49 protein-coding genes and 6 pseudogenes are annotated in these 57,671 nt (G+C 62.9%); 27 read left to right on the top strand and 28 right to left on the bottom strand.

Annotated features, from left to right (window positions below):
- The 10 genes and pseudogenes from HX613_RS22110 to HX613_RS08720 form a co-directional block, all read left to right on the top strand.
- Window positions 1-511 (top strand): AbgT family transporter (locus HX613_RS22110; RefSeq protein WP_268826729.1); only part of this gene is annotated, 511 nt, incomplete at its 5' end.
- The gene (locus HX613_RS22115) at window positions 511-816 is read left to right on the top strand and encodes an AbgT family transporter (RefSeq protein WP_268826730.1); all 306 of its coding nucleotides are present in this window, start codon (window positions 511-513) and stop codon (window positions 814-816) included. The genes HX613_RS22110 and HX613_RS22115, both read left to right, overlap by 1 nt.
- A 52-nt stretch (window positions 817-868) precedes the next feature.
- Window positions 869-928, top strand: a pseudogene (locus tag HX613_RS22120) (hypothetical protein); the annotation flags it as partial.
- A 34-nt stretch (window positions 929-962) separates the two neighbouring features.
- Entirely contained in the window at window positions 963-1,139 is a 177-nt protein-coding gene (locus tag HX613_RS22125; protein ID WP_268826731.1) for an AbgT family transporter, read from the top strand.
- A 235-nt stretch (window positions 1,140-1,374) separates the two neighbouring features.
- Window positions 1,375-2,157 (top strand): annotated as a pseudogene (locus HX613_RS08695) (Bax inhibitor-1/YccA family protein).
- A gap of 62 nt (window positions 2,158-2,219) precedes the next feature.
- Window positions 2,220-2,567 (top strand): hypothetical protein, encoded by a 348-nt coding sequence (locus HX613_RS08700; RefSeq protein WP_235344260.1) that lies wholly within the window; start codon window positions 2,220-2,222, stop codon window positions 2,565-2,567.
- 148 nt (window positions 2,568-2,715) lie between these two features.
- The gene (locus HX613_RS08705; protein ID WP_235344964.1) at window positions 2,716-4,290 is read left to right on the top strand and encodes a molybdopterin-dependent oxidoreductase; all 1,575 of its coding nucleotides are present in this window, start codon (window positions 2,716-2,718) and stop codon (window positions 4,288-4,290) included.
- An 83-nt stretch (window positions 4,291-4,373) separates the two neighbouring features.
- A complete protein-coding gene (locus tag HX613_RS08710; protein ID WP_235344965.1) occupies window positions 4,374-4,709 on the top strand; it encodes a hypothetical protein in 336 nt (111 codons plus the stop codon).
- On the top strand, window positions 4,706-6,244 hold the full coding sequence (locus tag HX613_RS08715) for a sodium/proline symporter (RefSeq protein ID WP_235344966.1): 1,539 nt from the start codon (window positions 4,706-4,708) through the stop codon (window positions 6,242-6,244). The genes HX613_RS08710 and HX613_RS08715 overlap by 4 nt, the downstream gene beginning before the upstream one ends.
- On the top strand, window positions 6,237-6,881 hold the full coding sequence (locus tag HX613_RS08720) for a hypothetical protein (protein ID WP_235344967.1): 645 nt from the start codon (window positions 6,237-6,239) through the stop codon (window positions 6,879-6,881). The genes HX613_RS08715 and HX613_RS08720 overlap by 8 nt, the downstream gene beginning before the upstream one ends.
- 43 nt (window positions 6,882-6,924) lie before the next feature.
- On the opposite strand, the gene HX613_RS08725 is transcribed toward HX613_RS08720, so the two are convergent.
- Window positions 6,925-7,344 carry a VOC family protein gene (locus tag HX613_RS08725; RefSeq protein ID WP_235344968.1) on the bottom strand — a complete coding sequence of 140 codons (420 nt, stop codon included), beginning with the start codon at window positions 7,342-7,344 and terminating at the stop codon, window positions 6,925-6,927.
- 18 nt (window positions 7,345-7,362) lie between these two features.
- On the opposite strand from HX613_RS08725, the gene HX613_RS08730 reads away from it, so the two are divergent.
- Window positions 7,363-8,280 carry a helix-turn-helix domain-containing protein gene (locus HX613_RS08730; RefSeq protein ID WP_235344969.1) on the top strand — a complete coding sequence of 306 codons (918 nt, stop codon included), beginning with the start codon at window positions 7,363-7,365 and terminating at the stop codon, window positions 8,278-8,280.
- Window positions 8,281-8,332: 52 nt separating this feature from the next.
- Here HX613_RS08730 and nhaC read toward each other — a convergent pair whose 3' ends face one another.
- The 10 genes and pseudogenes from nhaC to HX613_RS08780 form a co-directional block, all read right to left on the bottom strand.
- Window positions 8,333-9,778, bottom strand: coding sequence for a Na+/H+ antiporter NhaC (nhaC, locus tag HX613_RS08735; protein ID WP_235344970.1), 1,446 nt, complete (start codon window positions 9,776-9,778; stop codon window positions 8,333-8,335).
- Window positions 9,775-10,917 (bottom strand): beta-aspartyl-peptidase, encoded by a 1,143-nt coding sequence (gene iadA, locus HX613_RS08740; protein WP_235344971.1) that lies wholly within the window; start codon window positions 10,915-10,917, stop codon window positions 9,775-9,777. Before iadA ends, nhaC begins: the two co-directional genes overlap by 4 nt.
- Window positions 10,918-10,952: 35 nt before the next feature.
- Window positions 10,953-11,771 carry an ABC transporter ATP-binding protein gene (locus tag HX613_RS08745; protein WP_235344972.1) on the bottom strand — a complete coding sequence of 273 codons (819 nt, stop codon included), beginning with the start codon at window positions 11,769-11,771 and terminating at the stop codon, window positions 10,953-10,955.
- Window positions 11,771-12,562: an ABC transporter ATP-binding protein gene (locus HX613_RS08750; protein ID WP_235344973.1), complete on the bottom strand. Its 792-nt coding sequence runs from the start codon at window positions 12,560-12,562 to the stop codon at window positions 11,771-11,773. Before HX613_RS08750 ends, HX613_RS08745 begins: the two co-directional genes overlap by 1 nt.
- Window positions 12,559-13,500 (bottom strand): ABC transporter permease, encoded by a 942-nt coding sequence (locus HX613_RS08755; protein WP_235344974.1) that lies wholly within the window; start codon window positions 13,498-13,500, stop codon window positions 12,559-12,561. Before HX613_RS08755 ends, HX613_RS08750 begins: the two co-directional genes overlap by 4 nt.
- On the bottom strand, window positions 13,497-14,597 hold the full coding sequence (locus HX613_RS08760; protein WP_235344975.1) for an ABC transporter permease: 1,101 nt from the start codon (window positions 14,595-14,597) through the stop codon (window positions 13,497-13,499). The genes HX613_RS08755 and HX613_RS08760 overlap by 4 nt, the downstream gene beginning before the upstream one ends.
- 2 nt (window positions 14,598-14,599) lie before the next feature.
- Entirely contained in the window at window positions 14,600-16,165 is a 1,566-nt protein-coding gene (locus tag HX613_RS08765) for an ABC transporter substrate-binding protein (protein ID WP_235344976.1), read from the bottom strand.
- 353 nt (window positions 16,166-16,518) lie between these two features.
- The gene (locus HX613_RS23025) at window positions 16,519-16,692 is read right to left on the bottom strand and encodes a hypothetical protein (protein WP_165771056.1); all 174 of its coding nucleotides are present in this window, start codon (window positions 16,690-16,692) and stop codon (window positions 16,519-16,521) included.
- 6 nt (window positions 16,693-16,698) lie between these two features.
- Window positions 16,699-16,794: pseudogene (locus HX613_RS23030) on the bottom strand (malate:quinone oxidoreductase); the annotation flags it as partial.
- 115 nt (window positions 16,795-16,909) lie between these two features.
- A complete protein-coding gene (locus tag HX613_RS08780) occupies window positions 16,910-17,830 on the bottom strand; it encodes a LysR family transcriptional regulator (RefSeq protein ID WP_096158515.1) in 921 nt (306 codons plus the stop codon).
- A gap of 113 nt (window positions 17,831-17,943) precedes the next feature.
- Between HX613_RS08780 and HX613_RS08785 the strand changes: the two genes are divergently transcribed.
- Together HX613_RS08785 and HX613_RS08790 are read left to right on the top strand one after the other, a co-directional pair.
- A complete protein-coding gene (locus HX613_RS08785; protein ID WP_164513801.1) occupies window positions 17,944-19,077 on the top strand; it encodes a PrpF domain-containing protein in 1,134 nt (377 codons plus the stop codon).
- 70 nt (window positions 19,078-19,147) lie between these two features.
- Complete coding sequence (locus tag HX613_RS08790; protein ID WP_235344977.1) at window positions 19,148-20,521, top strand: SLC13 family permease; 1,374 nt, start codon at window positions 19,148-19,150, stop codon at window positions 20,519-20,521.
- Window positions 20,522-20,581: 60 nt separating this feature from the next.
- Here the strand turns inward: HX613_RS08790 and HX613_RS08795 are convergent, their stop codons facing one another.
- From HX613_RS08795 to HX613_RS08805, 3 genes are read right to left on the bottom strand one after another with little or no spacing between them, the layout of a single operon-like run.
- On the bottom strand, window positions 20,582-22,726 hold the full coding sequence (locus tag HX613_RS08795) for an iron ABC transporter permease (protein ID WP_235344978.1): 2,145 nt from the start codon (window positions 22,724-22,726) through the stop codon (window positions 20,582-20,584).
- Window positions 22,727-22,729: 3 nt separating this feature from the next.
- Window positions 22,730-23,785, bottom strand: coding sequence for an ABC transporter substrate-binding protein (locus HX613_RS08800; RefSeq protein ID WP_235344979.1), 1,056 nt, complete (start codon window positions 23,783-23,785; stop codon window positions 22,730-22,732).
- Window positions 23,786-23,835: 50 nt separating this feature from the next.
- Window positions 23,836-24,681, bottom strand: coding sequence for an ABC transporter ATP-binding protein (locus HX613_RS08805; protein WP_235344980.1), 846 nt, complete (start codon window positions 24,679-24,681; stop codon window positions 23,836-23,838).
- Window positions 24,682-24,873: 192 nt separating this feature from the next.
- Between HX613_RS08805 and HX613_RS08810 the strand changes: the two genes are divergently transcribed.
- Together HX613_RS08810 and HX613_RS08815 are read left to right on the top strand one after the other, a co-directional pair.
- Window positions 24,874-26,007 (top strand): metallophosphoesterase family protein, encoded by a 1,134-nt coding sequence (locus HX613_RS08810; protein WP_235344981.1) that lies wholly within the window; start codon window positions 24,874-24,876, stop codon window positions 26,005-26,007.
- A complete protein-coding gene (locus HX613_RS08815) occupies window positions 26,004-28,652 on the top strand; it encodes an AAA family ATPase (protein WP_235344982.1) in 2,649 nt (882 codons plus the stop codon). Before HX613_RS08810 ends, HX613_RS08815 begins: the two co-directional genes overlap by 4 nt.
- A gap of 133 nt (window positions 28,653-28,785) precedes the next feature.
- Here the strand turns inward: HX613_RS08815 and HX613_RS08820 are convergent, their stop codons facing one another.
- From HX613_RS08820 to HX613_RS08835, 4 genes and pseudogenes are all read right to left on the bottom strand, one after another.
- A complete protein-coding gene (locus HX613_RS08820; RefSeq protein ID WP_235344983.1) occupies window positions 28,786-30,522 on the bottom strand; it encodes a class I adenylate-forming enzyme family protein in 1,737 nt (578 codons plus the stop codon).
- A 48-nt stretch (window positions 30,523-30,570) separates the two neighbouring features.
- Window positions 30,571-31,775, bottom strand: a pseudogene (locus HX613_RS08825) (acyl-CoA dehydrogenase family protein).
- Window positions 31,759-32,658, bottom strand: coding sequence for an SDR family oxidoreductase (locus tag HX613_RS08830; RefSeq protein ID WP_235344984.1), 900 nt, complete (start codon window positions 32,656-32,658; stop codon window positions 31,759-31,761). Before HX613_RS08830 ends, HX613_RS08825 begins: the two are co-directional and overlap by 17 nt.
- Window positions 32,655-33,689 carry a phosphotransferase family protein gene (locus tag HX613_RS08835; protein WP_235344985.1) on the bottom strand — a complete coding sequence of 345 codons (1,035 nt, stop codon included), beginning with the start codon at window positions 33,687-33,689 and terminating at the stop codon, window positions 32,655-32,657. Before HX613_RS08835 ends, HX613_RS08830 begins: the two co-directional genes overlap by 4 nt.
- Before the next feature lie 153 nt (window positions 33,690-33,842).
- Here HX613_RS08835 and HX613_RS08840 point away from each other — a divergent pair, with 153 nt between their 5' ends.
- Window positions 33,843-34,814, top strand: coding sequence for an NADPH:quinone oxidoreductase family protein (locus tag HX613_RS08840; protein WP_235344986.1), 972 nt, complete (start codon window positions 33,843-33,845; stop codon window positions 34,812-34,814).
- Here the strand turns inward: HX613_RS08840 and HX613_RS08845 are convergent, their stop codons facing one another.
- Window positions 34,815-35,981, bottom strand: coding sequence for an acyl-CoA dehydrogenase family protein (locus HX613_RS08845; protein WP_235344987.1), 1,167 nt, complete (start codon window positions 35,979-35,981; stop codon window positions 34,815-34,817).
- 37 nt (window positions 35,982-36,018) lie between these two features.
- Entirely contained in the window at window positions 36,019-37,161 is a 1,143-nt protein-coding gene (locus tag HX613_RS08850; RefSeq protein WP_235344988.1) for a thiolase family protein, read from the bottom strand.
- A 135-nt stretch (window positions 37,162-37,296) separates the two neighbouring features.
- Here HX613_RS08850 and HX613_RS08855 point away from each other — a divergent pair, with 135 nt between their 5' ends.
- The 3 genes from HX613_RS08855 to HX613_RS08865 are packed head-to-tail and all read left to right on the top strand — an operon-like array spanning window position 37,297 to window position 39,889.
- The gene (locus HX613_RS08855) at window positions 37,297-37,551 is read left to right on the top strand and encodes an SDR family NAD(P)-dependent oxidoreductase (protein WP_235344989.1); all 255 of its coding nucleotides are present in this window, start codon (window positions 37,297-37,299) and stop codon (window positions 37,549-37,551) included.
- A complete protein-coding gene (locus HX613_RS08860; protein ID WP_235344990.1) occupies window positions 37,548-38,246 on the top strand; it encodes a TetR/AcrR family transcriptional regulator in 699 nt (232 codons plus the stop codon). The genes HX613_RS08855 and HX613_RS08860 overlap by 4 nt, the downstream gene beginning before the upstream one ends.
- 44 nt (window positions 38,247-38,290) lie before the next feature.
- Window positions 38,291-39,889: an AMP-binding protein gene (locus HX613_RS08865; protein ID WP_235344991.1), complete on the top strand. Its 1,599-nt coding sequence runs from the start codon at window positions 38,291-38,293 to the stop codon at window positions 39,887-39,889.
- 31 nt (window positions 39,890-39,920) lie between these two features.
- Here HX613_RS08865 and HX613_RS08870 read toward each other — a convergent pair whose 3' ends face one another.
- From HX613_RS08870 to HX613_RS08880, 3 genes are all read right to left on the bottom strand, one after another.
- A complete protein-coding gene (locus tag HX613_RS08870) occupies window positions 39,921-40,136 on the bottom strand; it encodes a hypothetical protein (protein WP_235344992.1) in 216 nt (71 codons plus the stop codon).
- A 99-nt stretch (window positions 40,137-40,235) separates the two neighbouring features.
- Window positions 40,236-41,345 (bottom strand): nuclease-related domain-containing DEAD/DEAH box helicase, encoded by a 1,110-nt coding sequence (locus HX613_RS08875; protein WP_235344993.1) that lies wholly within the window; start codon window positions 41,343-41,345, stop codon window positions 40,236-40,238.
- 25 nt (window positions 41,346-41,370) lie between these two features.
- Window positions 41,371-43,320, bottom strand: coding sequence for a TRAP transporter permease (locus HX613_RS08880; protein WP_235344994.1), 1,950 nt, complete (start codon window positions 43,318-43,320; stop codon window positions 41,371-41,373).
- 271 nt (window positions 43,321-43,591) lie between these two features.
- Between HX613_RS08880 and HX613_RS08885 the strand changes: the two genes are divergently transcribed.
- Window positions 43,592-44,707, top strand: a complete 1,116-nt coding sequence (locus tag HX613_RS08885; protein ID WP_235344995.1) for a TAXI family TRAP transporter solute-binding subunit — start codon at window positions 43,592-43,594, stop codon at window positions 44,705-44,707.
- Between the two features lie 55 nt (window positions 44,708-44,762).
- Window positions 44,763-45,671 (top strand): LysR family transcriptional regulator, encoded by a 909-nt coding sequence (locus HX613_RS08890; RefSeq protein ID WP_235344996.1) that lies wholly within the window; start codon window positions 44,763-44,765, stop codon window positions 45,669-45,671.
- Between the two features lie 35 nt (window positions 45,672-45,706).
- Here HX613_RS08890 and HX613_RS08895 read toward each other — a convergent pair whose 3' ends face one another.
- Entirely contained in the window at window positions 45,707-47,092 is a 1,386-nt protein-coding gene (locus HX613_RS08895; protein ID WP_235344997.1) for an MFS transporter, read from the bottom strand.
- Between the two features lie 458 nt (window positions 47,093-47,550).
- Between HX613_RS08895 and HX613_RS23035 the strand changes: the two are divergent.
- The 6 genes and pseudogenes from HX613_RS23035 to HX613_RS08915 all read left to right on the top strand — a co-directional run.
- Window positions 47,551-47,631 (top strand): annotated as a pseudogene (locus HX613_RS23035) (hypothetical protein); the annotation flags it as partial.
- Between the two features lie 50 nt (window positions 47,632-47,681).
- A pseudogene (locus tag HX613_RS08900) lies at window positions 47,682-48,632 on the top strand (APC family permease); the annotation flags it as partial.
- Window positions 48,633-48,694: 62 nt separating this feature from the next.
- The gene (locus HX613_RS23040) at window positions 48,695-48,826 is read left to right on the top strand and encodes an amino acid permease C-terminal domain-containing protein (RefSeq protein ID WP_442862597.1); all 132 of its coding nucleotides are present in this window, start codon (window positions 48,695-48,697) and stop codon (window positions 48,824-48,826) included.
- Window positions 48,823-49,713, top strand: coding sequence for a universal stress protein (locus tag HX613_RS08905; RefSeq protein WP_235344999.1), 891 nt, complete (start codon window positions 48,823-48,825; stop codon window positions 49,711-49,713). The genes HX613_RS23040 and HX613_RS08905 overlap by 4 nt, the downstream gene beginning before the upstream one ends.
- Before the next feature lie 218 nt (window positions 49,714-49,931).
- The gene (locus tag HX613_RS08910) at window positions 49,932-51,557 is read left to right on the top strand and encodes a BCCT family transporter (RefSeq protein WP_235345000.1); all 1,626 of its coding nucleotides are present in this window, start codon (window positions 49,932-49,934) and stop codon (window positions 51,555-51,557) included.
- A gap of 72 nt (window positions 51,558-51,629) precedes the next feature.
- On the top strand, window positions 51,630-52,649 hold the full coding sequence (locus tag HX613_RS08915; RefSeq protein ID WP_235345001.1) for an NADP-dependent oxidoreductase: 1,020 nt from the start codon (window positions 51,630-51,632) through the stop codon (window positions 52,647-52,649).
- 44 nt (window positions 52,650-52,693) lie between these two features.
- Here HX613_RS08915 and HX613_RS08920 read toward each other — a convergent pair whose 3' ends face one another.
- From HX613_RS08920 to HX613_RS08935, 4 genes are read right to left on the bottom strand one after another with little or no spacing between them, the layout of a single operon-like run.
- On the bottom strand, window positions 52,694-53,425 hold the full coding sequence (locus HX613_RS08920) for a DeoR/GlpR family DNA-binding transcription regulator (RefSeq protein WP_235345002.1): 732 nt from the start codon (window positions 53,423-53,425) through the stop codon (window positions 52,694-52,696).
- A 29-nt stretch (window positions 53,426-53,454) separates the two neighbouring features.
- Window positions 53,455-54,498, bottom strand: a complete 1,044-nt coding sequence (gene pdxA / locus HX613_RS08925; RefSeq protein ID WP_235345003.1) for a 4-hydroxythreonine-4-phosphate dehydrogenase PdxA — start codon at window positions 54,496-54,498, stop codon at window positions 53,455-53,457.
- Window positions 54,499-54,532: 34 nt separating this feature from the next.
- On the bottom strand, window positions 54,533-55,915 hold the full coding sequence (locus HX613_RS08930) for a four-carbon acid sugar kinase family protein (protein WP_235345004.1): 1,383 nt from the start codon (window positions 55,913-55,915) through the stop codon (window positions 54,533-54,535).
- On the bottom strand, window positions 55,912-57,423 hold the full coding sequence (locus tag HX613_RS08935; protein WP_235345005.1) for a GntP family permease: 1,512 nt from the start codon (window positions 57,421-57,423) through the stop codon (window positions 55,912-55,914). Before HX613_RS08935 ends, HX613_RS08930 begins: the two co-directional genes overlap by 4 nt.
- Between the last annotated feature and the right edge of the window lie 248 nt (window positions 57,424-57,671).

Raw genomic sequence — 57,671 nt, forward strand, 5'->3', positions numbered from 1 at the left:
CGATCGCCTCCGACGCCTCATACATGATCATGAAGTCCCCTCGGCGGGCTCGCGTTCAAAGCTGTGGGACGCAATCCGCTGCTCGGCTGCCGTCGCCTACGCCGCCACCTCGGGCGGATACTCGGCAGCACCCATGGTCAACTCCTTGGATACTATCCTCGGCGGGCTCTCCACGTCGGCGGCTCAGATCATCGACCCGGAATATGTGGTCAGCCCCGTCGCGAACTTCTACTTCAACTTCGTCTCGATGTTCGTCGTTGCGGTCGCCGTCACCCTGGTCACCGAACTCCTGCTGACCAAGCGCGCCGACCAGATCGAACTCGATGAACCGGATGAGAACGACCCCGACAACTTCGACGTCAAAATGGCACTGGATGCCAACGAGAAGCGCGGAATGGTCTTCGCTGTGCTCAGCATCGTCGCCTGCGCTGCGATATTGTTCTTCCTCGCGCTGCCCGAAGGCTCCTTCCTGAGGGACGAGGCAGGCAGCTTCGGTCCCGAATCGGCCTGATGGCAGGAATCGCTGCCATCATCGGCTTCGGCTTCTTCATCATCGGCATCGTCTACGGCTACGCCACCGGATCGATCAAGAAGACCTCCGACATTCCCGACATGATGGGCAAGGGGCTCCTGCCGTTCGTCCCAGTGATCGTCCTCTTCTTCGCGGCCAGCCAGTTCCTCGCGCTGTTCAAGATGTCCAGCCTCGGCGAGATCCTCGCGATCAGGGAGCCGAGTTCTTCGGTTCACTCGACACCGGAACGTTCGTCATCCTCCTCGGCGGATGGCTGCTTGTGGCACTCGGTGCCCTGTTCCTGACCTCCGGATCGGGACTGTGGACGCTCATGGCGCCGGTCCTCGTGCGATGTTCATGCTCCTGTCCATCGCTCCGGAGACCACGCAGGCCCTCTACCGCATCGGTGACTCGACGACGAACATCATCTCCCCGATGAGCCCGTACTTCGTTGTGGTCCTCGGCTTCATCCAGCGGCAAGAAGTCTGCGGGAATCGGCACCGTGCTGTCGTTCACCATTCCGCTCTCATTCGCGATGTTCGTTCTCTGGGGACTGCTCTTCTTCATCTGGTGGGCCACCGGAATTCCATGGGGTCCAGGAGCCGCCACGAGCTACCACATGGGTTGAGGCCTCTGGTTCGGCTCGCGAGGTGGGGCGGATACAACGCCTGCCGTGGATGTGGGAATAACCTGGCCGCCGACGAGCGTTACGATCGTGCAACGCTCGTTGGCTCGAGCACTGGTTCTTCAGTGACTGTCCAGCTCAGGTGACTAGACTGAGACCATGATTCAACTCTCGTGCGGCATTTCGTCTGTGCGAGCAACCTGCTCAGATCGAAAGGATCTCGACCGTGAGTAACCCCATGATGAACCGGGCGATCAACCAGGGAGCCCAACCGGACGCAATCAGCCCGTCATGTCTGACCAGGATCTCAACAACCTGTTCAGCCAGCCAGCCGCGCAGAACCGCAACGCTGGCCCGCAGGTCGCTGACCGGGCGATGACCTACGACGACGTCATGATGAAGACCGGTGTTTCTCTTCACCATCCTCCTAGCCGGTGCTGTGTCGGTTTGTTTCGTTCCGCCACTCGCCTTGCCCGCGATGCTCATCGCGCTGGTTCTCGGCTTGGTGAACGCCTTCAAGAAGGAACCCAGCAAAGCCCTGATCATCGGCTACGCCGCGTTCGAGGGTGTCTTCCTCGGCGGTATCTCCGGGATCTTCGAGCGGCTGTACGACGGCATCGTCGTCCAGGCCGTGCTCGCCACGCTCTGCGTCTTCGGCGTCATGCTCGCCCTGTTCAAGTTCAAAGGCGTGCGCTATGGCTCGAAGATGAAGAAGTTTATGTTCATCGCCATCGGCGGTTACGCGATCTTCTCCCTGATCAACTTCGGCGTCGCCATGTTCACCGGCACCGGAGGTGCTCGCAGCATGGAGGTCTTTGGCATACCGCTGGGAATCGTCATCGGCATCGTCGCCACAGTGCTTGCAGCCATGACGCTGATCATGGACTTCCAGATGATCGAAGAGGGCGTCAAGCACAAGATCCCCGAGAAGTACTCCTGGATGTGCGCATTCTCCCTCATGGTCACCCTCGTGTGGCTCTACATCGAAATCCTGCGCCTCATCTCCTACTTCAGGAACTAGACACCCCAGATCCCGGGACCACCCAGCTGCGTGCTCCCGGGAGCGGTGTCTATGATTGAGCCATGAACAACGTGACGGCGGACCTCGACACAGAGGTCCGCCGTCTGCGTATCCGCATCATCGGACTCAACCCGCGTCAGCTCGCCGAGGCGGGCCCGAATTCCCCCGGCAACGGCGCAGGCAGCTTGTCGCGCAGAGACACCATCGCCGAGGCGCTTGCGCAGTTCTCGTCCATCGGCTCCGATGGCAGGCCGGTCCCGGACCTGGGTGATCAGAGCCTGGCCGATCAGGTCGTCGTCCTCATCGCAGAGGGGATGGCCTCGGCCGAGGAACTCCCCGAGGCGCAACAGCAAGAGCGGTTGGCACAGCTTCTTGACGCGGCAGTGCGACTGCGTCGATGTCTTGCCTAGGATCGATAGGACTCCATTGTCGAGCACTGCCGAAATCGACCGTGGACAATCCGTCATCGTTCTGTAAGGTTTCCCGTCCTCTCCGGGAGGCGCAGACGAGGATAATCAATGGCACCATCCGCCGCTTTGAGAAGGTGCCACACTGACGATGACAGATCGCCGCCCGCTGCTCTTCACCCTCGCCGGAATCGTCGCGACCCTCGTGTACTTCGGTGCCGCCGAGTTCATCGCCGGTGCCTTCGCCGCCACCTCGGCGCCTCTGCTGATCCTGGGTCAGACGTTCATCCCGCTCGTGCCGACAGCCATGATCAAGGCCGCCATCAGCATCTTCGGCACAAACGACAAACTCGCCCTCGTCATCACTCTGGGCATCGTCGGAGCGATCCTCGGAGGCGTGATCGGACGAATCGGCCTGCACCGACGTAGCCTGTCCTTCGTCCTCCTCATCGGCCTCGGGATCCTGCCCGTGGTCGTGCTGCTGAGCACCGGCGGATCGCTCCTCGACGCGGTCCCGGCCCTTGGGGGAGTGGCACTGGGCTGCGCGGCGTACGTGGGGTTGATTCGCCTCGGCGATGGCCGAGAACTGCGAGCCGAGGACTCTCAGGGCACAGATCGGAGTGCCGACATCGACGGCCAGCCGGGCAGCGACCGTCGTGCCTTCTTCGGTCTCGCCGCAGGACTGAGCGCGGTCGGCATCGCCGCGATCGCGGCAGGCCAGTCGGCATCGATTCTCGCCCGGAATGCGGCAGGAGCGGTGACGAAGCTCGTGCTGCCACAGCCGGCCACCTCGGCGCCTAAGATCCCAGCCGGAGCCGAGCTGGACATCGACGGACTCGCACCGATCATGACAGCCACTGACGACTTCTACCGCATCGACACCGCGCTCATCCCACCGTCCGTCGGCGCTTCCTCCTGGTCGCTGCGAATCCACGGCATGGTCGACGAGGAGGTGACGATCACCATGGCAGAACTGCTCGAGCTGCCATTGGAGGAGCACCGCGTGAGCTTGACCTGCGTGTCGAACGAAGTGGGCGGTGACCTCGTGGGCAATGCCACCTGGCTGGGCTACCCGGTCCGAGACCTGCTCAAGCGTGCGCAGCCGAAGGACGGGGCTGACATGGTGCTCTCGACATCCGACGACGGCTTCACCGCCTCGACACCCCTCGAGGTGCTCACCGACGACCGAGCGTCCCTCTTGGCGGTCGGCATGAACGGCGAACCGCTGCCCCGCGACCACGGCTTCCCCGCCAGGCTCGTCGTACCCGGACTCTACGGCTTCGTGTCGGCGACGAAATGGGTGACGGATCTCGAAGTCACTCGATTCGCTGACAAAGAGGCCTATTGGACAAAGCGCGGCTGGTCCACCCACGGCCCCATTCTCGTGGCCTCCCGTGTTGATGTTCCCCGCGCCGGTGTCCACGTCAGCCCGAACAAGGACGGGCAGATCATCACCGCGGGAATGGCCTGGGCCCAGCACGTCGGCATCGCCGAGGTGCGAGTGCGCATCGACAACGGCGACTGGCACACAGCGGAACTGAGTGAGGAGCTGACCACCGACACCTGGCGACAATGGCGATGCCCCTTCGACGACGTGGAACCGGGCACCCATACCGTGACGGTCAGAGCGGTCGACGAAGATGGCAACGAGCAGATCGCCGAACGTCGCCCCGCGATCCCCGGCAGCGCCACCGGCCTCCATGAACGGGACTTCACCGTCGACTGAGCAGCCGGATTGCAGGGACTGGTCGGGCGAGCGGGCCGGACGCTCGAGCCAAGCCTGACGAAACGTTGTATCCTCGCCTCAACATGGTGGTGAGCTCCGTGGAGGCACAGGTCGCCCCGCGCAGCCTGTGGTTCGGCACGGTTCCGACATCGCCGCATCCTGTTCAGCGTCACAATGAGGTGGTCTCAATGTTCGGTCTCCCGACGGCAACTGTCGTCGTCATCTTCGGCATCCCCGCGATTTGGGTGATCTACACGTTGGTCTTCGTCTACCTCTCGCGCGGTTGGAAGGCCGAAGACGTCGCCGAAGACCAGGAACTCACCTCACGCAATGCCAGCGGAGGGAACGGGCCAAACGGCCCGGCCACCTCGGCGAACCATGACCGCAGGTCCGGGACTGAGAACGGGGGACTGGCATGAACCTCGAAACCTGGTTCCTCGTCATCTATTTCATCGCCATGGCCGGCATCGGCGTGTGGACGCTCAAGACCGGCAACAAGGGCAGCGAAGGCTACCTGCTGGGCGGGCGCAGCCTGGGTCCGGCCGTGACGGCGCTGCGCCTGCAGAGTTCGTCGATGTCGGGGTATATGTTCCTCGGTGCCGGATCGTTGGCGTACACCAAGGGCTACTTCTCACTGTGGTACGCGATGGGTGACATCGGCGGAGGCGTGCTCAACCTGTCGATCCTGGGCAGGCGGATGCGCAAACTCTCGCAGATCTTAGGGTCACTGACCTCGATCGAATACCTCGAGCACCGGTACCCGTCGAAGTGGATCCGGGCGATCGCGGCCCCGGTCGCCGTGTTCTGCATCTTCTTCTACGTGATGAGCCAGTTCATCGCCGGCGGCCGCGGCCTCGAGATGGTCACCGGCATTCCCTACGCCTGGGCCCTGCTCGTCGCCGTCGGCGTCATCGTCTTCTACACGTTCCTCGGCGGGTACCTCGCCGTGGCCTACACCGACTTCGTGCAGGCCATCATCATGCTCATCGGCATGGTCTGGATTCTCATCGGCACGCTGCAGGCAGTCGGCGGTTGGACGGCCGGCAACAATGCCGTCGGTGAGATCAACCCGAATCTGCTGACCTTGTGGGGACCCGACGGCATCGGCTCCGTACAGTGGGGCGTCATCATCGGCGCGGTCCTCGTGTTCTCCATCGGCTACATGGGCTGGCCGCACGTCAACGTCAGCCACATGGCCATGAAGCGGCCCTCTGTCGCGCGCACGGCGAGCATGTACGCCACCGGCTTCAACCTCCTGTTCATTCCCGCGCCCTACATCGTGGGCATCATGGCGCTCATCATCCTGCCCAACCTCGACAACCCCGAACTCGCGGTCTTCCAGGTCGCGGACACGGTGCTGCCGAACTTCGCCGTCGGCATCGTCATGGCAGGCATCATGGCGGCCATCATGTCGACCGCGGACGCGCTGCTGCTGCAGTCGGGCACAATCGCCAGCCAGGATCTGTTCCAGCGCTTCATCAAAAAGGACATGTCCGACAGCCAGTCCGTGTGGGTCTCGCGCTTCACCGTCCTCATCCTCGCCATCATCGGCTACATCGTCGCCGTCAACGATCCTCCGGCCGTCGCCGAGGTGGTCATCTTCTCCACGACCGTGCTTGGTGCCGCATTCGTTCCCGTCTACGTGGCCGCAGCCTGGTGGAAGAAGGCCAATGTTCCTGGTGCGATCTCCTCCATGGTTCTTGGCACCGTGTCCTCGGTCGTGTGGCAGCTGACCGGACTCGTCGACGTCACCGGCGTCGACCCGATGGGAATCGGCATCGTCTGCTCAACCCTGGCACTCATCCTCGTGTCTCTGGCCACCCAGAAGTCCCACCCGGTGCCCGCACACGTCGTCGCCGCACTGAAGGAGACGGACAAGATCGGTGCCATCCCAGGCCACATGCTCACCGGGCAGAACGATGCGCTGGCAGCACAGGTGCCCAAAGATGCGTGAGCACCCGGAACCAGATCTGAATACAGGGTCCGGTTCGACTGCAGATTCCGGTCGGGCCGCCCCAGCAAGGGTGCTGAAACTGGCACCCCATATCACCGACGCCGAGGCGATCGCCGTGTTCCAGCGCAAACTTCCCGGGTCTCACACCGAGGTTCGGGAAGTGTTCCACCCGTTCTGGTGGACGGTGCTCAGCGCACGCACCAGAAGCATCTTCCGACGATCACAGAGATCGACGTCTGACGCGTCTCCCTCTTCTGGCCCATTAACAGGACAGCAGATGAACGTCCTGGTCAACGCATATTCGGGCAAAGGCTATATCGCTGAATTCGAGCCTCGGGGCGAGGCTGCAGCGGTCGAAGAGTGGCTTGAGGCTTTCGAATCCTCGGACCAGGCGGGTCCTCCGCCAGACGCAGACGACGTGAGTCGAACAGCTCGTTCGCTTGTGCGCACGAAGGTCGTCAAGACAGTGAAGCTTGGCGTGGGGCTGACCCTGGATGAGACCGTTGCACCCAGCGGGATACTCAAACCGAATTGGATCGTGACCGGAGCCAACGAGAAGTATTCGGCGACGATCCTCGTCGACGGCCTCGACTCCTCCCACTACATCGTTCGGGTCGAGAAGAGGATCCAGGACTGAGACGCGTCCCCGCGGGACGCTTTACTGGGACAGCGCAGGTGCGTCAGCCCCAGTTCTTCGCATCAGAGAGGCAGAATGGATGCCCCGCGGGATCGATGAGCACCACCCAGGTTTCGCCTGGCTGTGGATCGGCGCGGGTCGCTCCGAGTTCGATGCAGCGAGCGGCCGCAGCTTCGATGTCATCGGCGGCGAGATCGAGGTGGAACTGCTTGCGCCCGTCGTCGGGCCAATCCGGGCGTTTGTAGTCTGGGATCGTCCCGATGCCCAGTGCGTGGCTGGGGCCGGTGAGCATTGCGTAGTTCTCATCTGAGTACGCCACCGGCCAACCCAGCACCGCGGAATAGAAGTCGCCGAGCGCCGAAGCGTCCGGGGCGTCGAGAGTGACCATCGCGAGCTTCGCGATAGGGGTCGTCGAGGTGGTGGAGGCAGTGGTTGGGGCTTCGTTCATCTCTGTGTCAGTCATGTCTGCCATTCTTGTTCCATGGACGAGGTCGTCGATAGGAAGAACCCGCCACGTGGCGAATCACTGCCCGAACATTTCTTCGGGCGCGTGCTCAGACCGGCGGAGATGCTTCAGCACGCTCACTACTGTGCCGTCACGGAAGTTGCCGAAGGGCTGCGGCCGTGGGTGAAGCGCTATTGGTCGGTGAACTGGGATCTGGCCGCTGACGAGCGTTATCAGACGGCGACGGTTTCGGAGCCTACGATCAATCTCACTCTCGAATACGGTGACATCGGCCGAGCGAACACGAACGGTGCAGGAATCTGGCTGACCGGTCCGGTGACGGGACGTCGATTCGATGTCGGACTCTTCGGCCGCGGCGGCGTCATCGGAGTCAATTTCCACCTCGGCGGCACTCTGGCCTTCGCGAATGAGTCACCCGCGACGATTCGGGATACGTCGGTGTCTGCTCGGACCTGGTTCCCGGGCATCGACGGCGACCTGCCTGCCCACGACGACCTGCCGGTCGGGGATCAACTGAAAACCGAGGACGGCCTGGCCGCTGTCGTGAGCGCGATCGAGAGTTGGCTGCTTTCCTTTCGCCCGCAGATGACCGAGGGCTATGCCAGGTTCCGCCGGATCCTCGGCCGACTCGATGACCCGACGATCATCAGCCTCGGCGATCTGGCGCTTCGCACCGACACAAGTCAGCGTTCGCTGCAGCGACTGTTTCAGGATCACTGCGGTGTCGGGGTCAAACAGATCCTGGTCCGGGCTCGGATCAGAGACGCCATCGCCGCATTCGACCGGGGATGGGACGGAACATTCGGTGACCTGGCTGCGGAGCTCGGATGGTTCGATCAATCGCACTTCACGGCGGATTTCCACCGCGTCACCGGATACACGCCGGCCGAATACATCCGTGCTCACGAGAGGAGCGGCCAGCCGCAGCAGTGAATCAGAATGGTACGGAAAGGGCCGGGCGGGGCGGAACCCGGACCATCGCAGGTCAGCGGCGTTTGGCGATGCCGATTCCGGTATAGCCGAGGATGATTGCGAAGGCGAAGCCGACATAGCAGAACACTGCCCACGGGGCGTAGTCGAGGACGGAGACGCCCAGCACTCCAGCCATGTACACGCCTGCCGAAGACCATGGGACGAGCGGAACGACGACGGTGCCCGAGTCCTCAAGTGTGCGTGAGAGGTTCTTGGCGTCCAGACCCCGATCGGCGTAGGCCTTCTTGAACAGCTCGCCCGGAACGATGATCGACAGGTAGGAATTGCCGGTCACGATCGCCATCGTGATGCATGAGAGCACCGTGGAGAGGACAAGATCTCCAGTGCGCTTCACGAACGTCAGCAGGGACCGGATGATGGTCTCGAGAGCACCGGACCTGGACATGATACCGGCGAAGGCGAAGGCACTGAACGCGATGAGGATGACACCGGTCATCGACCCCATCCCGCCTTGCGAGACCAACTCGACGACCTGCGGGTCCAGATTCTTCAGGGTCGAGGACCCGACCTCGAGCATGTCCGGGGTGAACCCGTCGACGGTGGACGCGAAGATCGATTCGAGGCTGACCTTTTGAAAGATCGCAGCGAGGATACCGGCTACCAGAGACGAGCCGATGATCGTCGGAAGCGTGGGCAGTTTGAGAACCGCTCCACCGAGGACGATGAGCATCGGCAGAAGCAGGAGGACATTGAAGGAGAAGAGACTGTCCAAGGTTCCCGTGACGGCACTGATCTGCTCCGAATCGGTCCCGCCGGACTGCTGATTGATGCCGACGAACAGATAGAGCGCCAGCGCCACGAACGTGGCCGGAATCGTGGTGTAGAGCATGTGCCGAATGTGCTCCCACAGGGTGGTGCCGGCAGCGATCGGAGCCAGGTTCGTGGTGTCCGACAGCGGCGAGAGCTTGTCGCCGAAGTAGGCACCGGCGACGATGGCGCCAGCGGTGGCCGCCAGCGGTGCGTCGAGGCCCGCGGCGATTCCCATCAGGGCGACTCCCACTGTTCCTGCCGAACCCCACGACGTTCCGGTGATGACGGAGACGATCGCGGAGATGACGAAGGCGATGAGAACGATGAACTGCGCGCTGATGAGCCCAAGGCCGTAGTAGATCATCATCGGAATGGTTCCCGCGATCATCCACGTGCCGATGAGGATGCCGATGGAGATGAGCACGAGCAGAGCCGGCATCGCAGTGTCGAGCTTCTCCCTGATGCCCAGCAGCATCTCATCCCAGCTCAGCCCCATCCGCAGAGCCACCAGACCGGCGATGATCGCGGAGAGGATCAGGAGCGGTTCGGGGGCGAGCCCGAGAACGCCGTAGCCCACCGCCAACAGGACGAGCATCGCGGCCAGGGGGACCAGCGACCACCCCAAGGGCGGACGCTTCTCCTCCACATCGGCGGAGGTGGGAGTCGTCGTGTCGTGCTCGTGGCTCATTCGAAGGTTCCTTGGATCTGCGGGGCGCCGCTGCGGACGCTCTCTCGTCCTCGGGCGAAGGCGAGCTGAATGGTGTGGCTGTCATCGGTGAGGAGGATATCGGCATCTGCACCGACGCGGAGGCGTCCCTTGTGCTCGAGGCCGAGGACATCTGCCGTATTGGAAGTGACGAGGGAGATGGCCTGAGACAGGTCGACACCAGGCAGCTCGGCACACGCCCACACCTGGTCGTACAGAGTCGTCTGCTTGGCAACATCCATGCCGATGAGCCGTCCGTCGGAGTCGAACTCCGGCAGGCTGCCGTTGGCATCGGAGGAGAGGGTGAGACGGCTGAGATCCCCGCCGAGGTCGATGTAGCGTCTCAGCGACTGCGTCGTCGTCGACGAGGCCGTCATGTCGACCATGGCGCCCTTGGCGGCCAGATCGACCGCGTCGGCCAGAAGTTCAGGGGACCGGGTGATGTGGGTGGCGTAGACGGCCTGGGGTGCGATCGGATACTCGTCGAGGAGCCGGTGTAGCGGGGCAAGTCGGGTCGAGTAGGGACCGACGTGGAAGTGAGTGACTCCGGCCTTGCCGGACAGCAGCCCACCGACATGTGACTGGCTGACGAGCTCGGCCAGAGCCTCGACGGTGGGTTGGAACGACCGCCGATCCGAGATCGCGACCTCTCCGACGCCGATGACCTTGTCGATGAGGACGACATCATCGACGACAGCACCGGTCAGGGTCCGGGCCGGGACTTGGTAGCTGCCCGTATAGATATAGGTGGTGATGCCCTCGGTCTCGAGAGCTCGGGCCTTGGCGAGGAGATCGGCGTGGCTGCGGGTGACTCCGTCGGTTCCCAGGCAGCCGATGACGGTGGTGACTCCGGCGCTGATGATGTCGCTGATGCGGATCTCGGGGGTGCGGTTTGCGTACCCGCCTTCGCCCCCGCCGCCGGCGATGTGGACATGTGGGTCGATGAAACCGGGAGTGGCCTTCAGCCCCTGGGCATCAATGACTGTGGCGTTGGGAAGACCTTGGAGCGCCTCGGCAGGTAGGTCACCGATGAAGGTGATCTGCTGCCCCTCGATGAGGATGTCCTGCTTTCCGAGCCGTTCCGGGGCGCAGATGTCTGCTCCGCGCAGCAATATCACCATGATTCATCTTCTCCTTGCGACGTCTCTTGCAGCACCTACCCGGGAATGATCCCCTTGCCGTCGACCTTCGGGATGGCAGCGAGCAGCTTCTTCGTATAGGGATGCTGCGGGTCATTCCAGATCTGTTCTGTCGAACCGACCTCGACAATGTTACCTGCCTCCATCACGGCCACACGGTCCGCGATGTCACGGACGACCGAAAGATCGTGGCTGATGAAGATCATGGACGCACCGGAGTCGATGGCCAGGTCCCTCATCATCCGCGCGATCCTGGCCTGGAGAAACGCATCCAGGGAGGCGATCGGCTCATCACCGACGAGCACCTTGGGCCCGGCCGCCAGTGCACGCGCAATGGCGATGCGCTGCCGCTGTCCGCCCGAGAACGAATGCGAGAACCTCTGCGCAGCATCGAGGGGCAGATCGACCGCTTCGAGGAGGGACTCCACCGTCCAGTTGTGCTCCGGGTCGAGGGCGAGTGCGTCAGTGAGCTGATCCCTGATGCGTCTGCGCGGATTCAAAGATGCGTAGGGGTTCTGAAAGACCATTTGGACTCCCAGGAGATTCTTCGGCCGACGGCCAATGCCCAAGGGCTTCACCGGGTGGGATTCGAAGGTGATGGTGCCGCCTGCGGTCTTCTCGAGTCCGCAGATGAGCTTGGCCAGCGTGGACTTCCCACAACCGGATTCGCCCACGAGGCCCAGCACCTCTGAGTGACCCAGCTGCAGCGAGACGTTGCTGACGGCACGGAATCGACCGCCGCCATTGAGCTTGTATTCGCAGGAGACGCCGTCGAGTTCGAGCAGTGGAGCCGTGGATGCACGAGAAGTGTCCTCGGTCGTTGTTGTGGTTGTCATCAGCGTGAGACCTCCGCTCCGGGCAGTGATTCGATGAGCGATCTGGTGTACTCATGCTTCGGTGCGGTGATGACAGGTTCACGATCTCCGGTCTCGACCACCACCCCGTTCTTCATTACGACGATGGTGTCGGCCACAGAGGACAGCACACCGAAGTCGTGAGTCACGAGGAGGACGGCCAACTTGAGGTCGTCGCAGAGTTCGCGCAGCAGGCGCAGGATTCCGGCCTGCACAGTCACATCGAGGGCGGTGGTCGGTTCATCGGCGATGAGCACCTTCGGATCGCAGATGATCGCCGAGGCGAAGGCGATGCGCTGCAGCTGACCACCGGAGAACTGGTGCGGGTACTTCCCGATCGCCTCATCGGGGTGCGGGACGTGAGTGCGCTCGAGGATGTGGACGGCGCGCTCGAGGGCGTCCTTCTTCGAGGCCTTCCTGTGATGCCGGTAGTGATCAGTCATCTGATCGCCGATGGTGAGCATGGGATGGAAAGCCGAAGCTGGATCCTGGAACACCATCGACAGCTGCACGCCGCGCAATCGGTTGTGGACCTTGGCGGGCATCCCCACCAGCTCGGTGCCGTCGAAGTCGATGCTGCCGCTGAGTTGGGCACCGGCGGGGGAGAGGCCCATGATCGCCAGTCCTGTCTGCGTCTTGCCCGAACCGGAGGCGCCGGCGACACCGGTGATCTTTCCCGCCTCCAGATCGAACGAGACATTGCGCAGGATGTGCTTGTCCAGCTTGCCCGTCGTCACTGACAGGTTGAGGTCTTTGATGCTGATCATGCTCATGAGGTGGTTTCTCCCACTTCCTGTGCGGTATGCGGGTCAAGGGAGTCGCGCAGGCTGTCTCCGATGAAGTTGAAGGCCATGACGATCGTGAGGATGCACAGGCCGGGGAAGAACGCGATCCACCAGGCGGCGAACTGGGAAACTCCCTCGCTGATCATGGCACCCCAGTCCGGTGTCGGTGGGACGACGCCCAGGGACAGGAACGAGAGACCGGCCATCGTGAGAATCGCTGAGCCCACATCGAGGGTGGCAAGAACCACGACAGGGGAGAGCACATTCGGTGAGATCTCCCGGATGAGGGACTTTCCCGCGCTGAAGCCGAGCAGGCGTCCGGCGACGACGTATTCGCTGTTGCGAGCAGACATGACCAGAGATCTGGTGACGCGGGCGTATGAAGGCCAGGAGACGAGGAGGATGGCGATGATCGCGTTCTTCAGGCCCGGTCCCAACGCTGCGGCGATGACCATGGCGAGGATGATCGTCGGGAAGGCGAAGACGAGGTCGGCGATGCGCATGATGATCTCGTCGACGGCTCGTCCGAAATAGCCGGCGATCGCACCGAGGACGGAACCGAGCACGGCCGAGCAGATGACGACGAAGACGGCTGCCGGCAAAGTGGTGCGTGCGGCCACGACGAGTCGCGACAGAACATCACGGCCCAAGGTGTCGGTGCCAAGGAGGTTTTCGCCTCCGGGAGCACTGAGTCGGGGGAAATCCTGCGCCAGCGGATTGAATGGTGCCAACAGCGGTGCGAAGACCGCCACGATCAGCCAGATGCTCAGGATGATGGCTCCGATGAATCCCAGCGGAGTGCGCAGTGCCTTTGGAAAGCGCAACTGCCACCGTTTGACACCGCGGTCGACAGGATTGCGATCTGCCACCTCGGCGCCGGCGGGTGTGGCGTTCGTCGGTGGCTGTTTGGGGGTCCCGATGCTCATCGCACCCTCACTCTCGGATCCACGAAGCCGTAGATCAGGTCGACGATGAAATTCACGATGATGTAGACGATGCCGATGACGAGTCCGACTCCCATGATGACGGGCAGGTCGAGAGTCGTCGCACCGCGGAAGGCGTACTGTCCCAGGCCGTTCCAAGCGAACACGGTCTCCGTCAGGACTGCGCCGGACAGGAGCGAGCCGAAGGCCAGGCCGACGACCGTGATGATCGGGACGAGAGCACCGCGGAAGATGTATTTGAAGACGACCGTGCGAGCCGGCAGCCCCTTTGCTCTGGCAGCCGTGACGTAGTCGAGTCGGATGATGTCGAGAACGCTTGAGCGGCTGAACCGGGTGAGCAGGCCGATCGTGAACAGGGCCAGCACACACGAGGGCAGAATCAGATGCCCGAATGCGTTGATGAACGTCGATATCTGACCGGCCAAGAGAGAATCGACGGTGTAGAGGCCGGTGACCCTCGGCGGTGGGGTGATCCACGGGTCAAGACGCCCGGCGCCGGGAACGACTCGGAGTTTGAAGAAGAAGACGTAGTAGCCGACCGCGGCGATCCAGAATGTGGGTGCCGAGATGCCGATGAGGCTCAAGGCGCGGATGGCGTGATCGAGGAACGTGTTCTGCTTGAGCGCGCTGGCCAGTCCAAGCAGCAGGCCGATGATGACCGAGATCAGGATGGCTCCGATGCCCAGCTCGATCGAGGCAGGGAAGACCTGGCCGATCGACTGGAGGACTGGTGTCCGGGTCTGGTTGGATACACCCATATCGCCCTGGAGCAGGTTACTCAGATATGTGAAGTACTGGACGATGAGCGGCTGGTCGAGACCAAGCCGCTCGCGGGTCGCGGCGACGATCTCCGGATCCGCCGCCGCCCGGTCGCCGAGGATGGCGGCGACCGGGTCGGTGGGGACCAGGTTGGTCAGCAGGAACGTCACAATCGTGACACCCCAGATGAGGAGGAGGCTGATCCCGATCCGGATGAGGATATAGCGCAGCAGCGGGGGCAGCAGCGGTGGCTTGATGCGCTGTGCTTCGTCGCTGCTCGGCGGGTGGGCGGTGGAGCTATCGGTGGTTGAGACCGACATCCTCACTCAGCTTTCGCGAAGTCGAATGTGATGTCGGCATTGGACACGTACTTGTTGATGCTCGATCCCACTGCCACGGTGTTGACGGGCTGGACGAGAGGTATCCAGACTCCGGTGTCAGTGGTGGCCTTGTACAGCTTGGCGTAGGCGGCGTCACGGTCGCCGTCCTTGGCCTTCTCCGCTTCGGCTGCGAGCTTCTTCAGCTTCGGATCGGACTTCCAGTTGACGCGGTCGGCGACGCTGCCGCCGGGGATGAAGACGTTGTAGTTCGTGGGATCCGGGTAGTCCGCACCCCAGGTGCCGATGCCCATGGGCTGCTTGGCCGAGCGGAATCCGTCGAGCTGTGTCGAACTGGGCGCCGGTTTCAGTGCGAGGTTAATGCCCGCCTCCTTCAGCTGAGCCTGCAGAGTCTCCGCCAGCTGAGCCAGGTCGACGCCGTTGACTGACTGGTCGCTCGAATAGTGGAAGGGAATCTTCTCACCGTCGTAGCCGGCCTTCTTCAGCAGCTTCTTCGTCTTGGCCAGGTCCTTCTCTGGAGCCTGATCCTTCGGCACGGCACCGACGAACTCGTTGGGGACGAGGCTGGCCATGCGCTGCGATCCTTCTCCGGCGAGGTCGGTGAGCTTGTCGTAGTCGATGGCAGACATGACGGCCCTGCGGAAGTTCGGATCGGCGGAAGGTCCGCCGAGCTTCTCGTCGGTGTTGTTGAAGATGTAGAGGCTGCGCGTCGAGGGCAGGCTCGCGATCTCACCCATGGAGTCATCGATCTGCTTCGCCTGCTCGGAGTTGAGGTCGTAGGCGACCTGTGCCTGGCCGGACTGGATGTCGGTCAGCTGGGTCTCTGCGGAGACGTTGCGCAGTACGACGCGTTTGTACTTCGGTTCCGGGCCGTTGTAGTGCTCGTTCGCCGTCAGCACCACCTGACTGTCGGCATCGTACTTCTCGACCTTGTACGGACCCGAGCCCTGCGAGTTCTCGTTGAGGAAGGCTTCGGCACCGTCCTTCTCGTCGGTGGTGCCTTCATTCTCCTTCACGACCTTCGAATTCACGATTCCGATCGAGGCGTTGGGGAGAATGTAGGGGAGTGCAGGATTGGGCTTCTTACTGGTCAGCTCGACGGTCTCGTCGTCGACCTTCTTGATGGAGACGCCATCGAGGAAGAACGAAGGGTTGCCCTTGATGCCCTTGAGCCGTTCAAAGGAGAAGACGACGTCATCCATGGTGACAGGATCGCCGTTGGAGAACTTCGCGTCCTTCTGCTTGAGCTTCAGCGTCATCTTCTTGTTGTCATCGGACATCTCGAAGGAGCACAGGCCGTCGGTCGGCTTGGTCAGGTCGCCGTCCTTGAATTCCAAGGCGGTCTGATAGATCGCAGTGTCGATCGTCGAGCCGGTGAACTCGAACTGTCGGTGGGGATCGATCGTCTTGAGGTTGAACGCGGTCTCAGCCACGATCGTGTCGCCGGCCTCGCCTCCTCCCTGGTCTCCTCCGCTGCAAGCAGCCAGACCGACGGTGAGAGCGAGAGCTGAACCGATTGCGAGCGCTCGGCGGGGGAGGCGGACCTTCATGTGAGATTCCTTACGTTAGGTGTTGTAGCTCACACTAAATCCGAACCGGCCCCCGTTCAATCAGCCATGCCACAACGCTGAGTGTTTTCTGCTGTGGCATTCTGCCAATGTCTCACCAGGTGGGAGCCTTAGCCCGATGGCACTCCAGGGGCCGTCGCGTCGCTGGGGCGGTGCCTGCAGCAACCGCTAGGCAGAGGTGTATACGTGCGTCACTTGTGCTCGACATCCACACCTTTGGCTAGCGGTCGCAGCGTGCAGGCCCGGGAGAAGGGCTCGACCTCGCCGAGGCGGGCCCGCATGCCGTGCGTGCTGCGCAGTGTTGCATGGGGTTGGGCGGTGGTACATGGAATTGCTCAGTTTCGCATGGATGTGCCCAAGTCGGATGCTCCCAGGTCGGATGTACCCAAGTCGGGTGCGCCCACGTGGGATGCGCCCAGTCCGAGTGCGACGTCGGTGGCCGCAGAGCTGGCCCCAACCGCCTCGGCGTCCCAGTCGGTCCTGTCGATGTCGGGGATTGCTTGGCTCATGACGTCCTTCCAGCCGCGATGCCACTGGGCGGGGAAGGCCGAACGGAGCAGGTCGAGCATGATCGGCACGGCCGTGGACGCGCCGGGCGAGGCTCCGAGCATTCTGGCGATCGACCCGTCCGCGCCGACCCAGTCGCGTCGTCGCTCGTCTGCGCGACTTCATCCACGAACGTGCCCAGGAGTGGGCGGCTCCGTAGCCGCGGTACCGGCAGTCGCATCAGCTGTGCCATTCCTTCGAGCTGCTAACCCTGCGGAAGGAGCGGACCAGGGCCAGTACGGCCGGCGACGGGACGCGCTCGGGCAGCTGTGACAGCACGATCCGACGCGGCGCAGGGTTGCCTCTGATCGAGGCCACCTTGACGTCGGATCCATGTGAGCGCACGGCCAGGCTCGGAGCGATGGCGACACCGAGGCCGGCCGAGACCATTCCCAGCAGCTCCTGATAGTCGTTGGCTTCGAAGACGATGCGCGGGTCGAATCCGGCCTCGTGGCAGATGCGGCCGAGCACCGAGGCGACAGGGTGCGAGGAGCGGGTGATCCAGGGTTCGTCTGCGACTTCTTCGAGTTTGATGACTCTGCGTCTGGCGAGAGGATGTGATGTGGGGATGAGCAGCTTCGTGGGCTCTTTGAGCAGGGTCGTCCGGACAGGGATCTCCTGGTCGATCGGTGTCCAAGGGTAGTCCCACAGGGTTGCCAAGTCGACTTCGCGTCGTTCCAGTGCCTCCTGGATCCGGCCGAGCCGGTAGCTCTTCACCGTCACGTCCACTTCGGGATGGAGGTCGTGGAAATGCTGGAGGACCTTCGGCATCACCGAGGCTGCGAATGTCGGGAACGTCGCGATTCGAACCTCGCCGCGTTCGAGCTTCGTGAACGCCGACATGTCATTGCGTGCGGCGATGAGGGCATTGTCGATCGTCGTTGCGTACGTGGAGAGCTTGACCCCGGCGTCGGTGAGCCGCATTCCCTTCGGGTGTCGGACCACGAGCGGCAGTCCCACTTCGCGTTCGAGTTTGCTGATCTGCTGCGACACAGCCGAGGTGGATAGGGTCAGTTCGTCCGCCGCTGCCGACAAGCTGCCGGTCCGATAGACGAGAAGCAGCAAGAGGAGCCGATCGACGTTGTAGGGCGCTGAACTCATGGTTTAAGCATAGCTTATAGAGATATAAATAAGTTTTGATTGAACTTAATATGCTGATGTGGAAACTTGATTCCTGTCGTCGCAGACAGCGGCGAGGGAACAAGGAGACACGAGTGGCTCATCAGCTCCACGGTCAGTGGTACAGAGGCGGAACGTCCAAGTGCTGGCTGTTCGCCAATGACGAGATGCCCGCCGATAGGGTCGGCATTGCGCAGGCCCTGGCCGCGGCGTTCGGCTCCGGCGACGAGCGTCAGCTCAACGGTGTGGGCGGCGCTTCGTCGACGACATCGAAGGCTGCCGTCATCTCGCCGTCTGCGATTCCCGGCATCGACATCAGCTATCTGTTCGCACAGGTCGGGATCGGAGCGTCTGGCGTCGAGCTCACCTCGAACTGCGGAAACTGCGCCTCCGCAGTGGCGCTCTACGCGATTCAGAACGGACTGGTCCGCCCACACGGTGAGATCACCCAAGTGCGGATGGTCAATGAGAACACTCGATCGGTCCTCGTCGCCGATGTGGCAACGCCGGACAAGAGGATCCCGTCGAACGGTGCTGAGACCATCCCCGGCTCGTCGATGCCCGGCGTGCCCGTCAACGTCTTCTTCGAAAACGTCGATGGTGCGTCCACTGGAGAGCTGCTGCCAACTGGGGGCGCAATGACCCAGCTGGCGTTCGCCGACGACTTCGTCGGGGCCAGCTGCATCGATGCCGGTGCCCCTGCCTGCTTCGTCGAAGCAGCCGAGCTCGGCATGACCGGAACCGAATCAGTTGCCGAAACGCGTCTGCGGCTGGGCGAGCTCATCGCCATTCGGTCTGCTGCCTCCGTAGCCATGGGGCTCTCTGCTGAAGACGAAGTGCCGAGTCCAGCCGTTCCCAAGATTGGGCTCGTCGCAGCACCGGCAGATTACACAAGCATCTCCGGGGAGACGATCCCAGCGAATGCATATGACATCTCGGCTCGGATGGTGTCGATGTTCGATCCGCATCCAGCGATCGGAATCACCTCGGCGATCGCTTTGGCCAGGGACGCCTTCGTCGAAGACAGCCTGGTCAATTCGATCATCGCGGACACAGTGCTCGCACCCGTCGACGAGAGCCGGGAAATCTCCATCCGCATCGGAACCCCGGTTGGAGTCATCTCCTGCCAGGTCCAGCTCGACGAACTCGGACACGTTGCTCGTCTCGGAGTCAGACGAGTGGCCAGACGAATTGCGAATGCAGACATCGATCTCCCTCTGGTCGGCTAAGCGACCAGTACCCGGACACTCTGAGTCTTCTCAACGAAGATCAGCTGACAATGAAGTTGGAGGAACACCAATGACGATGATTCAAATTCTTATGCTCGTGGTGCTGGTGGTGATGTTCATTGCCGCGACGAAGTGGCCGATCAACATCGGAGTCATGGGGCTTGTCGCCGCATTCGCCTTCGGGGCCTTCGTGTTCGGGATGGATGACAAGGAGATACTCGAGGAGTTTCCGGCCAGCATCGTCCTCACGATCGTCGGGGTGACCTTCTTCTTCAGCATCGCGCAGAAGAATGGGACCATCAGGATCCTCGTCGATCTCGCCATCCGCGCGGTGCATGGGCGCATCAACGTCGTGCCCTGGATCTTCTTCGTGATCTCCTCACTCCTCACCGCCTTGGGCACATTCTCCCCGGCAGCGGTAGCGCTGCTGGCACCGGCAGCCATGGGCTTCTGTGCGACGACGGGCTACAGCGGCGTCGTGATGGCGGCAATGGTCATCAACGGTGCTCATGCCGGCGGGTTCTCACCGATCTCGGTTTCGGGAAACATCGTTCGTGACATTGCAGAATCCAACGGTTTCCACATCGATGGCGGTGCGCTCTTCGTCGCTGCCTACGTCGTGAACCTGATCGTCACTATCCTCACTGTCGTCGTGATGAAGGCACTCAATCGGCTGCGCACAACACCTGAGCCAGAGGACTTCATCGCTGGATCCGGCCCGTTGGCAAGCGGTTCAATGCCGAGGGACACAGGTTCGACCGGCACCTCTGTTTCAGGCAGTGGGCAAGGGACTGCTGTGGCAGTGGCTGCACCGGCACCGGCACCGGCGCCGACCGTACGCTCGCAGATGACCGGGCACGTGTGGCTGACAATCTCCCTCATCTGTGTCATGGTCATCGGCGCCGTCGGCTTCGAACTGCCGATCGGGTTCCTCGCGCTGGCCTGCGGGCTGGTATTGGCGTTCACCTCATTGAAGAATTCGGAGAGTCTGGTCTCGGGAATCTCGTGGTCCACCGTCCTGCTCGTGACGGGAATGATCATCTACGTCAGCCTGCTCACTCACGCCGGTGTCATCGACTCGCTGTCGACGATGGCAGTGGCCATGGGAGCGCCGCTCCTCGTTGCCGTCGTCCTCTGCTACGTGATCGGCATCAGCTCAGCCTTCGCTTCCTCGACGGCGCTGCTGACGGCTCTGATCCCGTTGTCGATTCCACTTCTCGAACAGAGCGATCTCAGTGTGACAGCGGTGATGGCCGCACTCGCCGTGTCAGCCACCATCGTCGATGTCTCTCCGTTCTCGACGGATGGAGCACTGATCATTGCGAATACACAGGGCAAAGAGGCTAAGACCATCTGGCGCGATCTCATGATCTACGCGGGCTTCGTCGTACTCAGCGCGCCGCTGCTGTCGTGGGCTCTGCTGGTCCCCACCGGCATCATGTGACGTGCAGTTCGCCAACTGGCCGGTGAGCGCGGTGAGCGCCCACCGGCCAGTTGCGTGCTCTCACGCCTTCGAGCGTGCCAGCAGGTACACGAAGTAGGGGGCGCCGATGAGGGCGATGATGAGACCGGCAGGAATCTGTGCAGGAGCGATGACCGTGCGGCCCAATGCGTCGGCGACGACAAGGCCAAGTGCGCCGAGGAGCATGGCCGTCGGGACCACCCGGGCGTGCTGAGCGCCGACCAGAGCCCTGGCGGCGTGCGGGGCGACGAGGCCGATGAACCCGACCACTCCGACTGCGGAGACGCTGACTGCGGCGAGCACAGCGGCCGTGACGAGCACACCCAGACGAACGGGTTCACGTGGGACTCCGACCAACCTCGGCGTATCGTCATCGAGGGCCAACAGATCCAGCTCACGGGTCCAGACGAAGGCCAAGGGAATCGCTATGAGGAGTACGAGTGCGACGGGTGCGACGTCGGCCCAGGCCCGACCGTAGGTGGAGCCGGAGAGCCAGGTGAAGAGCGCGGGTGTGTCCCACGGATTCGCTCGAACGAGGAACAGAGTGGTCAGAGCGGTGAATCCGAACCACATGCCGATGCCGATGAGCACGAGCCGGTCGGTGTTCATCCCGCCGCGCCAGGAGAGTCCGTAGACGATGGCGAATGCGATGAGTGCACCGGCGATGCCCGCGGTGGAGATGAGCATGACCGTGGCGCCAGGTACGAGAGTGATGACGATGACGGCGCCCAGTCCCGCACCACCGGTGATGCCGAGCAGCCCCGGCTCGGCCAGCGGATTGCGGGCACTGGCCTGGACGAATGTTCCCGACAGTCCCAAGGCGGCGCCGGCTGCCAGCGCCGCAGCCACACGTGGTGCGCGGGAGTCGAAGGTGAAGGAGATGACGGGTGCCGCCTGGTCACGGATCCACAGCAGAACATCGCCGAGGAGGTAGAACCGTTCGCCCGAGAGCAGGCTGAGGACAGTCACCACGACAAGGAGAACTGCGCCGAACGCGATGACGAGCCCAGCCCGACGCGGACCGTGCATCCGGGACTGCGCCGCCGAGGTCGCCTGGGTAGGCCCCGAAGCGCGCATGGATCTCGCCAGCAGCACGAGGACGATCGCACCGAGCACCGTGGTCGTCACACCCGAGGGCAGGGTGATCGCCTCAGTGGCTCCGACGATGGCGCGCAGCACGGCGTCGGCGAGGATCACGATTATTGCGCCGATGAGCGCCGTGGCCGGAATCATCACTGCATGTCGGCCCAGCACCGGCACCAGCCGAGCGAGCAGCCGGGCGATGACTGGCGCGCACAGGCCGACGAATCCGATCGGCCCGGCCAGAGTCACCGCCGTTGCGGTGAGGATGACTGCGAGCAGAATCCCGATCGCGCGAGTCGACCGGATCGGCACACCGAGGACGGAGGCGGCATCATCGCCGAGGCTGAGCAGATCCAGGCGTCGCGACAGCAGGACTGCGGCAGCGACGATGATGGTGATGACGGGAATGCTGCGGATCGCGGCGGTCCCATCGAGCTGATTCAAGGTGCCTGAACCCCAAGAGTAGAGACTCGTCGTCTCCTCTTGGAACAGGATGAGCAGGGCCGAGGTGCCGGCTTGCAATGCCATAGCGGTCGCAGTGCCGGCGAGCACGAGGCGCGTCGTCGACGATGCTGCACCACCGGCAAGCCCGAGCACCAGAGCTGCGGCGAGCAGCCCGCCGATGAAGGCGACGCCTCCGGAGGCCCACACCGGGATCGCGATGCCGAAGGCGGTGACCACGGTGACCGCGAAGTACGAACCTCCGGTCACGGCAAGGGTGTCTGGTGAGGCCAGCGGGTTGCGGGCCAGCGATTGGAACAGCGCACCGGCAACGCCGAGGGCGACGCCGACGAGTATCCCCGCACCCACGCGCGGAAGCCGGGACCCGATGAGGACGTCACGGGGACTCGGACCAGCCTCGGCGGGGGAAGACATGGATCCGGTGAAGGTCGCGAACAGGTCACGGAATCCGATCCCCGAGGTGCCCTGCGTGATGTGCCATGCAGAGAGCAGAGCAAGGACGATGACCAGGCCGAGCAGGATCCCGGTGGCCGAGAGCGCACTGAAGAGTCCGGCCTTTCGCTCGGGTGAGGCAGGCTTCGGCTCCGAGCCATCGCTTGCCGAGGTGTTCGTGGGCATGGTCGTGGGTGCGGGAGGAGTCATGGACTACTTGGTCAGCGCCTCGACGTAGGCGTCGAGAGCCTGCTCGGACGATTTCGGTCCGCCGAAGGTCCAGATCCCGGAGGGGAACGCAAAGGTGCGATCATCCTTGACGGCGGGAATGTTGGACCAGATGTCGTTCTTCTCCAGGAGCTCGACATAGTCCTCGGACTCGGGATCATCGGTGCCGGTGTAGAAGAAGTTCGCGTCGCCGACCTTCGAGATGCCCTCGATGTCTGTCTGGCCCAGTCCGTAGGCGGGATCGACCTCGCCGGTCCATACGTTCTTCAGGCCCAGTTCCTCGCCGAGTTCACCGAAGAGCGATCCCTGACCGAAGGGACGCAGCGTCACATTCGAGCCGTTGACCCAACCGTCGAAGTAGACGAATTCCTTGGTGTCGAGGTCGGCGGATTCGAGCGCCTTCTTCGACTCCTCGACCTTCGCATCGAATTCGGCCAGCACGGTATCGGCGCGCTCGCCGCGGCCGGTGACCTCGGCGACGGTGGAGAAGGTGTCCTTCATGTAGGCGATCGGGTCTTTGCCGTCGGCACCGGTCATCGCCATGACAGGGATGCCCTGGTCCTCGAGCTGGCCGACGATCTTGTCGTCACGGGACGTTGTCTCGATGATGACGAGATCAGGGTTGGCCGAGAGGATCGACTCCACGTTCGGCTCCTGTCGGGTGCCGACGTCGGTCGTGTCCTCGGGCAGCTTCTCTGCCGTATCCCAGGTGGTGAAGCCCTTCGCATCGGCGACGGCAGCAGGGTCGACGCACAGGGAGAGCAGGTCTTCGGTGTACTGCCATTCGAGTGAGACGACCGTAGATGCGGGCTTGTCGAGTTTGATCTGGTGGCCGGTGTCGTCCTTGACGGAGACCGGGTCCGCCGAGGTGGTGCTCGAGTCGTCCGCGCATGCTTCGGAGGTCGACTCGGAGTTCCCGTCATCGGCCGAAGCGTCGGTGCCTGTGGTGCCGCAGGCAGACAGTGCGAGGGCACAGACGGCGGAGAGGGAGGCGAGGGCGAATAGGGGCTTGCGCGGACGTGCAGAGGGCGGAGTCGTCACAGAGGTATCTCTTTCTTGGGAGGTGAAAAGGCGGTATTTCGGTGAAGAAGTCAGGAGGCCGCGGCGAAGGTGCGACGGCGACGGCGCGGCAGTGCCTCGATGCGCACCATCCCTGTGTCCTCATCGACGAGCGTGCGGATCGGCAGTCCGTAGACCTCGGTGAGCACCTCGGCGGTGAAGACCTCTTCGCAGGTGCCCGTGGATCTGACTCGGCCCTGGCTGAGCAGGACGATGTCATCGGCGACGGCGGCTGCATGGTTGAGATCGTGGAGAACGACGCCGAGGGCCGTTCCGTGATCGTCGGCGAGGTCGCGCATGAGGTCGAGAATCTCGGCCTGATAGCGCAGGTCGAGGTGGTTCGTCGGTTCGTCGAGCAGCAGGACCCCTGTCTCCTGGGCCAGGCAGGTGGCCAGCCAGACGCGCTGGACCTCGCCGCCGGAGAGCTGATCGACGGAACGCTCGGCCATCGAGTCGGTGCCGGTCAGTTCCAGAGCCTTGTCGATCGCGGTCCTGTCGGCATCGGTGAGGGAGGCGAAGCGGCGCCGGTGCGGGTGGCGACCGAACGCGACGATCTCGCGCACACTCAGCCCGGAAGGATGCGGTCGGGACTGGGAGAGCAGAGTCACAGTGCGGGCGAATTCGCGTGCCGACAGTGCAGACGTCGGACTGGTCGACCCCGCCGAGGCGATGGTGACCTCACCGGAGCTGATCGGGTGCAGTCGAGCCAGGGACCGCAGCACGGTCGACTTTCCGCTGCCGTTGGGTCCGATGAGTGCCGTGACCCGACCGGGAGTGATCGAGACGGACACGTCATGGACAACCGGTGCACGTTCGTAGCCCAGGTGCAGGCCCGAGGCGTGCAGCGCAGTGGAGTTCATTGTCCCAGTCGTGTTCATGGTGCATAGCCTAACCTAAGTAAGGGTGGGCTGGGTCCCAAGTCGAGGTGGTGACGGTCCGAGGGACCTGTCGGAGCGGCAGAATCGCTGACTTCGCGCGTTTGCAACATGACGTACCTCACGTTCCGTGTCAGTGCCCCTCCATAGGGTGGGTGTGCATACATAGGATGGGGGAGAGCCAAGGAGGAACCCATGAGATTCGTCGCAACCGGAGACTGGCAGTTGGGCATGACGGCGCACTATCTCAGTGCCGAAGCCCGCCCGCGGTTTCACCGTGCCCGCCTCGATGCCGTCAAACGCATCGGTGAGATCGCTGCCGAGCAGTCATGCGAATTCGTCGTCGTCTGCGGTGACGTGTTCGAGTCCAACCAACTCGACCGAGCCATCATCTCCCGCACCTTCGAGGTTCTAGCCGCCTTCACCGTGCCCGTCGTCCTGCTGCCGGGCAATCACGATCCCCTCGACGCCGCCTCCATCTACGATTCCCCCGCCTTCACCTCACGGCAGCCTGACTACGTCCACGTCCTGCGCGACAGTGAACCGTTCGAAGTCATTCCGGGCGTCGAAATCGTCGGTGCTCCGTGGTTCTCGAAACGTCCCCAATGCGACCTGGTGGACCAGGCAACTCAGAATCTCGCCGAGGTTGCCCCAGGGTGCGTGCGCATCGTCGCCGGTCACGGTGCCGTGAGCACCTTGGACCCCGACCGAGAGTCTATGGCCACGATCGACACCGACAATCTCAAGGCTGTGGTGAAAGAGGGCCGCGCTCAGTTCGTCGCACTCGGTGACAGGCACGCCACCTACTCCGTCGACGAGACGATCTGGTACCCCGGTGCCCCGGAGGTCACCTCTCGACGCGAGGACGATCCCGGCAACGTCCTCCTCGTCGATGTCGACCCCCAGACGCATGCAAGCACGGTGGAGAAGGTACACATCGGCCGCTGGTCCTACCTCGTCGTCGAGGAGGACGTGAACTCGGATGAGGACGTCACCCGCCTCGAGCAGCGACTGACAGACATCCCGAATAAGGACAGCACCGCAGTCTGGCTAGTCCTCAGAGGCACCCTGCCCACAGCAGCGAAGGCGCGCCTCGACGAAGTCCTCGACCATGCCGCAGACCTGTTCGCCCTCGTCTCGCTGTGGGAGCGGCATACGGACATTGCAGTGGTCGCCGCCGACGAAGACTTCGCCGGTCTCGGTCTGAGCGGATACCTGCAAGAGACCCTCGACGAATTGGCGGAATCCGCGGCAGGAGAGGACCCAACTGCTGCAGCGGCACAGGACGCTCTGGGGCTGCTGTATCGATTTGCGAGGAGCGGATCATGAAATTCCATTCCATCCACCTGCGCAATTACCGCGGGATTGCGGACTCCCGCGTTGAATTCGGCGATGGAGTCACCGTCGTCGAAGGACCCAACGAGGTCGGCAAGTCCTCAATCCATGAAGCCATCACCCATCTGCGCGAAGACAAATCGAGCTCACGCAAGGCCAGCGTCAAAGAGACCCAACCCGTCGGTGTCGATGCCGGACCCGAAGTGGAACTGCACCTGAGCACAGGGGACTACGAACTCAAGTACCGGAAACGGTGGATCAAACAGCCTTTCACCGAACTCAGCGTGATCAGACCCAGAGCGGAACAGCTGAGCAGCGATGATGCCCACGACCGGTTCCTCTCGATCCTCGCCGATACCGTCGACGTCGATCTCCTCGTCGCCCTCGACGTGGCACAGGGAGAAAGCCTGGCCCAGGCACCGCTGGCTCAGATCAAGGCACTGCACTCCGCGCTCAACGAATCGGGCATCGAGGTCGCCGACCACGATGACTTCCTTGATCGGATCGAAGCCGAATATTCGAAGTACTTCACAAAGTCCGGAAAGGAGACCGGTGACTACAAGGCAGCGAACGCTGAAGTCCCCAGTGCCGAAGCTGCGTTTGAAGAGCTGCGTGAACGCAGCCACGGGATGGACGAGCTCGTCGACAACCACGCCCGCGCTGCCGCACGCCTGGAAACGGTGCACGCCCAGCTGACACAGGCCCTGACTGACCGCGACGACGCCGAACAGGCGGCGAAGGCCGTGGCTGAACTCAAAGCAGTGCTCGATCAGACAATGGAACAGGCGAAGTCCGCACAGCGTGATGAGCAGATCGCCCGGGAAGCTCTGGACCGACGCACACAGCTCATCGACGATGTCGCTGCGGCCGAGGAGACCGTGACTGCGACCCGATCTTCGGTCACTGACCTTGAAGCGACGCAAAGTGACATCGACTCGGACTTCGCTCGCGCGCAGAAGACCCTCGAGGACAAGCAGAGCGCGCTCGACGAGGCACGTGCACTTGCGAAGGCTGCAGCCAAAGACGTGACCGAGGCGCGTGCCCGCACTGAACTCACCGAACTCACACGTCGACTCGACACCATTCGTGACCATGATGAGAAGAAGAGCCGGGCACAGGCGACGATCGGATCGATTGCCGTCACCGTCAAGGACGTCGAGGCGCTGATCTCGCTGGAGACAGAGGTGAGGATCGCGGAGAACGCGAAGACCTCCGCCGCGGCACAAATCGTCGCGAAACGCCTCGGCTCGCAGGCCGTAGATGTCGATGGAAGCGCGCTGGGTGATGGTGCAACCGGAGAATTCGCCGCGGTCAAGGACGTGCGAATCACGATCGAGGGCATCGCTGACATCACCGTGCGCCCGGGAGCATCACCCGTCGAGCTGGACAAGGCACTGACCTCGGCCAGACAAGCATTCGAGGCAGAGCTGCAACGCCTCGATGTCGACTCCGTGGCCCAAGCCCGGGAAAGAGCCGATGCTCGTGCTGCTGCAGAAGCAGTCAAGGCAGAGGCCGATTCGACGCTCAAGGTCCTCTTGGGCCAGGACCGGCGCGACAAGCTTGAAGCCGCGCTGGCTCGCGCACAGCAGATCCTCGGAACCGATGGAACCCGCCCAATCTCTGATGGCAAACCTGTGGACGGCGCCGAGGCGGAAAGCAGTCATGATGAGAGGAGCCTTCGCGAGCTCGAAACGGCAGTCACCGAGTCCGAGAAGACTGCCGACGACGCTCAGTCCGCGGTGGATGCCGCCCGCGTCGAACTCGAACGAACTCGCACGAACAAAGATGACGCGCGCGTGGATACGGTCCGGGCGCAGACCAGCCTGAAAGAAGCCGAAACTCAGCACGAGAGATTGACGAGCAGTCTGGCTGCGGCAAGGACGACGAACTCTGACGCCGATCTGCATGAAGCGGTGAAGTCTGCGGAGGCTCGAGCTTCGAAGGTCGACTCACAGGTCAGCGAAGCACGAGTCGCCTATGAGGCAGCCGATCCCGAGTCCTTGGAGATGCAGCTGCAGAACGTACGGCAACTCGTCGGCAGCAAGGAAGCCCAGCGAGAGGAAGTGCGGCAGGACGTCGATCGTCTCTCGGCCCTCATCGACGATCGTGCCAGCGAAGGCATCTACGAAAAGCTCGCGGCTGCCGAAGAGACAATGGAATCGGCGCAGAAGAGGCAGGCGCGGCTGGACCGTCAGGCGACGGCAATCAACCTGCTGCGCACCACCGTTCTCAAACACAAGGAAGAGTCCCAGCGGAAATACGTGGCTCCCTTCAAGGAGCAGATCGAACGATTGGGCAGGTTGGTGTTCGGGCAGGGACTGTCGGTTGAGGTCTCTGAGGATCTTGAAATCGTCTCACGCACCTTGAACGAACGAACCGTGCCCTTCGAATCGCTGTCAGGCGGAACGAAGGAACAGCTCGCGCTCATCGGCAGGCTCGCGGTAGCGACACTTGTCGACAGCGAGTCGGGGGCACCTGTGGTCCTCGACGATGCCTTCGGCTTCGCCGATGCACAGCGCCTCAACGCCCTCAACGTCATCCTCTCCACGGTGGGCCAGAGCGCCCAGGTCATCCTGCTCACCTGCCAACCGGACCGTTTCGCCCGCCTCGGTGGGGCGAAGACGGTGAGCCTGACGTAACCCGGCATCGCGCAGACAGACCCAGGCGGACCCGACAGCTGCAGTCTGCGCACGTAGTCACGGCCGCCACGTCAAGCAGACGTGGCGGCCGTGACCAGCTGACATCATTGGCAGCGTGCAGTCGACTCGCGGATCAGTCGGTACCGGCCGCCCCTGCTTTCGCCTCCTGCGCCGCAGCAACGGCATCGGCGCGAATGGTGCGGCGCAGAATCTTGCCTGAGCTGGTTTTGGGCAGCTCGTCGATGATGGTCACCTGACGTGGCGCCTTGTACGAGGCCAACTTCTCGCGACAGAACTCGACGATCTCAGCCTCGGTGACCTCATCGGCTTCAGGGCCCGACTGAAGAGTCACGAACGCGGCGACACTCTCGCCGCGGTACTCGTCGGGAATGCCGACAACTGCTGCCTCTTGGATTGCAGGGTGTGTGTAGAGGACATCCTCAACCTCCCGCGGCCAGACCTTGAACCCGGAGGCGTTGATCATGTCCTTCTTGCGATCGACGATGAAGAGCCATCCGTCCTCATTCATGTATCCGACGTCGCCGGTGCGCAGCTCCCCATTCGGGATCTGTTCGGCTGTGGCCTTCTCATTGTTGATGTATTCGGAAACGACCTCAGGTCCCGAGATGGCGACTTCGCCGATCTCATCGGGGCCCAGCGGTTCGCCGGAGTCATCGAGGATGCGGATCATGGTGTCCGGTTGGGGCAGACCGCAGGAGAGATTGCCGCTGTCAGGGTCAACCGGTGCTCGCAGTCCAGGTGGGACGGTGGCGACCTGCGCGCAGGTCTCTGTCAGCCCATATCCCTGGCCGATGTAGACGCCGGTCTTCTGCTCGAACTTGTTCACCAATCCCTCGGGCAGCGGTGCACCCCCGGACATGATGCGTTTGAACGATGAGAAGTGATCAGGTGTCGCGGACGGATGAGCCAACATCGCGGTATAGACCGTCGCCGGTCCGGCCATATAAGTCGGCCTCTCGCGCAGGAAGAGTTCGAGAAGCGATCCAGGGTCGAAACGATAGTTGAGGACCAGACGTGCGCCACCGCTGACTCCAGCGATGAACTGGCAGACGAACCCGGTGATGTGGAAGATGGGGGCCAAGGTGAGGAAGCCGTCACCAGGTTCGAACGACGGTGTCCGCACACAGTAGCGAGAGTTGCTCGACACGGAGGCATGAGTCCCCGATGCTCCCTTCGACCGGCCCGAAGTTCCCGAGGTGTAGACGACAATCGCTCTGTCTTCGGGATTCGGAGCAGCCGGTGTGAAATCGGTATCCAGCCTCGCCTGGACGACGGCCTGGAAGTCAGGGAGATTGGGCACCTGATCCGCGCCGGGATTCTCACCAGGAGTTCCGGGAAGCTCATTGAACATGGAGAAGATCGCCTCGGGGCCATCGGTCTGGAAGCCGCGATCATCGTTGAGCACAACCACAGGAAGCGACGCCGCATACGGAGCGACGCGATTCAGGAATGCAGCCTTCGAGACCATGAGTCCCTTCACCTCTGCATCGGCGAAGATGTGCTCGAGCTCGCCCCGATACATGGGATTGAGCGGGACAACCACACCACCGACCTTCCAGATGCCGTACGTGGCGATCATGAAGGCGGGAGTGTTCTGATCATAGATGGCGACCCGGTCGCCGAATCCGATGCCCTGCTCCGACAGATAAGCAGCGAACGCGGTGGAGTATCGGTCGAATTCCGACCAGGTCAGCGTGAACCCGTAGTAGCTGATGGCCTCTTCATCACCGCGCGTTGCGACCGTCGCGGCCAGGTCGCGCAGCGTTGTGGACTTCTCCAAGGTGTAGGGCTCGTTCGCAAGATCTCCCCAGGTATTCAGCCAGGGACGGGTGTCTGTCCACGTGCTCATCTCTTCACTTCCTTCATCGTCGAATGGGGTGTTGCACAGCTTCTCCGGCTACTTGCGGTACTTCTTCATCTCGTTCCGAGCGATTGAGCGTTTGTGCACCTCATCGGGGCCATCGGCCAGACGCAACGTGCGCATGTGCGCCCACATGCTGGCCAGTGGGAAGTCCTCGGTGACACCGGCACCGCCGTGGACCTGGATCGCGCGATCGATGATCTTCAATGCCATGGCGGGTGCGACGACCTTGATCTCAGCGATCTCGTTCTTCGCGACCTTGTTGCCGTGCTTGTCCATCATGTCCGCCGCATGCAGCGTCAGCAGCCTGGCCTGATCGATCTCGATCCGGGCCTCGGCGATCCAGTCCTGGATGTTCGCGCGAGACGACAGCTTCTCACCGAAGGTCACCCGTTCCTCGGCGCGCTTGACCATGAGCTCCAACGCCCGCTCGGCCGCACCGATCGCACGCATGCAGTGGTGGATTCGGCCCGGCCCAGACGGGCCTGACTGATCGCGAAGCCCTCGCCTTCGCCCTTGAGGATGTCGCTGGCGGGGACGCGGACATCTTCGAAGGTGATCTCGGCGTGGCCCTCCCGATCGTGATAGCCGAAGACGGGAAGGTTGCGCACCACGGTGACACCCGGGGCATCGATCGGGACGACGAGCATCGACTGCTGACGGTGCACCTCGGCATCGGGGGAGGTTTTGCCCATGACGATGAGGACACGGCAGTGAGGGTGCATGCCGTTCGAGGCGAACCATTTGCGGCCGTTGAGGACGAATCCGTCATCTGTGGGCTCCATGCGCATCTCGACGTTCGTGGCATCGGAGCTGGCGACAGCGGGTTCGGTCATGGCGAAGGCCGAGGCGATCTCACCGTTGAGCAGAGGCCCCAGGTACTTCTCCTTGTGCTCATCGGTACCGAAGCGGGTGAAGACTTCCATGTTGCCCGTGTCAGGGGCGTTGCAGTTGATGGATTCGGGGGCGATCTCGATGCTGTGCCCGGTGATCTCGGCCAGCGGAGCGTATTCGAGGTTCGTCAGCCCCGGCCCCCACTGGGGATCGGGGTGGAAGAGGTTCCACAATCCCTGGCTCTTGGCCTCGGCCTTGAGATCCTCGAGGATCTGCGGCTGAGTGTGCGGGCTGTCTGCCGCGGCCATCTGCTGGGCATAGACGGACTCCGCGGGGTAGACGAAGTCGTCCATGAACCTTCTCAGACGTTCCTGATAGTCGCGGCCGCGTTCAGTCGTTTCCAGCATGTGTGGTCTCCTCTTTGAGTCGGTACGCTTCGTTGAGCCGGTTCTGATAGCGGCTCATGCCTTTGAGCCAGCGGTCGTAGTCGCTGCCCTTCATGCGGTACATGTCGAGCACCTCGGGGTGGGGGAGGATGAGGAACTGCTCAGCTTCGACGGCATCGAGAGCGACGTTCGCGACGGCGGCGGGCGTGAGCACCGTGCCGGCTTCGGTGACTGCTGCCTGTGCCGGCCCGTCGGCACCACTGGCGCGCAGCAGGTCGGTGTCGACGCCCATCGGAGCGATGACCGAAGCCCGGATTCCGTCCTCGCGGTAGGTCAGGGACAGCCATTCGGCGAACCCGACCGAGGCGTGCTTGGTCACCGAATACGCGGCCGATCCGATCTGGGTGAGCAGGCCCGCCGCCGAGGCGGTCGCAACGAAATATCCTGCCCCGGCCTCCTGCCAGCGGGGGATGAGGGCTTGGGCTGCGCGGATGTGGGCGCGCAGGTTGACGTCGATGATGGCGTCCCAGTCGCCGTCGGAATCACCGAGTCCCGCGGGACCGATGATGCCGGCGTTCGCGAAGTACATGTCGACTCCGCCGAGGCGGTCGTCGGCGAAGGCGATGAGATCGTCGATTCCGTCGACCGAGGATGCGTCTCCCACCCATGCGTGGACTGTGGCGGTGGAGCCGAGTCCCGCGGCAGTGTCGGTGACTGAGGGGGCGAGATCGGCGAGGACCACTCGGGCTCCGCGCGCGATCAGTTCGGTCGCCAGCGCCGCACCGATCCCGCCGGCACCGCCGGTGACGATGACGCGCTTGTCGGCAAGGGGGATCTTCACACCGTTGCCGGAGACCCTCGTGTCGCCGATGGAGACTCTCGTGTTGTTCTCAGGTGCGTTCATGACTTCTCCAGAAGGGTCAGAGCCTGGCGAGCGAGGTCTTCGACGCCGGCGCCGGCGGTTTCCGGATCGAGGTCGAGGTCGCCCATCTTGCCGGTCACCAGGCGCGTGTAGACACCTTCGCGGATGCACGCGAGCTTCCACATCGCGAAGGCCTCGTAGTAGCCGACGTCGTGGACCTCGTGTCCGCTGACCTCCTGGTAGCGGTCGATGATCTCCTCGGCTTCCGGGAAACCGAGGTCGGGGGTCGGCACCCAGATGCTCGTGTAGTCCGTGGGCACCGTGAGCATCGCGACGAAGTATCCCAGATCGGTGAGCACCTCGCCGACTGCCGTGAGCTCCCAGTCGACGACGGCGTTGACGCTGCCGTCGGGGGCGAAGATCATGTTGTTGGGTTTGAAGTCGCCGTGGGCCAGACCAACGGGGCTGCCGGCCGGATCTGGCATTCTCTGGGCAAGAGCGTCGTGGACCTCACGGATGATGGGGATGTCGCGCATGGAGATCTCTTCGACCTGCCCGAGCCAGCGTCGCAGCTGCCGTTCGATGAGACCGCCGTTTCGGCGCAGATCCCCGAGGCCGACCTCGTCGATGTCGACGCGATGGATCGCCGCCAGCGTATCGACCATGCCGAACGCGCACGTCCGCTTGTCGTCCGGTCGTGGTCCGGCAGGGATCCGCGCCCAATCGGAGGGTTCATTGATGGCGAACCCGGGGCAGTGATCCATGAAGACGAAGGGCACGTCGAGGACCTCAGGATCGTCGACGATGTCGATGACGTGGGGAACGGGCACGGCACTGTCAGACAGCGCTGCCATGATCCGACCCTCACGGGAGACGTTGTGGGCACTTCCACCGGAGTGACCGAGCGGCGGACGTCGGAGCACCCAGCGCGGGAGTCCGTCCACGGTGATCGTGAAAGTGAGATTTGAGCGTCCGATGGACATGACTTCGACGTCGAAGTCTGTGACTCCGAACCGGTCCTCAAGCCATCGCCCGATGGTTGAGGGATCGAATCCTGCAGGTGCTGTGGTCAACGTCGACCCTCCCGAGTGAACAATCGTTCAGTTTCAATCACAGTATTCAACCCAGACGTGGGAGTCAAGCTGAAATCGTGATGCCGGTCACCACCGAATGTGATAGTGATGAGTGGGTCATCCCACGCTTCTTTCATCCACAGTGAGGAAATCATGAGAGCCATTCGCGTTGCCACCCTGACCGGACCAGACGATGTTGAGCTTGCGGAAGTCGACCGGCCTACTCCGGGACAGGGCGAGATCCTCATCGAGGTCGCCTATGCCGGGGTGACGTTTCCCGAACTGCTCCAGACCAGGGGCATGTACCAGGTCAAGCATGACCTGCCCTTCGTCCTCGGGTCGGAGGCGGCCGGCATCGTCGCCGAGGCGGGCCCTGGGTCCCGGTTCTCCGAAGGTGACCGTGTGGCTGCGATTCCCGGCAAAGGCTCATTCGCGGAGTTCATGGTCGCCTCCGACGAACAGACAGTGCCCGTGCCTGACGGCATCAGCCTGGCCCACGCTGCTGGAATGCCGATGAACGTGCTCACCGCGGACTTCGCGCTGCGCTTGAGGGCGCAGGCGAAGGCCGGACAGTCCATCCTCGTCCATGGCGCAGCCGGAGGACTCGGATCGGCGGCGGTGCAGATGGCGCTGGCCATCGGCCTCGAAGTCATCGGCGTGGTCTCGACCGAGGCCAAGGCCCAGACGGTGCGCGAGCTCGGCGCCACACATGTGGTCATGGCAGAGGGCTTCAAGGACGCGACCAAGGAGATCTATCCGAACGGAGTCGACTATGTCTTCGACCCGGTCGGCGGGGACCGCTTCACCGACTCGACCCGAGTCCTCGCGCCCTACGGCCGACTTCTCGTCCTCGGATTCACCGCCGGTGAGATCCCCTCGGTCAAGGTCAACCGTCTGCTGCTGAAGAACATCTCCGTCGACGGTGTGGCCTGGGGTGCCGCGACCCGCGAGCGGCCCGGCTACATCGCCGAACAGTGGGACGCGATCTCTGACTATGTGGCTGCGGGCAAGCTCAATCCCGCGATCCACGGCACCTACCCGCTCAGCGACGCTGCGACCGCGATCGGCGAACTCGACTCACGCAGCGTCCAGGGAAAGGTGCTCCTCGAAGTCAAAGGCGAGTGACTACTTCCTGCGGTAGCGCTTGGCGATATCGCGGCCGACGAGTTCCTTCATCACCTCGTTCGATCCGCCGAATATCGCCTGGACGCGGCTGTCCTTGAACGCACGGGTGATCGGGTATTCGAGCATGTAGCCATAGCCCCCGAAGAGCTGCAGACACCGGTTGATGACCTCGATCTCGAGATCAGACCCGAGGTACTTCGCCTTGGCCGCATCGACGGGAGACAACTCTCCGGCGTTGAGGGCCAGGGCGCAGCGGTCGACGAATGCTTCGAGGGCATCGACGCGGGTCTCGAGCTCGGCGAGCTCGAAGCGCGTGTTCTGGAAGTCACCGATCGTCCGCCCGAAGGCCGGCCTGGTGAAGACGTACTCGCCTGTCCATGCAAGTGCTGCCCTGGCGCCCGCCAACGTCCCGGATCCGATGAGCATGCGTTCGGTCGGCAGATTGACCATGAGGTGGATGAAGCCTTGGTCGAGCTCGCCGAGGAGGGCATCGGCGGGCACGCGCACATCGGAGAACGACAGCTCCGAGGTGTCCTGGGCATCCATGCCCAGCTTCTTGAGCTTGCGTCCTCGTTCGAAGCCCGGTGTGCCGTCATCGACGATGAACAGGGAGGTGCCCTGGGATGGTTTGGCATCGGGGTTGGTGCGTGCGACGACGATGACGAAGTCGCAGTGATAGCCGTTGGTGATGAAGGTCTTCGCACCGTTGATCACCCAGTCGTCGCCGTCGCGTACGGCCTTGGTCGTGATGCCCTGGAGGTCCGAGCCGGCATTCGGTTCGGTCATGGCGATCGCACCGATCGACTCGCCCGAGGCCAGGCCCGGCAGGTACTTCTCCTTCTGAGTCTGGGTGCCGAAGGCCAGAAGATAGCCGGGAACGATGCCGTCGGACACGCCCCATCCACTCGTGGTCCCGCCGACACCTCGGCGGGCGATCTCTTCGCTGCGGACCATCTCGAAACGGAAGTCGTCGACCCCGGCCCCTCCGAATTCTCCGGGGATGGTCAGGCCGATGACGCCTGCCTCGGCGGCCTTCTTCCACATCGATCTGTCGACGAGATGGTCTTCCTCCCAGGCCTCGACATGGGGTACGACCTCACGGTCGAGGAAGGTCGCGACTGTGCCGCGGAAGGCTTCGTGGTCCTCGTTGTACAGGTTTCTCTTCACAGGTGGTGTCCTCTTCGTTGATCGGGTTCAAGCAGTTTCAGAGCAGTTCGAGGATGGTGGCGTTGGCCTGTCCGCCGCCCTCGCACATCGACTGCAGACCGTAGCGGATCCCCTGCTGCTGCATGTGGTGGATCATCGTCGTCATCAGCCTCGCACCCGAGCCGCCGAGGGGGTGGCCCAGTGCGATGGCCCCGCCGTTGGGGTTGAGGCGGTTGATGTCGGCGCCGGTCTCGGCCAGCCAGGCCAGGGGCACCGAAGCGAAGGCTTCGTTGATCTCGAAGACTCCGATGTCGTCGATGGAGAGCCCGGATCTCTTCAGCGCCTTCGCGGTCGCGGGGATGGGGCCGGTGAGCATGATGACGGGATCGGCGCCGGCGAGGACGGCTGTGTGCACCTTCGCAATCGGAGTCAGGCCAAGTTCCTTGGCCTTGGCCGAGGCCATCAGCAGCAGGGCTGCCGAACCGTCTGAGATCTGGGAGGCGTTGCCTGCAGTGACGACGCCGTCCTGTTTGAACACAGTGTCGAGACCGGCCAGCGTGTCCACACTGGTGCCGCGGCGGATGCCCTCATCGGTTCTGACCTCTCCGGCCTGCGTGGGGACGGGGATGATCTGTGAGTCGAAGCGACCGGCATCGGTGGCTGCGGCTGCGAGTTCGTGGGAGCGCACGGCGAGTTCGTCGAGCTGGGTGCGGCTGAGCTTCCACTGTTCGGCGATCATCTCAGCGCCGATGCCCTGGTTCGGCTTGACGTTGTCATAGCGGGCGTTGAACTTCTCACCGTATGGGGACGCGCCGGCGGCAGATGAGCCCATGGGTACGCGGGACATCGACTCGACGCCGCCTGCCACGACGACATCGTACTGACCGGCGATGAGCCCGGCCGCAGCGAAGTGCACGGCCTGCTGCGAGGAGCCGCATTGCCGGTCGACGGTGACGCCGGGCACTGACTCGGGGAGCCCGGCGGATAGCGCGACGGTGCGCGCGATGTCACCGGTCTGTTCGCCGGACTGGGACACGCATCCGAAGATGACGTCGTCGATGGCTGCCGGATCGATTCCGGTCTGGGCAACGACATCGGCCACGGCAGTGGCGCCCAGGTCGGCCGGATGGATGCCCGAGAACATGCCCTTGCGCTTGCCGGTCGGTGTGCGTCGTGCGGCGACGATGACTGCGTCGTTCATCTGTGCTCCTCTGTGACCCAGACAACTGAATGTGCGTTAAGATTTTCACGAAGACGAGAAACAGTCAAGACAGACCGTAAGTTCGCCAGGTAGTGGTTTCGGCGGATGCAGAGTCGAATGCAGAGGAGTCATCAGATGGAGATTCGCGACCAGGTTGCTCTCATCACCGGCGGAGCCTCGGGGCTCGGCCTGGCCACGGCGAAGCGACTGCTGGCGGCCGGGGGAAAAGTGCTCATTGTCGATCTGCCGAGCGCACGCGGGGACGATGCGGCCGCCGAACTCGGCGAGCCCGATGAGTACGCGTCACTGGCTGAGCACATCGTGTCCAACCCGATGCTCAATGGGGAGGTCATCAGGCTCGACGGTGCGATCCGGATGGCCCCGAAGTGACTGTGGGTCAGCCCGAAGCACCCGAAGCCGGAGGCAGGCAGCCCGACCGCGTGGGTCAGGCGGATCGGACCGCGCGATCGAAGGAACTCATCCTCGATGCGACGATCGAATGCCTTCTCGCCGAAGGATATTCGGCGACGACCACGATGAAGATCCAGGCCAAGGCCGGCGTGACCCGGGGCAGGCTTCTGCACCATTTTCCGTCGAAGCGGGAGCTGCTCACAGCTGCGGTCACGCGCCTCGGGCAGCAGCGTCTGAACCGGAACCTCGAGGACCGCACCGACGACTTCAGCCGCTCCCTGGTCAGACAGCGTCCGCCCGCCGGTGAGGTGGGACCGCGCTCCGACTGGGCCGTGACGACCTTGTGGGCGGGACTGATGCACTCGAGTTTCTTCACCGCACTCGAGCTGTGGATCGCGTCGCGGACCGACGATGCGCTCGCCGACAAGGTCAGAGCGCACGAGAAGAACGTGTTCGAGAGAGTGAGGGAGAACGCCCGCGAGCTGTTCGGCCCTGTCATCGCAGCACAGGCAGGGTACGACCACATGTTCTCCGTGCTCTTCTCGAGCATGCGAGGGATGGCCGTGACCTACACGTTCTCCCACCTCGACCCCCAAACCGAACCGATGATCGCAACCTGGCAGCAGATCGCACGATCCCTCCTGACCGATGCACCTGCCGAGGACCGAGCCTGAACCGACTCGATGACCACCGATGTCGACGATGACAAGGAAGTGACATGTATCCAGGAAAATGGGCCGCGAGGAACCCCGACAAACCCGCGCTCATCATGGCTGACACCGAGGCGGTGCTCACCTTCGGCGAACTCGAGGACCGGTCCCTGCGGCTGGCCAACCACCTGCGCTCGGTAGGCTTTGAGAAGGGCGATCACATTGCGGTCATGGCAGAGAACCGGTTCGAGATCATCGAAGCCCTGTGGGCAGCCCTGCGCACAGGGGCGATCATCACGGTCGTCAATTCTCACCTGACTGCAGCGGAATCGGCTTACATCGTCGATGACTGCGATGCCCGAGCTATTCTCCTGTCGACCCGGTTGGAGAAGTCGAGCGAGGTCGCCGCCGAGTGCCAGCAGGTCGAGAACCGGATCCGCATCGATGTCGCCCCCGACGGTGAGGCGAGGGAGGTCTTCGCCGGCTGGGATGAGTATGAAGCGGTGCTCGCGGCCGCCTCGGCGGATCAGCCCGAGGTCGAGCCTCGCGGTGACGACATGCTCTACTCCTCGGGCACGACCGGACGACCGAAGGGCATCCTGCCCGGAGCCACCGATCTGCTCATCGGGGACGAGGACGTTCCGCTCATCAGCTTGTTCCGCACCCTCTACGGATTCGACGATGAGACGGTCTACCTCTCTCCCGCGCCTCTCTACCACGCGGCACCTCTGCGGTTCGTGATGACGACGCACTCCCAGGGCGGCACCGTCGTCGTCATGCCCCGCTTCGACGCCGAGGAGGCTCTGAGCCTGATCGAGAAGCACCGTGTCACGCACTCGCAGTGGGTGCCCACGATGTTCATCCGGATGCTCAAACTGCCCGACGAGGTGCGACGTTCCTTCGACGTCTCCAGTCTGAAGGTGGCCATCCATGCCGCCGCACCGTGCCCGCCCGAGGTCAAGCGGGCAATGATCGAGTGGTGGGGCCCGGTGATCTATGAGTACTATGCCGCGACCGAGAGCAACGGCATGACCATCATCGACAGCCAGCAGGCGCTGGAGAGACCGGGCTCGGTCGGCCGTGACGGGGTCAAGGGCATCGTCCACATCTGCGGACCCGACGGTGAGGAGCTGCCGCCCGGGGAGATCGGAGTCATTTACTTCGAAGCCACGGCGGCACTGTTCGAGTACTACAAGGACCCGTCGAAGACCGCGGCCTCCAGGCACCCGGATCATCCGGACACGTGGGCGACGACAGGGGACATGGGCTACCTCGACGAGGACAGGTTCCTCTACATCGCCGAGCGCAGCACGGGCCTCATCATCGTCGGGGGAGTCAACATCTACCCGCAGGAGATTGAGAATGAGCTCGCCCTGCGGCCCCAGATCGACGATGTAGCTGTGGTGGGTAGGGCCGATGTCGAACTGGGCCAGGTTCCCGTCGCATTTGTGCAGTTGGCTGATGATGTCGCCGAGGCGGGGCAGGCCGACGAGATCCGCAGCTGGCTGGTCGATCGCCTGGCCCGGTTCAAGATTCCCCGCGAGTTCTACTTCGTGCCGGAACTGCCGCGAACTCCGACCGGGAAGCTGGTCAAGCGGAAGCTGCCAGACCCTGCGACGCTGGCAGACCCTGCGACGATGGCAGACCCTGCGACGAAAGCTGGGTGAATCGCACTTGGGGGAGAGCAGTCAGTCGTCTTCAGGCGCCGTAGACCTGGCCGAAGGCACTCATGTCACCGACGGGGCGTTCGAGGCCATTGAACCCGAGGACGTGGTGGCCGTAGAAGACGTCTTCGGTGGCGAAGAACTGGTCCCAGTAGGCCGACGTTCCCTCGGTCTCGACGATCGATCGCTGCTCGGGATGTCTGCTGCCTGTGGTCAGCAATGCGATGTCGCCGGGGTTTCCAGCCGGCATCCATGAGAGCTTCGACCTGGGAAGCCGGCCACGATCTGCTCGGAGTTGCGCAGATTCTCATCGAGTTGGATCGGGTTCATCGTGATCGGGGATTCGCCCTCACGGCCGAAGATCCGCTGCCGTTCGTCGGTGAAGACGTAGAGTGTGCCGTCGACTTGATTGCGCAGGCACGATTGGACGGCCTCCCACCACAGGAGGCTGAAGTCCTGGCCCTCGTCGATGACGATCGCGTCGAAGAGCATCTTCCGCGGACGCTCGTCCGCGAGGTCTTTGAGCTGCAACGGCAGGCGGCGCTCCCAGTATTCGCAAATCGTCATCGCTGCCGGGTGCCGCTCTCCACGAGATCGGCAGATCATGGAACAGGCCCACGTATGCGGGACGATCGCCTTCGGGCCATTGGGCGGTGAAGAGCTGGAGGAACCGGCCCAGGCCGCGGGAATAGCACATGAGGGCGACCCGTCTGCCTTCGCGAGTGAGCGACTGGGCCTTGAGCAGCGCCAGGTAGGTCTTGCCCGAGCCTGCACCGCCGCTGATCTCGGCCCGGTTCTGATGGCGCAGAATGCTGATGAGCTTCGCCTGTTCCCGGCTGAGCTCATCGGCGCGGTCGGAGATCTCCGTGGCCCTGAGGCTGACATTCTCCACCGCCTGATTCGTCCGACGTAGGTTCTTGAGGACGAATACGTGGGGAGTGGAGATACTGTCGCGCTCAGGGTTGAAGTCGTATCTCAACTGGGTGGAGATGACATTGGCGACCGACCCGAGCTGCGTGGAGTCGACGAGCTGGCGCCGAGGTGCGTCCGGTTGGTCCCAGTCCTCGGGCAGCTGAGTGTAGGGCAGCACCGCAAGATGGCTGATGGGCCCGGGCAACGTTGAGACCCTAGTCCGCAGGTAGTCGACGAGGGTGTGCTTGGCGACCATCGCCTGCTCGAGCGGGGAGACCTTGAGTCGATTGCGATGACCCTGGGAATCCTGCGTGTTCCAACGACCATCCTCGACGCCGACCCGACCGCCCTTGACCTCGATGACGGCAATGCCGAACCCGGGCCAGAGCACCAGGATGTCGATCTCGACGTCCTTATCGTCCCCGGTCAGGCGCTGGCCGTGAACCATCGTCGTGTCGTCGGGAAGCTGCTCGCACAGGGCATTCCACACTGCCGCCTCGGCGGTGGAACCATTGAAATCAGGCTGCTGCGGAATCAACGTGACCATGGCTCGAGACTAGCCGAGGATAGGACTATTTCTCAGCAAGCATGGATTCTTCTGATGGAGCGTCTTTGTCGATTCCGAGCGGAGTGTGCTCGCCCCCGAGGTTCCAGAAGCGGGTGACGAAGAAGCAGACGGCTCCGAGGGCTACGCCAATGACCGAGAATGCGAACTCTGGCGCAAATGTAAGCAATCCAGCCACGATGAGGAGGGCCCGCATCACCCAGTTGGGCCTACGTCCGACGATGACCAGCCAGCCTTCGAAGGCGCATCCGAGGAAGAAGACCCCGACGATGGCGAAGACGAAGGTGATGAGGACTTCGGGCAACGGTGCTTGTGCGACGAGGGCAGGATTGAGCGCGAAGGCGAATGGGACCACATATTTCACGGCACCCAAGCGCATCGCGACCAGGGAAGTCTGCATCGGTGGAGTTCTCGCGATGTTCGCCGCGGCAAAGGATGCGAGGGCAACAGGGGGAGTGATGTAGGAAACCGTTGCCCAGTAGATGACGAAGAGATGACCGGCGATCGGATTGACTCCCAGCTCCACGAGAGCCGGAGCCATGACGATGGCCAGGAAGACATAGACTGCGGAGACCGTCATGCCCATGCCCAGGACAAACGACGTGATGGCTGCGGCGATGAGGACAAGAATGAGGTTGCCGGAGAACGCGTTGACGAGTTCGCGAGCCAGCGACAAGCTCACTCCGGTCATCGACAGGCCCCCGACGATCAATCCGACGCCGGCGATGATGCCGAGGATCTCGGCAATTGTCTTGCCCGAGCTGTAGAGGAACTCTCCGAATCCCTTGATGCCCATGCGGTACTTCTTGGAGAAGACTGCCACGACGAGAAGGAATCCAACGATCCAGTAGGGAGCCTGGCTCTCATTCTTCTGGATCACCAGGAGGAGGACCAGGCCTAAGAGAGCCGCGAGATAAGCCCAACCGAATACAACGACTTTGCCGACGTTGGGCAGAAGATTCTTCGCAACGCCTTTCAAGCCCGACTTGGCAGAATAGGCGTCAGCCTGAACGAAGATTCCGATGTAGTACAGAAGAGCCGGGATGACAGCGGCCAGGGCAATCTGTCCGTATGGGACGCCGACGAAGGACACCATCAGGAAGGCGGCGGTGCCCATGATCGGCGGCATGATCGTACCGCCGGTGGCGGCCGTCGCTTCGATTCCGGCCGCGTAGCGTCCGGTGAAGCCCGCCTTCTTCATCGCCGGGATGGTCATCGGACCAGTGGTGAGCACGTTGGAGACGGCGGACCCACTCATCATCCCCATGAATGCCGAAGAGATGACTGAGACTTTGGCGGAGCCCCCGCGGAAACGGCCGAACAGACCCATCGCCAGATCGTAGAAGAACGTTGCCCCGCCGGAGTGCTGAAGTGCGACTCCGAAGAGCAGGAAGCCGACGAGAATAGTCGCACCGGTCTGGAGAGGCAGTCCCAGGATGGAGTCCACACCCATGGCATGGATCTGTGCGGCAGTTTTGATGTCGAAGGGGATTCCCTGCAGGAATGGGATCGGAATGTAGGCAGTGAATATGGGGTACAGGGAGAAGACCAGGGCGATGATCGTGACGACGAGGCCAGCCGTGCGGCGCAGAGCTTCGAGCACCACGATCCAGAACACGAATGACAGTGCTGAGGCAGTGGGCACCGGTGCGTAGTCCCATCCCAGGGTCACGATATTTTCTGCGTTGACGCAGAAGTAGGCGCACGTGGCCAAGGTGATGAGGGCCAACGCGATGTCGTAGATGGAGACCGGTCTGTCATTCTGGGACTTCTTCGTAGGGAAGACGATGAAGACGATGGGAAGGAACGCGGCGAGGACGGCGTACATGTACGCGTTCTTCAGCAGCGAGATTCCGCCCGGATTCCAGAAGAACGCCTGGTTCATCGCAATGAGCACACCGATCACGGTGAGCGTGATGACGGTGGCTTTCCAGAAAGGGGTGATTCGGACGTTCATTGTCGTTCCTCAACTGATTCGCGGCCTGGGCGCTGGCGGTGTCGTGGTGCTGCGTCTGATCCGTCGGCGCGAACGTCTGCACTTCTTCCTTGAAAGCTGCGGACGTGCCCGGACGAATAGTGTGGTGTGTTGCATATATTACTTGAATGACAATAATCTAGGTTCATATATTCTGCAATATGTCAGCGGGGCGTCCGTGTCTGATTTCTGAGACTTCGCTCGTGCCACTGAGAACGACACCGTGATCCATGCCGATGTGGAAGGCCGAACAATGAAGTTTCGCGCATTACTCGCAATTCTCTTAGCTCTTACGCTGGCACTGAGCGCCTGCACCCCGCCGACGAAGAAGGTGAACGGGATCCGCGACCCGTTGGTATTCGCCACCTATGGCACTGGAACGTCGACCTATGCGGACTTGGCCGCAGTGACGGATGCGGTGTCGACAGATACCGACGCGCGACTGCGAATCATCACCTCCGACACGGCGATCGGCCGACTGGCCCCGATGAAGGCCGGGATCGCCCAGATGGGCAGGCTTGGTGATGAGTACATCTTCGGGTTCGAGGGGCAGAACGAGTTCGCCAGCGAGAACTGGGGGCCACAGGACCTGCGCGTCGTCTGGGCGCCGCTGTCGCCGCACTCGCTGCTCACACGCAAGTCTGATGGGATCAAGACCCCCGCCGATCTCAAGGGCAAGAAGATCCCCAACGTGACCGCAAACCCATCAGTGAACGGAAAGATCGAAGCCTACCTTGCCTATGCGGGGCTGACCCTGGACGATGTGGAGCTGGTCGACGTCGCCTATTCGGAGCAGCCGGCGGCGCTAGAATCCGGCCAGATCGATGCTCTCTATCAGCAGGTCTATGGTTCTTCGCTCTTCGAGCTCGAGTCGAAGTTCGACGTCAGTTGGATTGAACTCGATCCCAAAGACAAAAAGGGAATCGAACGGGTGCACGAGCTGGCACCGCAGCTCAACATCCTGCCGTTCGAAGATGCGCCAGGTCAGGAGGAGGGCACCAGCACACATGGATTCGTCTACACCTTGCCGATTTCCACGTACGCGGATGCGTCGGATGACGAGGTGAAAAAGCTGGTGAGCTCGATGGCATCGACATTCCCGAAGTACAAAGCGTCAACGCTCAATACGCCGAGGTGGAAGCCCGATGATGTTGAGACCACGCCTCGAGTCATTCCCTTCCACCCGGGTACTATCGCATGGCTCAAGGAGAACGGTCAGTGGACGGACGAAGCGCAGAAGCGCAATGACGAGCTGATCGAGCGAGGCGAGAAGCTTCGCGCGGAATGGAAGAAGTTCATGGACACCAAACCGAATAAGGACGACATTCCCAAGAAGTGGGCCGAGTGGAAGGTCTCGGCTGATCTGTAAGAAGCGATGCTCAACAAGGTCTAGAATTTCAGACCACCGGCGTGGAAGGTGAAGAGTGGAAGTTCAACAGGCGCGTGTGTTCATGGCGCTCGCAGAAGAGCTGCATTTCGGCCGGGCTGCGGAGCGTCTGGGGATGGGACAGTCGTTGCTGAGTCGGACGATTCGGCAACTTGAGGTTGAGCTCGGCGCCACCCTGTTCCAGCGGACTACTCGAAACGTGCGCCTGGCGCCGGCAGGGTTGGCACTTTTCGAACCAGCTCGACAGATGATCAGTCTGGCGCGAGTGGCGGTCGATTCGGTGAAGCGCGCGGCGGCTGGAGAAGTCGGGCAAGTGGGCTTCGGATTTGCACGCGCGTCCTCGCGTGGCATGGCCGCCTCATTGGTGGCGGCGGCATACGAAGACCATCCCGGCATCACGTTCGCCATTGAGTCCAATGTCTTCGCCGACGAAGGACTGACCCGGTTGGCTGATGGGAGCCTCGATCTTGCTCTTGTGAGGTGGACCCGGCAACCACCGACCATCACCGGGCGGCCCGTGCTGATCGAACGCCCCGTCGTCACCTTGCCTGACTCGCACCGTCTCGCTCGGAGGAAACTCATTCGCGTCGATGAACTGGCAGGTGAAGACCTGCTCTCTCTCCCAGCGAATCCGAACTCGACGCTTCGCGAGACGACAATCCGACTGTGCCACAACGCGGGCTTCTCGCCTCGGGTGATTCTAGAGCTTCCAGACGCTCAGACGATTTCTGCTCTGATCGCAGCGGGCATGGGAATCACCATCACCTTTGACTCGGTCGCGGCAACCATGCGTGAGCCCGGCACTGTGACAGTTCCACTCGACGTTGCCGACGAGTCGTCGGTGGTCTATCTTGCACACCTGCAGACTCATGGAAGTGCATCGTTGTCTGCTGTGTTGGCAATTGCAGAGACCGTCCTGCCGACGGTGAGCAGCACCAATGAATGATTTTGATTGAGCAGCTCGTTGGGTTCGGTCGACTCTCACCTCGACTCGTCGACGAGTTCCTGTTCCTCGAAGACGACATCGGCGCCCTCTTCGGGAAGACCGGAGCCGCGCAGTGACGCACCCTTCGTCTCCTTCATGAAGATGGTTGCGATGAAGCCGATGACGCAGGCACCCATCACAAAGTAGGCGGGCACGATCGTGTTCCCTGTGGCCCCGATGATCGCTTCATTGGCTGAGGGCGCGGTGCCGCCGAAGATTGCGGTCGAGACGTTGTAGGAGATCGCGAATCCCGCGAAGCGCACCGGTCCGGGGAACATCGCCGGGAACGTGGCCGAGATCGTCGAGATCTGTGGAATGTAGAGGACGCCGAGAACGGCCAGGCCGATGAGTGCCCAGACGAAGCCGTTGGCCATGAGCATGAACATCGGAATGGCTGCAACGAACAGGCCGATGAGAGAGAAGTACCAGACTGGTTTGCGTCCGACCTTGTCTGAGAGTATTCCTCCGAACGGAATGAGGATCATCATGAACGCCTGGGCCAGGAACATCACCGTCAGCGCGGAGTTCGAGTCCATGCCGACCGGATCCTGCAGGTAGGCGGGCATATATGACAGCAGCGTGTAATTGACGACGTTGACGGCGACGACCATGCCGCCGAGGATGAGCAGCTGCTTCCAGTAGTCGGTGAAGAGAATGCGGAAGACCTCCTTGACCGATTTGCCCTGGTCGTTGTCGTCGAGCTCCTCATAGACAGGGGATTCGTCGAGCTTGGTCCTCATGTAGAGACCGACCACGCCGAGGACGCCGGCGAAGACGAAGGGAATCCTCCAGCCCCAATCCATCATGGTCTCTTCACCGAGACCCAACTGCAGCAGCAGAACGAAGAGCGAACCGGCGGCCATGCCGGCCAGGGTGCCGAATTCGAGGAAGCTGCCGAAGAATCCGCGGCGCTTGTCTGGGGCGTATTCGGCCATGAACGTCGCGGCACCGCCGTACTCTCCGCCCGAGGAGAAGCCCTGGATAACGCGGAGGAGGACGAGGACGATCGGTGCGGCGACGCCGATTGTGGCATAGCTGGGCAGGAAGGCGATGAGGAATGTCGATCCGGCCATGAGCAGAATCGTCAGCGCAAGCACTGTCTTGCGCCCGAGGCGATCACCCATCGGTCCCCAGACGATGCCGCCGAGCGGGCGGAAGATGAAGGAGACGGCGAAGGTCAGCAGCGCCAGGAGTTGGCCGTGGCTGCCGGGGAAGAAGTGTTGGGTGATGTAGGTGATCGAGACCGCATACAAGCCGTAGTCGAACCACTCGGTGGCATTGCCGACCGCCGAGGCGGCGACTGCTTTGCGGACCGTCTTGAGGTCCGGCTCGTGTGGGGCCGCGGGGAGCTTGGCCTCGGGGTGCGTGTTGGAGTTACTCACGTGTTCCTCCGATCGTGTGGGGCCAACATTGTGATGGCCCTCATGAGAGAAGCGACTATGTACGCTACGAGCATCTGTTGAGCGAATCAAAGCGAAAATGCTGTCAAGCCATCGGCGTGTCTGTGGGCATCCTCAAATGCTACGAGGACCTGACCAGCGGGTATGCGAAAAACACGTGAAATCTGATCGTGCGTCGAGGTTCACAGGGAACCCTATAGATATCGTTATCTTCCGACGGTTGACAGAAATTCGCTTTGGTGGCGGACTTCGGTCGGGGGTGAGTTGAGAGTAGTGTTCGCGCTCCATCGTGTCCGTCATTGTGTGCATTCCGGGTGTAAGCTGCCAGGACTGTGACGTGGGTCATAGAGAGAATTGGGCCGTGAACTATCTGGAGGGCTGGCACCGGCATCTTCACCCTTACCGGGCTGGAGGCTAAGGAGCATGCGGGGCCGGCCGTGATGATCTCCTTCGTCATCGCCGGGGCCGTGGTCCTGCTGGCCGCGCTCTGCTATACCGAGCTGGTAGCCGCTGTCCCCACAGCAGGCAGCTCCTATTCCTACGCCTACTCCACGATCGGTGAGATCTTCGCTTGGGGGACCTCATCCTCGAGTTCGCCCTCGGCACCTCCGTCGTCGCCCGCGGTTGGTCGGGCTATATCGCTGGTGTCTTCAACCTCCCACCGGCGCGGTTCGCTGAGGAGGGATCGATCGTCAACCTCGGCGCCATCTTCATCTCACTCGTCCTCGGCTGGGTGGCCATGCGCGGCATTCGCGAGTCGAAGTGGGTCACCAACGGTCTCGTCATCATCAAGGTCCTCGTCTGCGTCTTCGTCATCGTCGTCGGCGTCTTCTACATCAAAACCGCGAACCTCGTGCCCTTCATCCCGCTCTCGGCGCCGGTCGAAGCTGGCTCGGCCGAAGGCCTTCAAGCCCTGCTGTGGCAGTTCGTCTCTGGCATCGAGCCCTCAAGCTACGGTGTCGTCGGGGTCTTCGTCGCCGCTGCCGTTGTCTTCTTCGCCTATTCCGGGTTCGAAGCCATCGCCAACCTCGGTGAGGAGACGAAGAAACCGGCCAAGGACATGCCGATGGGCCTGCTGGGCACACTGGCCATCGGCACCGTCCTCTATGTCGGCGTCTGCCTCGTCGTCACCGGCATGGTCCACTACAGCAAACTCTCCGAAGGTGATGCCGTCGCCGATGTCTTCACCCAGAACGGGCTCGGGTGGGCAGGCATCCTCATCGGCATCGCGGCCGTGGCAGGGCTGAGTTCGGTCATCCTCGTCGATATCGTCGCAATGGGACGCATCGGCTTCGCCCTCTCCCGTGACGGTCTGCTGCCGCCCATCTTCTCCCGCATCCACCCCCGTTGGGGCACACCGGTGCTGATGACGGCGCTGACGGTCGGATCCGTGGTGCTGCTGTCCGGGCTGGTGCCGATCGCGGTACTTGCGGAGATGGTCAGCATCGGAACGCTCCTCGCCTTCGTCGGCGTCTCCATCGCCGTCGTTGTTCTGCGCAAGACCTCGCCGGACATGAAGCGCCCATTCCGGGCCCCCTGGGTGCCCATCCTGCCCATTGTCTCTGTCATGGCTTGCTGGGGCTTATGGCCAGCCTTGCCGTCGAGACCTGGCTGCGATTCATCGTCTGGCTGCTTCTGGGCTTCGTCGTCTACTTCGCCTACGGGTACCGGAAGTCGCGTCTGGCTCGCCAGGAACGTGAGGAGGAGCTGACATGAGCGTTCTCGTCGGATTCGGTGTCGATACGAAGAGCCGCGCCGCTGCGCGCTTCGGCGCCACCCTCGCCCGGGCCACGGGCGAACCGCTCATCCTCGGCCTCGTGGTCCAGGACCGGTTCTCATCCAGTCGGATGTCAGACTCCTCCGGGGTCTCCGATGACTGGAAGAAGGAGATCAAGAACATGTCCTCCCAGGCGATCGCCGATGCCAAGGGAGCCCTTCCCGAGGATGTGGACGCCGAGGTGGTCACCCGATCCGGTCGCTCCGTGACCCGAGTGCTCCATGCCGAAGCCATCGACCACAACGCACAGGTCCTCATCACCGGATCCTCGGTGCGTGGGCCACTGGGACGCATCGTCCTCGGCAGCACGACTGACCGCTTGGTCCATTCCTCGCCGTTGCCGATCGCACTGGTTCGTCGCGGCTACAACTCGGACCGTGCCGAGTTCCGACGGCTGGTCTTCGCTGTCGACCCTTCGCGTAGAACGGAGAGGTATTACGATTCCGTGGCGCGCCTGGCTCATTGGCTGGGCATCGGAGTCGAGGTTGTCACCTTCACCGTCAGACCCTCTCGACCCACCGGCCTGGGAGCATTCACCGACCACGGTATGTACTCCCACTGGCGGGACCAGGTCACTTCCGGACACAAAGAGATCGTGTCCGCGATCGAGAGCAGCGAAGACGCGGTCTCCGTCACTGGGACGGGAATCGTCACCGGCGACCGCTGGTCGAGTGCGGTCAACGCCTTCGACTGGCAGGACGGGGACATCCTCGTCGCCGGATCGAGCGCGTCTGCCATGCACGGTGTGTTCCTCGGCTCCACAGCCACGCACATCATGCGCCACTCGCCGGTGCCGATGGTTCTGCTGCCTCAGCCCAGACGTTAGCAAAGTACAGAAGAGGGCCAGTGCCTGCCCTGGCATGACACAGTCAAGGCTATCGAGTGAGTCGCCGCACATCCAGATGGTTTCGTGCTCAGAGAATGACTGCTCGTCCACCCGGTCGCCTAGACTTGAGCGCTGCGAATCCTGACAGAATGCTCAACTCAACTGACTGTCCTGTTGCCGAAACCTCGGTCAGCGGGGCTCGGAAGGCAGCAAGACACGTGGACCAGACCAGAAACCCTTCGGAATCACCCGAGACGGATGCAGAACCTCCTCCCGCAAAGGAGGCGAACTCCGCCGTCACCGATCATGATTTCCCAACTGGGCCCGCCGAGGCAGTCCAACGCAGCCGTATTGACATCCCCGTCGCCGGGACCAGCGTAGGAATCCTCGCCGTCTTCGTCGTGCTGGCCCTCATCCTTCCGGACAAGATGTCGAACTGGGTGGGCACCGCTTTCACTGCATGCGCGGACATCTTCGGAATGTACTGGCAGATCCTACTGCTGGCGACATTCCTCATCGCTCTCATCCTCATCTTCACCCCATGGGCCAAGGCGCGGCTGGGCAACCAGGCACGACCGGACTTCAAGCGTTTCAGCTGGATCGCCATGATCATGACGACCCTGCTCGCGGCCGGGGGAGTGTTCTGGGCGGCGGCGGAGCCGATGTACCACTATGCGACGACACCGCCGCACTTCACCGACGGTGGAGGCAGCGCCGTCGACGCGGTGGCCGCCGCTCTGGCCACGAGCTTCATCGACTGGGGATTCCTCGCCTGGGCGATCCTCGGGTCTCTAGGCGCGATCGTGATGATGCGGGCCGCAGAGAAGGGCATGCCCCTGCGGCCACGCAGCCTGCTCTACCCGGTCCTGGGCAAACGCGCGGCTCACGGACCGATCGCCGCCATCGTCGACGTCGTGTGCATCATCTCTGTCGCTGCGGGCACGATCGGTCCTGTCGGCTTCCTCGGCATGCAGGTCTCCTACGGGCTGAACTCCCTGTTCGGCATCCCTGATATCTACCCGGTGCAACTCGCTGTGATTGCGGTGCTCACCGCCGTCGCCGGTGTCAGCGTCTTCTCCGGTGTCAGCCGCGGAATTCGATTCCTCAGCAGCGCCAACGTCTGGATGGCACTGGCACTCATGGCCACCGTGCTCGTGGTCGGATCGGCCTGGTTCGTGATTAAGAGCTACTTCAGCGGCTTCGCTTTGTACATGACCGACTTCTTCAGCATGACGCTTTACCGAGGAGACACCGAATGGCTCTCGGGCTGGACGGTGTTCTTCTTCGGTTGGTTCCTCGGTTATGCCCCGCTGATGGCGATCTTCGTCGCCCGCATCTCAAGGGGCCGAACCGTTCGGGACCTGCTCATCAGCACCACGGTTCTGCCTCCCATCGCCACAACATTCTGGTTCACTGCCCTGGGCGGCACAGGCATCTTCCTCGAACAGAAGTCCGCCGGTTCCATCTCCGAACCGCTGATGGACGGAGGACTGCCCGCAGCAGTCATGGCCATCAGCTCTAATCTGCCGCTGTCGTTGATCATCAGCCTCGGCTTCCTCCTCCTGACGATGACCTTCGTGGCAACGACCACGGACTCTATGTCGTTCGCGATGTCGCAGTCATGCATGACGAGCGGTGAACCATCGCCGAAGCTGCGGGCCACGTGGGCCCTGCTCGTCGGAGTCACCGCGGCCGTGCTCATCAGCTTGGGAGATGGCGGGGTCGACGCGCTGCAATCGGCGATCGTCATCACCGCCGTGCCGGTGGGCTTTGTCATGCTGCCCTCACTGTTCGCAGCGCCGATCTACGTCAGGCAGATGGCCAAGGAACAGAACCTGGCCTGAGATGAGGGGGTCGGCGCCCCACCCTCGTCGAGGGCTTCTTCCCGTGTGGCACTGTTCCGTCGAATATCGTCAATGTTGTTACTGGTGTTGGTCTTCGGCATCCGCCATGATGAGCATATGGACGAAGAGAACAGCAGCGCTCATTCAGACGCAGCGACGATGAAGGCCATGAGCCAGACCGAATTCGGTAGCCCCGAGGTTCTTCACGAGGTGGAGCTGCCGAAGCCGAAGCCGGGACCCAGCCAGATCCTCATCAAGGTCAAAGCCTCAGGTGTGAACCCCACGGATTGGAAGCATCGCAGCGGCCCCCGTTTCCTCCCCGATCCGCCATTCGTCCTCGGCTGGGACGTGTCAGGGGTGGTCGAAGAGGTGGGTGTCGGAGTGACACTCTTCAAGCCGGGCGATGAGGTCTTCGGGATGTTGCCCTATCCCTTCGGCGTCGGTGCGCACGCCGAATATGCTGTGGGTCCGGCCCGAGCCTTCGTATCGAAGCCGGGCACCGTCGACCACGTGCAGGCGGGAGCCATTCCGCTCGTGGCGCTGACTGCGTGGCAGTCTCTGGTCGACACTGCGAAGATCGCACCGGGTGACCGGGTTCTCGTCCATGCCGCTGCCGGCGGAGTGGGGCACGTGGCGGTGCAGATCGCGAAGGCACGTGGAGCCTATGTGATCGGAACAGCGAGTGCACCGAAGCACGATTTCGTCCGCGGCCTGGGCGCTGACGAGATGATCGACTATCGCAAGGAGGACTTCGTCGAGGCGACTCGCGACATCGACATCGCTTTTGACACCATCGGCGGCGACTACCAGCTGCGCTCTCTTCGGACTCTCAAGCCAGGTGGAATCATGGTGTCGACGGTTCCTGTCCCGGCCGCAGGGCTCTTTGAGGAGGCCGAGGCCCTGGGAGTCAGGGGCGAGACCATCCTCGTCGAAGCCGATCAGGCGGGCATGCTCGAGATCGCTGCACTCGTTGAAAGCAGACAGCTGCGGGCAACGATCGCAGCCACGTTCCCGTTGACGGATGCTGCGGAGGCACATGAAGCAGGTGAGACGAACGCGACGACAGGCAAGCTGGTGCTGACCATGGAGTAGGGATGACCAGGGAGTGAAAGAGGGGGAGGGCCGCTCGAGGATGCTCACCCTTCCTCTTGGCCATGCACCCCAAGCTCGTTGATCCAGGTCCACCCCTCAGGCAGGGGCGCCCACGCGGCCACATCACGTCTGGCCTTCGAACTGTCCGCGAGGACAACGACGTGCCTGGCGCGTTCGGCGATGAGCTCCTTCGTCCGGGCCTCGTCGAGGGTGGGCTCGCCGAGTCCCTTGGCGGGATCCACCGCGTCGGCACCGAGGAAGGCGACATCGACGTGGAGTCGGCTGAGCGCATGGTCGCTCAGCGCACCTGTCGTCCCATGGGACATCGTCGAGACCTCACCGCCGACCATGATGACCTTCGGTCCCATGGGGTGGGCAAGAGCCAGCGCAATCTCGAGCCCGCGCGTGATGATGGTGAGATCACGACGATCGCGGATGCGCTCGGCCAAACGCACCGTCGTCGACCCGGCGTCGAGGAAGACCGTGCGCACAGTCCCCTCGCCGAGGTGGTCCATCGCGGCCGCGGCAATCGCATCCTTGGCCTCGGCGTTGGCCTCCATCCGCTGTCCCAGCGGAGGTTCGACATAGCCGGCGGCAGTGGCCCCGCCGATGGTGCGGATGACCTCGCCGGTCTCCGACATCTCGCGCAGGTCGCGACGGATCGTCGACTCTGAGGTCTCCAATTCGTCGGCCAGCCGAGAGATTGTCCACGAACCGGTCTTGAGCAGAGACAGGATGCCCTCGCGGCGCTTCTGTGTGCCCGGGCGAATCGCCATGGTGAAAATCCTACTTCGGCAGGAACTGGTTACTTGGGAAGGTATTCGGCGCGGATGCCGTCGACGAACGGTGCGTAGCCGATCGCGGCGGTGTAGGCCGAGCGCATGGTGCCGGCATCGGCGATGCCCTGACCGGCGATGTCGAAGGCCGTGCCGTGATCGACCGAGGTGCGCAGGATCGGCAGGCCCACGGTCACGGAGATCGTGCCGTCGAAGTCGAAGGTCTTCGAGGCGATGTGGCCCTGGTCGTGATATTGGGAGAGGATTCCGTCGAAGCGGCCGGACAAGCCCTGGTGGAAGACCGAGTCCGCTGGAATCGGACCGGTCACCTCGAGACCGGAATCGACGACGCGCTCAACGGCGGGTCGCAGGATTTCGATCTCCTCGTCACCGAAGGCACCATTCTCACCACCGTGCGGGTTGAGCGCGGCGACGGCCAACCTCGGCGAGGCCACACCGTAGAGCTGCAGGGCGCGGTGGGCGCGTTCGATGGAATCGACTTGGGTGTCGATCGTCAGTGCGTCGATGGCCTTGCGCAGCGACATATGGCGGGTGGCGAAGAAGATCTGGAGCTTGTGCTCGGGGGCCTTCGTATTCTCGACGACGAACATCGTGTCCTGCTTGGTCACGCCGGTGAGTTCGCCGAGCATCTCCGTGTGGCCCAGGTGTTTCGACCCGGACTTCCACACGGCTTCCTTGTTGATGGGGCCGGTGACGATGCCGGCGATCTCACGATTCATCGCGGCCTTTGTGGCGACCTCGATCGCGGTCACTGCGGCCTGTCCTGCGCGAGCATCGACGACGCCCCATTCCGGCAGATCATCGCCGAGCACGCCGATGTCGAAGACGTCGATGACGCCCTGCCCGGCGGCGGGTGTCGACCAGTCGGTGATGGTTCTCAGCTCCACGTCGAGTCCCAGGACGTCGACGGCGCGTTTCATCACGGCCAGGTCGGCTACTGCGACACCGTGCTGGTCCTCGCGGCCGGAGAATTCGGCGAGCACGGTCGCGGTGATCTCGGGGCCGATGCCCACCGGGTCGCCCACGGTCATGGCGAGTACGGGTGCGGTCATGTCAGTCTCCTTGTGTGGTTTCATCTGTGAAATGTCATCCTTGTCCGACGCGAGAGGTCGCCATGAGGTAGTCGAGGCACTTGACAGCCGTACCCGAGTCCCCGATGAGTCCGCCTTTCGTCACGATCGGCAGACCGTCTGCGCTTCCTCCGACGAGGCGACCGCCCACGGCCAGTGGGACGATCTCCTTCTCGATCTCCATCCCGACTGCGCCCACGGCTCTCATCACCATGGCCGTGACATCGCCTCCCGTCGTATAGAGACCCGTGATCACGGGGGAGCTCATGACGGCGGCCGCAATCATGGCCAGTCGCTTCGTCGTCATCTCCGATTGCTCATTGCTGAGATCGAGCAGATCACCGGACTCGAGTACAGTGGCGATGATGATCGCCCGCGCCGAGGTGACCTCCTCGACCCGTTCGAGTGTGGCGTCGACATCGGGGAGGTTCTCCTCATCGAGGATCGTGCGGATCAAGGCGATCGTCGGATCCTCGGCGAGCTTGGCCAGCTGGGCTCGTGTCACCTCAGTGGCTGATCCCGAGATTCCGAGGATGGCGCCGCCGGGACGAGTCGGCAGCAGGGACAGCGCGAGGGCGAGGCTGCCGGGACCGGGGTCGATGGTCACCCAGTCGAGGATCTCGCCGTTGTGCAGACCGGCCCGTGCTCGGGCGCCGAAGCTGTCCGCCCCGGTGGAGTCCTCTGCGATTTCCCTCGTGACCGAAGCGACGACAGATCCGACAAGTCTGACGTGGTCCTCAGTCAGAGCATCGGCGATGATGATGTCAGCCCCATTGGAGATGGCGTCGAGGACCTCGGACCGAATCGCCCAGTGCCCGGACAACACCGTCGAGATCTCGATGAGGTGAGCGTCGAGATCGGTGCCGATTCGCAGGATCGCGTCGACATCGGACGTGTGCATAGGGGAGCGGACATCGTGTCTGAGCTCAGTGTGCTCGAGCAGTTGGCCCTCAAGGAGCTGTTGGCCCTGGACGGTGGTTCGACCCGCTGTGGGAAACGCAGGAACGCAGAGACCCATCACCCGCTTCTTCCGTCCTCCCCGTTCACCGGCCGATTCGGCTGCCCTTCTACGAGCGTTGAGTGCCGCCTCGGCAGAAGGGCCGACATTGCCGCGCAGCGTTGTGTCGATGCGGCAGGCAACGAGGTCGATGTCGCTGGTGATGCCGATCAGCGATTCGGTGAGCTCGGCGGCCTTCTCCGGCGGCAGATGCCGGGAGTCGGCGTTGAGCACGACTGCGTCGTAGTCGTCGAGGAGGTCATCGAGGTTGACCGTCTCGGACCGACTCGTCCCGGTCACGGTGATGGTCCGAAGACCCGCCTCGGCGAAGAGAGCACCGCAGGCATTGCCGCCGGTGAGGTCGTCGGCGACGATGAGAATACGAGGGCTGCGTTGGCTCATGCGATCAAGTCGAGCACGAACAGCAGCGGAATGGAACCGGCCCACACGGCGGTGGTGATGCCCGACCAGCCCTTGATGGCGTTGATGCCGTCGAGGCCGGTGAAGCGGGTGACGACCCAGAAGTAGGAGTCGTTGAAGTAGGAGAAGACCATCGAGCCGGCGGTGCAGGCCATGACCGCGACCAGTGGGCTCAGACCCAGCGGGGCGATGAGTGGGGCGGTGACCGAGGCTGCGGTGATCATCGCGACCGTTCCCGAGCCCTGTGCGATGCGCACCAGGGAGGCGATGAGGAAGGGCACGAGGAAAGCCGGCAGGCTGATCGAGGCGATCGCCTCGGCCAGGGCGTCACCGACGCCCGATTCGGTGAGCACCATGCCGAAGGCTCCACCGGCGCCGGTGATGAGCAGGATGAGACCCGCCGAGGCAGCGGCATCGGCCAGCCAGTTCTGCACCTTGTTGCGAGAGGTTACGCGGGGTAGCAGAGTGTAGACGGCGAGGACGAGGCCGATCATCAGCGCGATGACCGGGTTGCCGAGGAACGCCAGCGGGGCGACCCAGGACGAAGGCTCGTAGGCGTCGCCGGAGAGTTCATTCTGATTGCTCTTGTCGATGGCCGTCGACACGGTGTTGGCGACGATGAGCAGTAGGGGAACGATGAGCGGGAGGAATCCGAGGAAGGCTCCGGGCTTCTTCGTCGAACCGGTCTCGCTGTTGACGGTGTCCGCGGCATCACCGGAGCCCGCGGTGTCTACGTTGTCATCAGTCGCGGTGGCAACTCCGCCGTGACCAGCATCCTCGCTGCCGCCTTCGCGGGTCTCGCCTGCGGCATGTCCTTCCGCCGAGGTGGTCGTGACCGAACCGTATACGGCGTGCTTGACCGTTGCGTTGAGCACGGGTTCGAGCTTCGGTCCGATCCAACGGGCGTAGATGACGACGACCGGGAGGAGGATGACGGTGAAGATGACGCCGGTGAGGATGACGGCACCGATGTCGGCGCCGAGGATGCCTGTCGCGGCAAGCGGTCCTGGGGTCGGCGGGACCATGTGGTGGGTCAGCGTCATGCCGCAGCCCAGGGCGAGAGCGAGGGTGACGTAGCCGCCGCGCTTGACGCGGGCGATCGAGCGGGCCAACGGGTTCATGATGACGTAGCCGGAGTCGCAGAAGACCGGAATGGACACGAGTGAACCCACGGTGCCCATGGCCCAAGGCTCGCGGCCCTTGCCGAAGGCGCTCAGGAAGGCACGGGCCAGTGAGTCCGCGGCACCGGAGACCTCGAGGATCTTGCCGATTCCGACGCCCAGGCCGATGACGATGCCGATGCTGGCCAGTGTGTTGCCGAAGCCGGTGGTGATGGCATCGACGAGCGAGAGCAGGTCCTGACCGGCGACGATGCCGGTGACGACCGCTGCCGTGAGGAGAGCGATGAAGGCGTCGAGGCGGGTCGCTAAGACGATGACGACGATCGTCGCGATCCCGGCGATGAGCGCCAAGATGAGTTGCAGATCCATGAGATCCTCCGCAGTGAGGCCGACTCGGTCAGGGAGCCGGGAATGATCCGAGTCGACTCTCAGCGAAGCGGATGAGTCTGACACGAAGTTGAACAACATGAGCAAGTATTGCCGATACATGCGCAACTATGCAATGTGTGTGCGCCTTTGCTGCCGAAACGGTCTCGCCGTGCCGGTCTGCGACCCCTCGAATCGGCTGTGCCTCAACGGTCGGTGAATGGTGGTCGATTTTCGACTCCCAGCCGACC

The organism is Brevibacterium sp. UCMA 11754 (assembly GCF_021532275.1).
GTDB lineage: Bacteria > Actinomycetota > Actinomycetes > Actinomycetales > Brevibacteriaceae > Brevibacterium.

Bases quoted from the DNA above. Each gene is read 5' to 3' on its own strand.
- HX613_RS08760 (WP_235344975.1), bottom strand. From the start codon at position 14,597: ATGTCGGTCTCAACCACCGATAGCTCCACCGCCCACCCGCCGAGCAGC.
- HX613_RS08875 (WP_235344993.1), bottom strand. From the start codon at position 41,345: ATGGTCACGTTGATTCCGCAGCAGCCTGATTTCAATGGTTCCACCGCC.
- HX613_RS08855 (WP_235344989.1), top strand. From the start codon at position 37,297: ATGGAGATTCGCGACCAGGTTGCTCTCATCACCGGCGGAGCCTCGGGG.
- HX613_RS08815 (WP_235344982.1), top strand. From the start codon at position 26,004: ATGAAATTCCATTCCATCCACCTGCGCAATTACCGCGGGATTGCGGAC.
- HX613_RS08915 (WP_235345001.1), top strand. From the start codon at position 51,630: ATGTTGTTACTGGTGTTGGTCTTCGGCATCCGCCATGATGAGCATATG.
- HX613_RS08870 (WP_235344992.1), bottom strand. From the start codon at position 40,136: ATGCCGGCTGGAAACCCCGGCGACATCGCATTGCTGACCACAGGCAGC.
- HX613_RS22115 (WP_268826730.1), top strand. From the start codon at position 511: ATGGCAGGAATCGCTGCCATCATCGGCTTCGGCTTCTTCATCATCGGC.
- iadA (WP_235344971.1), bottom strand. From the start codon at position 10,917: ATGGTGATATTGCTGCGCGGAGCAGACATCTGCGCCCCGGAACGGCTC.
- HX613_RS23040 (WP_442862597.1), top strand. From the start codon at position 48,695: ATGGCCAGCCTTGCCGTCGAGACCTGGCTGCGATTCATCGTCTGGCTG.
- HX613_RS08765 (WP_235344976.1), bottom strand. From the start codon at position 16,165: ATGAAGGTCCGCCTCCCCCGCCGAGCGCTCGCAATCGGTTCAGCTCTC.
- HX613_RS08795 (WP_235344978.1), bottom strand. From the start codon at position 22,726: ATGACTCCTCCCGCACCCACGACCATGCCCACGAACACCTCGGCAAGC.
- HX613_RS08885 (WP_235344995.1), top strand. From the start codon at position 43,592: ATGAAGTTTCGCGCATTACTCGCAATTCTCTTAGCTCTTACGCTGGCA.
- HX613_RS08715 (WP_235344966.1), top strand. From the start codon at position 4,706: ATGAACCTCGAAACCTGGTTCCTCGTCATCTATTTCATCGCCATGGCC.
- HX613_RS08830 (WP_235344984.1), bottom strand. From the start codon at position 32,658: ATGAACGCACCTGAGAACAACACGAGAGTCTCCATCGGCGACACGAGG.
- HX613_RS08920 (WP_235345002.1), bottom strand. From the start codon at position 53,425: ATGGCGATTCGCCCGGGCACACAGAAGCGCCGCGAGGGCATCCTGTCT.
- HX613_RS08780 (WP_096158515.1), bottom strand. From the start codon at position 17,830: ATGAGTTCAGCGCCCTACAACGTCGATCGGCTCCTCTTGCTGCTTCTC.
- HX613_RS08705 (WP_235344964.1), top strand. From the start codon at position 2,716: ATGACAGATCGCCGCCCGCTGCTCTTCACCCTCGCCGGAATCGTCGCG.
- HX613_RS08720 (WP_235344967.1), top strand. From the start codon at position 6,237: ATGCGTGAGCACCCGGAACCAGATCTGAATACAGGGTCCGGTTCGACT.
- HX613_RS08865 (WP_235344991.1), top strand. From the start codon at position 38,291: ATGTATCCAGGAAAATGGGCCGCGAGGAACCCCGACAAACCCGCGCTC.
- HX613_RS08750 (WP_235344973.1), bottom strand. From the start codon at position 12,562: ATGAGCATGATCAGCATCAAAGACCTCAACCTGTCAGTGACGACGGGC.
- HX613_RS08850 (WP_235344988.1), bottom strand. From the start codon at position 37,161: ATGAACGACGCAGTCATCGTCGCCGCACGACGCACACCGACCGGCAAG.
- nhaC (WP_235344970.1), bottom strand. From the start codon at position 9,778: ATGAGCCACGAGCACGACACGACGACTCCCACCTCCGCCGATGTGGAG.
- HX613_RS08710 (WP_235344965.1), top strand. From the start codon at position 4,374: ATGGTGGTGAGCTCCGTGGAGGCACAGGTCGCCCCGCGCAGCCTGTGG.
- HX613_RS08810 (WP_235344981.1), top strand. From the start codon at position 24,874: ATGAGATTCGTCGCAACCGGAGACTGGCAGTTGGGCATGACGGCGCAC.
- HX613_RS08805 (WP_235344980.1), bottom strand. From the start codon at position 24,681: ATGAACACGACTGGGACAATGAACTCCACTGCGCTGCACGCCTCGGGC.
- pdxA (WP_235345003.1), bottom strand. From the start codon at position 54,498: ATGACCGCACCCGTACTCGCCATGACCGTGGGCGACCCGGTGGGCATC.
- HX613_RS08935 (WP_235345005.1), bottom strand. From the start codon at position 57,423: ATGGATCTGCAACTCATCTTGGCGCTCATCGCCGGGATCGCGACGATC.
- HX613_RS08700 (WP_235344260.1), top strand. From the start codon at position 2,220: ATGAACAACGTGACGGCGGACCTCGACACAGAGGTCCGCCGTCTGCGT.
- HX613_RS08840 (WP_235344986.1), top strand. From the start codon at position 33,843: ATGAGAGCCATTCGCGTTGCCACCCTGACCGGACCAGACGATGTTGAG.
- HX613_RS08755 (WP_235344974.1), bottom strand. From the start codon at position 13,500: ATGAGCATCGGGACCCCCAAACAGCCACCGACGAACGCCACACCCGCC.
- HX613_RS08725 (WP_235344968.1), bottom strand. From the start codon at position 7,344: ATGACTGACACAGAGATGAACGAAGCCCCAACCACTGCCTCCACCACC.
- HX613_RS08905 (WP_235344999.1), top strand. From the start codon at position 48,823: ATGAGCGTTCTCGTCGGATTCGGTGTCGATACGAAGAGCCGCGCCGCT.
- HX613_RS08930 (WP_235345004.1), bottom strand. From the start codon at position 55,915: ATGAGCCAACGCAGCCCTCGTATTCTCATCGTCGCCGACGACCTCACC.
- HX613_RS08790 (WP_235344977.1), top strand. From the start codon at position 19,148: ATGACGATGATTCAAATTCTTATGCTCGTGGTGCTGGTGGTGATGTTC.
- HX613_RS08880 (WP_235344994.1), bottom strand. From the start codon at position 43,320: ATGAACGTCCGAATCACCCCTTTCTGGAAAGCCACCGTCATCACGCTC.
- HX613_RS08745 (WP_235344972.1), bottom strand. From the start codon at position 11,771: ATGACAACCACAACAACGACCGAGGACACTTCTCGTGCATCCACGGCT.
- HX613_RS08820 (WP_235344983.1), bottom strand. From the start codon at position 30,522: ATGAGCACGTGGACAGACACCCGTCCCTGGCTGAATACCTGGGGAGAT.
- HX613_RS23025 (WP_165771056.1), bottom strand. From the start codon at position 16,692: ATGAGCCAAGCAATCCCCGACATCGACAGGACCGACTGGGACGCCGAG.
- HX613_RS08730 (WP_235344969.1), top strand. From the start codon at position 7,363: ATGGACGAGGTCGTCGATAGGAAGAACCCGCCACGTGGCGAATCACTG.